The 54,560-nt window shown below is 39.7% G+C and carries 40 protein-coding genes and 1 pseudogene; 20 read left to right on the top strand and 21 right to left on the bottom strand.

Annotated features, from left to right (window positions below; all coding sequences use genetic code 11):
• Positions 1-276 (top strand): annotated as a pseudogene (locus BLR37_RS25495) (hypothetical protein); the annotation flags it as partial.
• 298 nt (positions 277-574) lie between these two features.
• Positions 575-997 (top strand): cupin domain-containing protein, encoded by a 423-nt coding sequence (locus BLR37_RS07325; RefSeq protein WP_090766467.1) that lies wholly within the window; start codon positions 575-577, stop codon positions 995-997.
• Positions 998-1,245: 248 nt separating this feature from the next.
• Here BLR37_RS07325 and rlmF read toward each other — a convergent pair whose 3' ends face one another.
• The 3 genes from rlmF to BLR37_RS07310 form a co-directional block, all read right to left on the bottom strand.
• On the bottom strand, positions 1,246-2,211 hold the full coding sequence (gene rlmF / locus BLR37_RS07320) for a 23S rRNA (adenine(1618)-N(6))-methyltransferase RlmF (RefSeq protein ID WP_039479953.1): 966 nt from the start codon (positions 2,209-2,211) through the stop codon (positions 1,246-1,248).
• Between the two features lie 139 nt (positions 2,212-2,350).
• A complete protein-coding gene (gene dctA, locus BLR37_RS07315; protein WP_090766464.1) occupies positions 2,351-3,619 on the bottom strand; it encodes a C4-dicarboxylate transporter DctA in 1,269 nt (422 codons plus the stop codon).
• 8 nt (positions 3,620-3,627) lie between these two features.
• On the bottom strand, positions 3,628-4,650 hold the full coding sequence (locus tag BLR37_RS07310) for an isoaspartyl peptidase/L-asparaginase family protein (RefSeq protein ID WP_090766461.1): 1,023 nt from the start codon (positions 4,648-4,650) through the stop codon (positions 3,628-3,630).
• Positions 4,651-4,737: 87 nt separating this feature from the next.
• On the opposite strand from BLR37_RS07310, the gene BLR37_RS07305 reads away from it, so the two are divergent.
• A complete protein-coding gene (locus BLR37_RS07305) occupies positions 4,738-5,658 on the top strand; it encodes a hypothetical protein (protein ID WP_090766456.1) in 921 nt (306 codons plus the stop codon).
• 28 nt (positions 5,659-5,686) lie between these two features.
• On the opposite strand, the gene BLR37_RS07300 is transcribed toward BLR37_RS07305, so the two are convergent.
• The 3 genes from BLR37_RS07300 to BLR37_RS07290 form a co-directional block, all read right to left on the bottom strand.
• Positions 5,687-7,456, bottom strand: a complete 1,770-nt coding sequence (locus BLR37_RS07300; RefSeq protein ID WP_090766453.1) for an ABC transporter ATP-binding protein — start codon at positions 7,454-7,456, stop codon at positions 5,687-5,689.
• Between the two features lie 108 nt (positions 7,457-7,564).
• Complete coding sequence (gene truA / locus BLR37_RS07295) at positions 7,565-8,317, bottom strand: tRNA pseudouridine(38-40) synthase TruA (protein WP_090766450.1); 753 nt, start codon at positions 8,315-8,317, stop codon at positions 7,565-7,567.
• 72 nt (positions 8,318-8,389) lie between these two features.
• Complete coding sequence (locus BLR37_RS07290) at positions 8,390-10,879, bottom strand: prolyl oligopeptidase family serine peptidase (protein ID WP_090766448.1); 2,490 nt, start codon at positions 10,877-10,879, stop codon at positions 8,390-8,392.
• A gap of 220 nt (positions 10,880-11,099) precedes the next feature.
• Here BLR37_RS07290 and BLR37_RS07285 point away from each other — a divergent pair, with 220 nt between their 5' ends.
• The 7 genes from BLR37_RS07285 to BLR37_RS07255 all read left to right on the top strand — a co-directional run bounded on the left by BLR37_RS07285 (position 11,100) and on the right by BLR37_RS07255 (position 19,742).
• A complete protein-coding gene (locus BLR37_RS07285) occupies positions 11,100-11,618 on the top strand; it encodes a hypothetical protein (RefSeq protein WP_090766445.1) in 519 nt (172 codons plus the stop codon).
• Positions 11,619-11,692: 74 nt separating this feature from the next.
• Positions 11,693-12,160, top strand: coding sequence for a DUF4293 domain-containing protein (locus tag BLR37_RS07280; RefSeq protein WP_090766442.1), 468 nt, complete (start codon positions 11,693-11,695; stop codon positions 12,158-12,160).
• 6 nt (positions 12,161-12,166) lie between these two features.
• Positions 12,167-12,637 (top strand): DUF4293 domain-containing protein, encoded by a 471-nt coding sequence (locus BLR37_RS07275; protein ID WP_090766440.1) that lies wholly within the window; start codon positions 12,167-12,169, stop codon positions 12,635-12,637.
• Between the two features lie 269 nt (positions 12,638-12,906).
• Positions 12,907-14,763 carry a DEAD/DEAH box helicase gene (locus BLR37_RS07270; protein ID WP_090766437.1) on the top strand — a complete coding sequence of 619 codons (1,857 nt, stop codon included), beginning with the start codon at positions 12,907-12,909 and terminating at the stop codon, positions 14,761-14,763.
• A 290-nt stretch (positions 14,764-15,053) separates the two neighbouring features.
• A complete protein-coding gene (locus tag BLR37_RS07265; RefSeq protein ID WP_090766434.1) occupies positions 15,054-16,898 on the top strand; it encodes an alpha-L-fucosidase in 1,845 nt (614 codons plus the stop codon).
• Between the two features lie 69 nt (positions 16,899-16,967).
• Positions 16,968-18,554 (top strand): bacillithiol biosynthesis cysteine-adding enzyme BshC, encoded by a 1,587-nt coding sequence (gene bshC, locus BLR37_RS07260; RefSeq protein WP_090766432.1) that lies wholly within the window; start codon positions 16,968-16,970, stop codon positions 18,552-18,554.
• A gap of 102 nt (positions 18,555-18,656) precedes the next feature.
• On the top strand, positions 18,657-19,742 hold the full coding sequence (locus BLR37_RS07255; RefSeq protein WP_090766429.1) for an Ldh family oxidoreductase: 1,086 nt from the start codon (positions 18,657-18,659) through the stop codon (positions 19,740-19,742).
• Between the two features lie 689 nt (positions 19,743-20,431).
• On the opposite strand, the gene BLR37_RS07250 is transcribed toward BLR37_RS07255, so the two are convergent.
• The 14 genes from BLR37_RS07250 to BLR37_RS07185 all read right to left on the bottom strand — a co-directional run bounded on the left by BLR37_RS07250 (position 20,432) and on the right by BLR37_RS07185 (position 42,468).
• Positions 20,432-23,113, bottom strand: coding sequence for a glycoside hydrolase family 3 N-terminal domain-containing protein (locus BLR37_RS07250; protein ID WP_244154611.1), 2,682 nt, complete (start codon positions 23,111-23,113; stop codon positions 20,432-20,434).
• Complete coding sequence (locus tag BLR37_RS07245) at positions 23,113-24,537, bottom strand: alpha-L-fucosidase (protein WP_090766423.1); 1,425 nt, start codon at positions 24,535-24,537, stop codon at positions 23,113-23,115. Before BLR37_RS07245 ends, BLR37_RS07250 begins: the two co-directional genes overlap by 1 nt.
• A gap of 11 nt (positions 24,538-24,548) precedes the next feature.
• On the bottom strand, positions 24,549-25,862 hold the full coding sequence (locus tag BLR37_RS07240) for a vanadium-dependent haloperoxidase (RefSeq protein ID WP_090766420.1): 1,314 nt from the start codon (positions 25,860-25,862) through the stop codon (positions 24,549-24,551).
• Positions 25,863-25,868: 6 nt separating this feature from the next.
• Positions 25,869-29,219, bottom strand: a complete 3,351-nt coding sequence (locus BLR37_RS07235) for a VCBS repeat-containing protein (protein WP_090766417.1) — start codon at positions 29,217-29,219, stop codon at positions 25,869-25,871.
• Between the two features lie 56 nt (positions 29,220-29,275).
• Positions 29,276-30,610, bottom strand: coding sequence for a monooxygenase (locus BLR37_RS07230; RefSeq protein WP_090766414.1), 1,335 nt, complete (start codon positions 30,608-30,610; stop codon positions 29,276-29,278).
• Positions 30,610-31,197 (bottom strand): redoxin domain-containing protein, encoded by a 588-nt coding sequence (locus tag BLR37_RS07225; RefSeq protein ID WP_090766407.1) that lies wholly within the window; start codon positions 31,195-31,197, stop codon positions 30,610-30,612. The genes BLR37_RS07230 and BLR37_RS07225 overlap by 1 nt, the downstream gene beginning before the upstream one ends.
• 58 nt (positions 31,198-31,255) lie before the next feature.
• Positions 31,256-32,857, bottom strand: coding sequence for a SusD/RagB family nutrient-binding outer membrane lipoprotein (locus tag BLR37_RS07220; protein ID WP_090766404.1), 1,602 nt, complete (start codon positions 32,855-32,857; stop codon positions 31,256-31,258).
• Between the two features lie 19 nt (positions 32,858-32,876).
• The gene (locus tag BLR37_RS07215; RefSeq protein WP_208599612.1) at positions 32,877-36,233 is read right to left on the bottom strand and encodes a SusC/RagA family TonB-linked outer membrane protein; all 3,357 of its coding nucleotides are present in this window, start codon (positions 36,231-36,233) and stop codon (positions 32,877-32,879) included.
• 123 nt (positions 36,234-36,356) lie between these two features.
• Positions 36,357-37,544: an ROK family protein gene (locus tag BLR37_RS07210; protein WP_090766401.1), complete on the bottom strand. Its 1,188-nt coding sequence runs from the start codon at positions 37,542-37,544 to the stop codon at positions 36,357-36,359.
• 314 nt (positions 37,545-37,858) lie between these two features.
• Positions 37,859-39,052: a signal peptidase I gene (gene lepB / locus BLR37_RS07205; protein ID WP_090766398.1), complete on the bottom strand. Its 1,194-nt coding sequence runs from the start codon at positions 39,050-39,052 to the stop codon at positions 37,859-37,861.
• Positions 39,053-39,200: 148 nt separating this feature from the next.
• Positions 39,201-39,935 carry a 4-hydroxy-tetrahydrodipicolinate reductase gene (gene dapB / locus BLR37_RS07200; protein WP_090766395.1) on the bottom strand — a complete coding sequence of 245 codons (735 nt, stop codon included), beginning with the start codon at positions 39,933-39,935 and terminating at the stop codon, positions 39,201-39,203.
• Between the two features lie 79 nt (positions 39,936-40,014).
• Positions 40,015-40,749: a DUF5683 domain-containing protein gene (locus BLR37_RS07195; RefSeq protein WP_090766392.1), complete on the bottom strand. Its 735-nt coding sequence runs from the start codon at positions 40,747-40,749 to the stop codon at positions 40,015-40,017.
• Complete coding sequence (locus BLR37_RS07190; protein WP_090766390.1) at positions 40,749-41,657, bottom strand: ParB/RepB/Spo0J family partition protein; 909 nt, start codon at positions 41,655-41,657, stop codon at positions 40,749-40,751. The genes BLR37_RS07195 and BLR37_RS07190 overlap by 1 nt, the downstream gene beginning before the upstream one ends.
• A 7-nt stretch (positions 41,658-41,664) precedes the next feature.
• A complete protein-coding gene (locus tag BLR37_RS07185; RefSeq protein ID WP_039479934.1) occupies positions 41,665-42,468 on the bottom strand; it encodes a ParA family protein in 804 nt (267 codons plus the stop codon).
• Between the two features lie 170 nt (positions 42,469-42,638).
• Here BLR37_RS07185 and BLR37_RS07180 point away from each other — a divergent pair, with 170 nt between their 5' ends.
• On the top strand, positions 42,639-43,160 hold the full coding sequence (locus tag BLR37_RS07180) for an NADPH-dependent FMN reductase (protein ID WP_090766387.1): 522 nt from the start codon (positions 42,639-42,641) through the stop codon (positions 43,158-43,160).
• A 136-nt stretch (positions 43,161-43,296) separates the two neighbouring features.
• Positions 43,297-44,874 carry a M1 family metallopeptidase gene (locus BLR37_RS07175; RefSeq protein ID WP_090766384.1) on the top strand — a complete coding sequence of 526 codons (1,578 nt, stop codon included), beginning with the start codon at positions 43,297-43,299 and terminating at the stop codon, positions 44,872-44,874.
• Here BLR37_RS07175 and BLR37_RS07170 read toward each other — a convergent pair.
• Positions 44,867-45,046, bottom strand: a complete 180-nt coding sequence (locus tag BLR37_RS07170; RefSeq protein ID WP_090766381.1) for a hypothetical protein — start codon at positions 45,044-45,046, stop codon at positions 44,867-44,869. The two genes, BLR37_RS07175 and BLR37_RS07170, sit on opposite strands and share 8 nt — an antisense overlap.
• A 93-nt stretch (positions 45,047-45,139) precedes the next feature.
• On the opposite strand from BLR37_RS07170, the gene BLR37_RS25735 reads away from it, so the two are divergent.
• The 8 genes from BLR37_RS25735 to BLR37_RS07130 all read left to right on the top strand — a co-directional run bounded on the left by BLR37_RS25735 (position 45,140) and on the right by BLR37_RS07130 (position 54,332).
• A complete protein-coding gene (locus tag BLR37_RS25735; RefSeq protein WP_090766592.1) occupies positions 45,140-45,217 on the top strand; it encodes a potassium-transporting ATPase subunit F in 78 nt (25 codons plus the stop codon).
• Positions 45,218-45,253: 36 nt separating this feature from the next.
• Complete coding sequence (gene kdpA / locus BLR37_RS07160) at positions 45,254-46,972, top strand: potassium-transporting ATPase subunit KdpA (RefSeq protein WP_090766378.1); 1,719 nt, start codon at positions 45,254-45,256, stop codon at positions 46,970-46,972.
• Positions 46,973-47,098: 126 nt separating this feature from the next.
• Positions 47,099-49,126, top strand: a complete 2,028-nt coding sequence (kdpB, locus tag BLR37_RS07155) for a potassium-transporting ATPase subunit KdpB (RefSeq protein ID WP_090766375.1) — start codon at positions 47,099-47,101, stop codon at positions 49,124-49,126.
• Positions 49,127-49,167: 41 nt separating this feature from the next.
• Positions 49,168-49,728, top strand: coding sequence for a K(+)-transporting ATPase subunit C (locus BLR37_RS07150; protein WP_090766372.1), 561 nt, complete (start codon positions 49,168-49,170; stop codon positions 49,726-49,728).
• 110 nt (positions 49,729-49,838) lie between these two features.
• Positions 49,839-50,909 (top strand): porin, encoded by a 1,071-nt coding sequence (locus BLR37_RS07145; RefSeq protein WP_090766589.1) that lies wholly within the window; start codon positions 49,839-49,841, stop codon positions 50,907-50,909.
• Positions 50,910-50,964: 55 nt separating this feature from the next.
• Entirely contained in the window at positions 50,965-51,222 is a 258-nt protein-coding gene (locus BLR37_RS07140) for a hypothetical protein (RefSeq protein ID WP_090766367.1), read from the top strand.
• Between the two features lie 32 nt (positions 51,223-51,254).
• On the top strand, positions 51,255-52,379 hold the full coding sequence (locus BLR37_RS07135; RefSeq protein ID WP_090766364.1) for a sensor protein KdpD: 1,125 nt from the start codon (positions 51,255-51,257) through the stop codon (positions 52,377-52,379).
• 204 nt (positions 52,380-52,583) lie between these two features.
• Positions 52,584-54,332: an ATP-binding protein gene (locus tag BLR37_RS07130; RefSeq protein ID WP_090766361.1), complete on the top strand. Its 1,749-nt coding sequence runs from the start codon at positions 52,584-52,586 to the stop codon at positions 54,330-54,332.
• The last annotated feature ends 228 nt before the right edge of the window (positions 54,333-54,560 follow it).

Here is a 54,560-nt window from a genome sequence, read left to right as displayed (position 1 = left end):
AATTCAAGGATAAGAAGAATCCTGCATATGCCAGCCCTATGTGCTGTTCGTGATGATCAGCCGCAGTTTAAGATGCTATACGAAAGAGTTTATAAAAGAACAGGTATAAAGATGAAAGGATACGTTGCTGTGCAGAAAAAATTACTGATAATGGCGTATTACTTATGGAGAAAAAAACAAAAATGCCAGACTGACTTTAATTATCCTCAAAAAATAATAGCCTCTGAACAAGCAGAGGCTACACATGATAAAATTTCCGAAGAAAAATTTCACTAAACAAATTTATTAAAAATATATCGATTTTAATTTGGTTTTGAAGACAGTACCTCTCCGCTTTACTCCGTTGCACTCCATGCCCGCTTCGATCTGGTTTAGTAACAAAGTTTAGATGCTTTTGGCAACATCCATGCAAACGCCTAGATTTACGGTTGAAGACTAAAGCTTAAAGACCAAAGCCGAAAGCGGAAAGACCAAAGACTAAAGCGGAAAGACCAAAGCGGAAAGACTAAAGACTAAAGCTTAAAGACCAAAGCGGAAAGCTTAAAGCCGATAACGAGATATAAAAACAAAGCACATGAGCAACAAAGCATTAGCAGTATTATTTTTTACATTTTTCATTTCAATTGCCGTAAAAGCCCAAACAGCCGATACCAGTAAATACATTTTGCAAAATGATATTGAAGTGGCCAAAACCGAACCAGGCACACACAATGGTGGTGGCGAAACCATAGGTTTTAATTTCTTTGCACAGGCCAAAAACCTTAAAACCATTTTCAGAAAACGCATTTTAAAACCGGGCTCTTCTATAGGTTACCACCTGCAAAAAGAAGACGAAATTTATTATGTTATTAGTGGCAACGGCAAAATGAAAATGAATGGTAAGGTTTTCCCGGTTAAACCCGGCGATGCCATTTTAACCCGTCCGGGGAGTTCGCATGGTATTGAGCCGAATGCCGGTAACGATTTGGTTATTTTGATTGCTTATGAGCGGAAGTGATAGGCAGTTTTCAGTTGGCAGCTAACAGTTGGCAGTTAACAGTTAATAATCTCTAGAGCCGGGATTCAAATAAAACAATCGTCATTGCGAGAAGGCTTTTCAGCCGACGAAGCAATCTTAAAGCGTTCGCTAGTAGCGGTAGTTGTAAGATTGCTTCGTTGTTCCTCCTCACAATGACGACTTTATATTATAAACTATTTTGAAACGTCAGCTAGTAAACTAAAAACTCACAACTATTAACTCCAAACTTATTTCCATCCTTTAGCCCAGGCTTCCTGTGCTCTTTCATCATGGAAAGTCCAGGCTACAAAGCGGCTGATTTTCTGTCCCTGGCTCATTTGCACAGTTCTCACTTCAAAGGCATTTACCTTAATTAAAGCATTATAAATACTTTTCAGGTTAGCACTTTTCGAAACCAGTGAGGTAAACCACAAAACCTGGTTTTTAATCTGTGCACTCTGAATAATCATTTGTTCTACAAAAGCACGCTCACCTCCCGGGCACCAAAGCTCTGCCTTGTTACCACCAAAATTCAGTACGTGTTTTACTTCCTTTTCGCCACCGCCCAGGTTGCGCCATTTTTGACGGGTACCCTGTTCGGCCTCTTTTAATGAAGAATGGAAAGGCGGGTTACAAACTACCGCATCAAAACGTTCGTTTCTACCTACAATTCCTCTAAAAATACCCATTTTAGAACCTTGCAAACGTGGCTCGATAGCCCCTTGTAATGATTTATTGGCCTCTACGATTCTTTTAGCTGCTTCAACAGAAAGCGGATCGATATCAGAACCTACAAAGCTCCAGCCATACTCCCGGTGACCGATAATGGGGTAAATACAGTTGGCTCCAATACCAATATCCAGCACATTTACATTAGGTCCGGTTGGATTTTTGCCCTTATTGCTCGAACCTAAAAGATCGGCAACGTAATGAATATAATCGGCCCTGCCCGGAATAGGCGGACAAAGGTAATCTTTTGGAATATCCCATTGCGAAACATCGTAATACTGTTTCAATAAGGCTCTGTTTAATGCTTTTACAGCATTTTGATCGGCAAAATCAATAGAATCGTCGTTGTGTTCGTTTTTAAAAACAAAGCGTTTTAATTCTTTTGAAGTAGCGGTAAGTTGTTTGAAATTGTAACGCGCACGGTGTTTGTTGCGTGGGTGTAACTCGCTTTTCTCTTTGCGGTTATTTTGTTCTTCCTGAGCCAATGTGATCTGGTTTAATTAAACATGCTGTGTTGCCTGTTTCTGCTGCAAAGATACTTAATTAGTTTGGAGTTCGGAGTTTTTAGTTGGGAGGGAAACCTTAGCGTAAACTAACTCCAACCTGACAACTGCAAACTCCCAACTAGCTCTCCTCTCCTTTTTCGATCATTGCGGGCTGGATGGCTTTTAAATATTTTTCCTGATCGAATTGGTTTTCACTTTTGGCAATCACAATGGTAGCCACGCCATTGCCAATTACGTTGGTGATAGCCCTGGCTTCGCTCATAAAACGATCTACACCTATTAAGATTGAAATGTGCTCAATGGGCATAATTTTCAGTGCTGTAAGGGTTGATACGAGTACAATAAAACCACTACCGGTAACACCTGCAGCACCTTTCGAGGTTACCATCAGTACGCCTAAAATCGTAATTTGCTGTCCGAGGGTTAAATCAACATGAAAAACCTGGCACAAGAATATCACGGCCATAGCCAGATAAATAGCTGTTCCATCGAGGTTAAAGGAATAACCCGTTGGAATAACTAAACCAACAACCGATTTATCGCAGCCAATGCTTTCCATTTTTTGCATCATACTGGGCAGGGCCGATTCGGAAGAGGAAGTTCCCAGAACAATCAATATCTCCTGGCGGATGTATTTGAGGTAAGCCCATAAACTGAATTTATAATACCTGCAGATCCCATTCAGCACGATAAAAATGAAGAGAATACAAGTTAAATAAACCGAACCCATTAACTTAGCCATGCCAATTATGCTTTGCAAACCATGCGTACCAATGCTAAAGGCCATACCGCCAAAAGCCCCAATGGGCGCCAAACGCATAATCACTTTCATGATTTTAAACAACACTTTCGAAATTTTATCAAAAGCATTGAGTACCACAGTACCTTCGCTACCTAATTTATTTAAGCCATAACCGAAAAGTATGGCAAATAACAAGATCTGTAAAATATTACCCTCAGCGAAAGATGCGATAATATTGTGTGGAATGATATGGAGGAAAAATTCGGCCCAGTTCATATCCTTAGCCTGCTCGGCGTAACCGGCAATTTTGGTGGTATCGCCTGCTTTAGCCACCATATTGGCACCGGGCTTTAACAAATTGGCTACCAGCAAACCAATGGCAATGGCCACTGTACTCACAATTTCGAAATACAATAAAGCTTTACCGCCTACCCTTCCTACTTTTTTCATATCGCCCATGTGTGCGATACCCAAAACAATGGTAAAAAATATAATCGGAGCAATTAGCATGCTAATGAGGTTAATAAAACCCTGACTAATCAGCTTAGCTGTAGGTGCAAATCCCGGAAAGTAAGCACCAACGTTAATTCCGATAATAATGGCTACAATAACCTGAAAGGTTAAATTGGAAAAGATTTTTTTCATGAATTGCCTTACTTATAAATACTGACTTCAATCTTTCCATCGGCTGTAATTGCACCACGGTACATGCCTTCGGTATTAAAAGGCATGGTCATGTTCCCTTGCTTATCCAACGCAATTAAACCTCCGTTACCGCCCATCTTGTCCACCTTATCTATGGCAATTTTTGAGGCTTCGGCGAGTGAAAGTCCTTTATACTCCATTAAATCGGAAATGGTTTTGGCCACCACATTACGGATATAAAACTCACCCCAGCCCGTACACGAAACCCCTGCAGTTTGGTTATTGCAATAGGTACCGGCACCAATAATTGGGGCATCGCCTACACGGCCATATTTTTTGTTGGTCATGCCACCGGTAGAAGTACCTGCAGCTAAATTACCTGCTTTATCCAACGCCACACAACCTACGGTACCAAACTTGTAATCCAGGTTTTTCACCCCGAAAAGTTCAGACTTTTTACTACCATGATCGAGTACCGCTTTGGTAGAGTCTTCTTTAATTGCCTTTTGCAAACCTTCCCAACGCTCTTTTGTCCAGAAATACTTCGGATCTACAATCTCTAAGCCTACTTCTTTGGCAAAAAGATCGGCACCTGCGCCAACCAGCATTACATGTTCCGATTTTTCCATTACTGCTCTGGCCGCCGAAATCGGATTTTTAATAGTGGTAACCCCAGCAACAGCTCCAGCCATTAGTGTTTTTCCATCCATAATAGCAGCATCGAGTTCGTTACGGCCGTCGTGGGTAAAAACAGCACCTTTACCGGCATTAAAATGCGGGTCGTTTTCGAGCACACGAATGGTGGCTTCTACCGCATCCAAACTGGTTTTACCTGCTTTAATTTCCGCGTAACCAGCTTGCAGGGCCTGGGTTAAAACAGCAATATAGGCAGCCTCTTTCTCAGCACTCATGTTCTTTTTTAAAATGGTACCGGCACCACCGTGAATAACCATTACATATTTTTTCTGCGCCGAAACATTAACCGCTAAGGCCAAAAGCATAAATAAGCTTATTATTTTGAAAAACTTCATCTCACTACAGGATTTAAGAAGTTGTTAAATTAAGAAAATCCCGCAGGTTTATTCTATTTTTGACATATTAATGCGAATCAAACCAAAATGAAATCTTACAGTATTTTCCTAAAATTCTTATTAATTTTCTTACCCTTTTTATCGGTTGCACAAAGCGAAAAAGCAGCTGTAGATATTTATCCACATTGGGAGAAGGATGAAATTCATAAAATTTCGCTTAAGAGTACCACAACGGATATTGCGAACAAAGTAACGCTTCAATATTCATCAACTTTTAACGCAAACTTTAAAGTGTTAGAAAAGAATGATGATGAGTACTTAATTGAATGGACGTTTACCGATGCTAAATTAGCAAGCAATGACAAGATTGTTGAAAATATTCTGCTTGCCAATCTGGTAAATAAAAAAATCAGGATAAAATTTTCAAGCTATGGAAGATTTATTTCACTTGTTAACGAAGACGAGTTAAGAACTGTTGCAGACAAAACTATTGACAGGTTGATGGCTACCACCTCAAATCAAAGCTATAAAATGCTATTAACCAGTGCCAAACGTTTAATCTCAACTCCTCAAGGCATTGAATCAGCTATTATAAAACCGATAAAGTTCTATCATTATTGTTTCGATCACAGCTTCAAGCTTAATGAAGAGTTTGTAAATAATGTTCTGGTACCAAATGCTATTGGTGGTGCGCCTTTTAATGCGATAGAGAAAGTCAAATGCAAAAATATCGATCAACAGAAATCTACCTGTATAATTGAAAGCAGTAAAATTGCAGATGGAGTGGCTTTAACTAAAGCGATAAAAGATTTCTTCATCAAAAACAACAAAAATCAAGCACAAACAATAGAAAAGCAATTCAGCAATAATAATTATGAAGTTTCGGAGTCTACACAACACGAAATAAATTTTGAGACAGGTACCGTTCTTAAAGCTTCTTTCAAAAGAAAAGTAAACATGGGTGTGTACAACAGGACATCTTTAAACGAAATACAATCTGCTGATTAAAAAAAGTCGTAAATTACCAGACAGCAATTTAAACTTTTGCAATCCCTTTTGAAGAAAACTGCAGATCGTAAAGCTTTTTATAATACCCATTTAATTTGAGCAACTGCTGATGCGTACCTTTTTCTTTGATCTCGCCCTTATCGAGCACTATAATCTGATCCGCTTTCTGAATGGTAGATAAACGATGTGCAATTACGATTGATGTACGGCCTTCCATCAGGTTATCGATAGCTTTCTGAATGAGCAATTCGGTTTCGGTATCAACCGATGAGGTGGCCTCATCAAGCACCAGGATGGCTGGATTATGCACCAATGCACGTATAAAAGAAATAAGCTGCGCCTGACCAGCCGAAAGCGTAGCGCCCCTTTCCATCACATTGTACTGATAACCGCCGGGTAAACGTTCAATAAATTCGTGGGCGCCCACTTTTTTGGCGGCATTAACCACCTGCTCCAATGTGATTTCGGGATTGTTAAGGGTAATGTTGTTTAAAATGGTATCTGAAAAGAGGAAAACATCCTGCAGTACTGTAGCAATGTTACTCCGCAGATAATCGAGATCAAAATCTTCAATGCGGATGCCATCGACCGTGATCTCGCCTTTTTTAACTTCGTAAAAACGGTTCAGGATATTGATTGTAGATGATTTACCCGCACCTGTTGCCCCGACGAGCGCTACCGTTTCGCCAGTTTTTACCTCGAAAGATAAGTCTTTTAAAACGTAATTATCATCATTGTAGGCAAACCAAACCTTTTCGAACTTAATATTTCCTTCCAGTTTAGCAGGTTGTTGCATACCCATGTTAGGCGTAGTTTCGTCGGTATCTAAAACCTTAAAAACACGTTCGGCGCCAACCATTCCCATTTGCAGGGTATTAAATTTATCGGCCAGCTGGCGGATTGGGGTAAACACCATGCCCAGGTACATGATAAACTGCGTAATGGTTCCTGGAGTAACATCTAAAGGTTTGGCCAGGATACTTTTTGCTCCATACCACACCAACAAACCTAAAGACATGGCCGAAATGAGTTCTACAACCGGAAAAAATATAGAATAGTACCAGTTACTGCGAATATTGGCATCGCGGTAACGCTTGTTAATGGCATAAAATTTACGGTACTCCTGTTTCTCTCGGGCAAAATACTGCACAATAGGCACACCGGTAATGTGCTCCTGCAAAAAGGTATTCAGGTTAGAAACCTCATTCCTCACTTCCTGAAATGCCACTTTAATGGCCTGCTGAAACTTACGAGTGGCCATAATTAATAGCGGAATAGGCAAAAGCACCACCAAACTCAGCTCCCAGTCGGTGTACAGCATTACGCAAACAATTACCACCACCTGCAAACTATCGCCAATCATCGAAATTAAGCCTTCCGAAAAAATATCGGCAATGGTTTCCAGATCGGAAACGGTACGTGTAATGAGTTGTCCGATAGGCGTTTTATCGAAGTACTTTAACCTAAGACTGGTAATGTGGTTAAAAACTTTTATCCTTAAATCTCTAATAACAGATTGCCCTAAGGTATTGGTTAACAGTGTATGGTTATACTGGATCAGCGTTTGCAGTATCAGCATAAAAATCATCAGCATGGTCATGTTCACCAAACCCGAATAATTGCCGGCTAAAATATAATGATCTAGTGTGTATTTAATCAGGAACGGACGCACCGGTGAAATTACCGCAAGCAGAATGGTTAAAATAACCGACCAGACAAAAACAGCACGGTAAGGCCTTACGTATTTAAAAATACGTTTGAGTAATCCTGTGTTGTATACGTCGCCGGTAACTGCCATTTTTGTGGTTAACTGTTTAATTGTTAAAATTGGTTAACTGCCTTTTGGGGTAATTGGTTAATTGGTTAATTGCTTAGGTTGCAATTAACCGATTAACCAGTTTCACAATTAACCCAGGTAAGGATACTCTATCTTCACCAAATACAAACCACAGGCAGGCACCGATTGACCGGCCATACTGCGGTTTTTACTTTCTATTACTGCTTTAAATGCCGTTAAATCTATTTCTTTTTTACCAATTTGCACCAGTGTTCCCATAATGGCCCGCACCATATTCCTTAAAAAACGGTCGGCCTCTATGGTAAATACCAACCCATCTTCCTCCTCTTCGAAAACAGCTTTTACTATTTTACAATTGTTGGTAAAAGTTTGCGTATTCGATTTGCTGAAACATGAGAAATCGGTATAGTTTAAAAGCAATGCTGCTGCTTCGTTCATTGCACTTACATCCAGTTGATCTTTAATCAGCCAGGACCGATTTAATTTAAACGGATCTTTTTCGAAATGAACATGGTATTTGTAAGCCCTTGCTGTAGCATCAAACCGTGCATGCGCTTCCTCATGAACCGGAATAATCCGCTTTGCAGCAATTTGATAAGGCAAAAGGGCGTTAATTCCACCCAAAGCATTTAAAACTTTGTTTTCATCTATTCCTTCAACATCAAAATGCGCATAAAAATCTTTCGCATGCACACCGCTATCGGTACGGCCGCACCCCAGGGTTTCGATAGGCTGCCTTAAAACCGTGGTCATGGCCTTATCCAACAACTCCTGCACGGTTACGGCATTGGGTTGCACCTGCCAGCCATGGTACAGGCTGCCATCATAAGCGATTTGGATGAAATATCTTTTTTTACTCAAAGCGATGCAAAAGTACTTTTTTCCTTTTATTTAGCGGGTAAGCACTTTTACATTTATTCTTAAACAGCATAATTATGGCTTAGCTGTGTTTTTCTCGTCAAACTGCCATTTGTTATCGTAGAAACCTGCCAGTTTAATGCCTTTACTCCCTGCTTTGGGTAAATCAGCCGAAAACACCATAAAATCAGGAAAACCACTACCACCTGCAAAATACTGATTGGCATAGGCCGCCTTCATACCGGCAACACCAGTACTGGCTATTACGCCAACCAACAGCCGGTTATCTTGTTGTGGCCAAATGTAATAAGCGGCCAGATCGTTACCTTTCCAGCTTTGCTGGCCTGCTGTAATTTGCGAGTTGTTAACCTGTATAGGGCAATCTTTTAATAAAATTTTCCAGGCGGCATTATTCTCGGCATTGCCATATAAAATGATGTTCCGTTGCTGATATTTGGCTGCTGAAAATTCTTTATCGGTAATGATATCAACTGCCCCGTTTCCGCGGTAATACCAGCTTTCTGCATCATATTTGGCTTTGTTTAAATTGGTCTCCGCTGCTTCAGCTGTACCTCCTGTTCCTACCACAAAAACCATTTTATGGTTAAAGGCTTCTTTAAAGGTGCCTGATCGCATCGGATTTTTATCACGGGGATTAACCTGGGTAAGTACTTGCCAGGCTCCATTACTTTTGGCTAAAACTACCGTATCGTTGGCACTGCGTGTAGTATAATCAATGGCTGTTAAGCTATCTAAAGTTATTTTAACCGCAGTATTTGCTTTAAAACTGGTTAATGCGAATTTTAAAGTCGCTACGTTTTCAGTTTTGCCTGTAATCATTGCCTGCTTGTTATCCCGGTTTAAAATGATGCGGCTATATTGCAAAGGCTGCTCCTGCTGCTCAATGCTAGCCCAGCGGTAGTTAGCCGAAATCCCCGGACTGGAGGTCATAAAATCGATGTGGTTTACAGCCGAATCTACCGGAATGGTGTGCCATTTAAAAAAGCTGAAAATTGCCGGCCAGTCTACACTTTGATCGCCAAACCAGTGTTCGCCACCCGGATATTCGTAATAGCTAAAATCAGGATGAAAATCAGCCAGTAGTTTCTTCATTTGCCGGGCATAACTAACCGGAACTACTTTATCAGCATCGCCATGCAAAATGTACACGCCCAGAGGCGTATAATTGCTTGCAAGTTTCGGAACATCGCTTTGGTTCCCCGCCCTTAACAACATGCGCTCTACACTATTTTGACTGCTATCAGGAATTTTTCCATCAGCAGAACCATAATCTTTAAGCGAAGCATAACCGGCAGCGGGTGCAATGGCCGCCCATTTATCGGGATAAGTAGCACCCAAAAACCAGGTACCATGCCCACCCATAGAGTGGCCAGTAAGGTAAATTTGTTGCGCGTTGGGTTTAAATTGATTTTTTGCCAGCGATAAAACTTCCAGGGCATCTTTACGTCCCCAATCTTCCCAGTTAAAGCCACGTGGCCTGCGGTTGGTGGCAGCCACTAATGTGCCCCAATCTTTAGATTTATAGGCCTTTGCCTGACCAATGGCTTCAACTCCGGCACCGTGCACCGACAGAAATAAGGCCGAATTTGGTTTCCAGCCATTGAGTTGTGGCGTTACGGCGAAATACTGCAAACTGCCATCCATATTACTCACAAAAGTTTGTTTATGGGTTGATGCACTATTTAAAGCTTCAATTACAATTACTTTCTCGTCTACCTTTTTATTGCCTTGTAACAATTGCAATTCGACATTGTAATTGCCGGGTGTAGCTACAGCACTTGCATCGAATTCGAAAATCACTTTGCGCATGCTCAGTTTCGCAATACGCGCAACGGCTATCTCGCGTTGTTTACCATTCAAAGTGGTTTTAAAACGTAAATCGTTATAATCTTTTAATGAGGAGTTGCTTACGGTTACTGCACCTTTCAATATGCCATTTATCTCATTCAGAACAATACTGGGTGAAGTCACATCATCTGTATGGATTAATAGTTTTTTAGCGTTGACAATAATCATTGGCACTATGCTGGCACCCCGAACATAAAGCTCATTTACCCCTTTCTTCAACTGAACGGGGATATTCATATAACCTGAGGCATAAGGATCGCCCATGTGTGGAATACCATTAAAGAATAAACTGTTGCCACCGATGACATTTAGTATTGCGGTTTGCGCCGTAGGAGAAGTATAAGTAAGATAAATATAATCAGAACCACGATCTACCCCACCCGGATTAAGAAATGGATTGTTGGTAGTTTGAAACGCCCTTCTGGAAAAAGCACTAAAACGTCCTTTAGAATCAGCCGTAATTGCTTTCCACAATACTTTTTCACCATTCTTACCGGTTGAAAATTCTCCGTTTTCTATCGGCGTTTGCAACTGATTGTTAGCCATTTTCCAGGCCAGCAAATCGGTATAAACCGCTTCGCGGCCATAGCGGCTACCACTGGCTACCGTTAAAGCCTTTTCAAATTTGAGGGTATCTTGTGCAAAAGCGCTTGTTGCAACAAAAAGGCAGGTTAAAAAGAGTAAGTTTTTTAACATAAATCGTTTTATAAAATAGGTATGTTAAATTCAATTTATTGAAACAAATTCCATTATAAACAATCGGAAGAAATGTTTTTTATTCAATGAGAAGTAAAAATACTTTTTTCAAATTAATTAGATAATGTAGCAAATTGAAATTATTTGTGTTTTAATCATAAAACATTAAATAGTTACGAAAAATTATAATTTTATAACCTCTTTGAATCTAAAATGTGCTATGAAAATTAAAAAAACTATTATTTTACTTATCTTTTCTTTATCTGTTATTGCCTGTGCCGGACCGAAAGCAGTTTCAAAAAATGAAAAACAAAACGATCATTTTACATTGGTAAAGGTTGAAAATATAAAAAATTATCTATCTGTTTTATCCAACAAGCCAGTAAAAGATACCGTAATTATTAAATACGATTTCAATTACGAAAGCTGTTGGAATACCCTTGACCAGCAGACCGATCTTTATATCAACAATATTATCCTTTCTACAAATGATTTTATTTCAAAGTATAAAATTGCACATCCAGGTACTTCTGTATACCAAATCAAGGAAGGTGGTAAAAACTTTAATAAGATCGTACTCTGGAATAACAAAATTCTTACTGATGGTGGTTATCTACGCAAAAATATATTTACAAGGAAAACAATTTGCGGAACATCACTAATACTTTATCCAGATGGCTCACATAAGTTCTTTTATTCTGATTCTCACTTCATGGCACTTCAACCAAATAAAAAATGATATAATTATAAATTTAGTTTAATTGCAAGCAAAATCATTTTTATCTAAGTTTGCTTTTAAATTATTAAACCAACATGATACAAAGAATTCAATCGATATGGCTTTTCTTAGCCGCTTTTACCCTGATTTTAATGTTGTTTTTACCTGTTGCCAGCAAAGAAATCGGCGGAACAGAATCTGCAATTTATACAAGCGGACTGTTTCAGATTATTGCCGGAAAAGCAGGTTCACCTTTTAAAATCATATCATTTTTACCTTTACTGATTACCAATATTGCTGTTGCAATTATTTGTTTCATTAATATCTTCAATTTCAGAAAACGCAGTTTTCAAAAGCGCTTTGCCATTCTTTCGATTGTGTTAATTGGCGGCTTTGCTTTCTGGTGCAGCATTTATGCTAAAAAACTACCAGGCGGTATTGAAGGCGCTAACTTTGGTATTGGTGCTTATTTACCAGCTCTGGCTATATTATTTATTGTATTGGCCATCTTCGGGATTAATAAAGACGAAAGATTAATCCGATCGGCTGAACGGTTGAGATAACGTTTTATGCTTCAAAGAATTCAAACAGTCTGGTTCTTATTAGCTACGATTGCCCTTTTACTCATGTTTTTCTTTCCTTTGGTAACAGGGACATTAAATGGATTATCCGTTCCATTATTATATACAAAAGGATATGCTTATAGTTGGGATACCGGAGAGTTTCTGGCAATAAGTATTAAACCAACATATCCATTGCTTGCGACAAATATTGCCTTAACAATCGCTTGTTTTTTTAATATTTTCAACTATAAAAAACGCCGTTTTCAAAAGCGTTTTGCCATCCTTTCGATTGTATTAATTGGCGGATTTGCTTTTTGGTGCAGCATTTATGCCAAACAATTACCTGGTGGTATCGAAGGCGCAAACTTTGGTATTGGTGCTTATTTACCAGCTCTGGCCATTCTATTTATTGTACTGGCCATCTTTGGGATTAATAAAGATGAAAGATTAACATGTTCGGCTGAAAGATTGAGGTAAAGCTACAATTCTTACCATATAAGAAACATAAGTACACCTAAACTTAATTGTACTTACATTTCTTATATGGTGTATTAATGTTATTAACCTAGTTACTTTTGCGCCACTACTTGAGCGCCTTCCCTCTCTCATTTTCCCTCTTCCATCATCCCCCATTCATTACCTCCTTATTACCAAATAATTAAGCTTTAAAACTATTTACCTGACTACCTGTGAAATACGGAATATTAACCGTACCTTTGCGGCTCAATTAAAAAATAAAAAGACGAATGACAAACCCATTTCAATTATTGGGGATAAGTGATGACGTCGTTAATGCCGTAAAGGACCTTGGATTCGAAAATCCAACGCCTATTCAGGAGCAAAGTATTCCTGTACTGTTAGAAGGCACTAATGATTTTGTTGGTTTGGCCCAAACAGGAACAGGAAAAACAGCCGCATTTGGTTTGCCGCTGTTAGAACTAATCGATTTTAAAGTAAATAAACCACAGGCATTGATTTTATGCCCTACCCGTGAGTTGTGTTTACAAATCGCTAACGACCTTAAAAACTTTTCTAAAAACATTGCTAATGCCCACGTAGTTGCCGTTTACGGTGGCGCGAACATTATGCAACAACTACGCGAAATACGCCAAGGCGTTCAAATCGTAGTGGCCACGCCCGGCCGTATGTTGGATATCATTGGCCGTAAAGCCATTGATTTTTCAAACGTTAAATATGTTGTGCTTGATGAAGCTGACGAGATGTTGAACATGGGTTTCCAGGACGACATCAACGACATTTTATCAACTACTCCTGATGACAAAAAAACCTGGTTATTCTCGGCTACCATGCCGTCGGAAGTTCGCCGTATTGCTAAAAACTATATGGATAACCCGATCGAATTAACCATGGGCACCAAGAACACAGGTAACGTAAACATCGATCACGAATACTATATTGTTCGTGCACGTGATAAATACGCAGCCTTAAAACGTATTGTAGATTTTAACCCGGATATTTTTGGTGTTGTTTTCTGCAAAACGAAATTAGATACTCAGGATATTGCTGAGCATTTAATTAAAGATGGTTACAATGCAGATGCACTACACGGCGATTTATCGCAACAACAACGTGATAAGGTAATGCAACGTTTCCGCGAGCGTAACATGCAATTGTTAATTGCTACCGATGTTGCCGCACGTGGTATCGATGTAAACAATGTAACGCACGTAATCAACTATTCTTTACCTGATGAGATTGAAAGTTACACCCACCGTTCTGGCCGTACTGGTCGTGCTGGTAAAACCGGTGTTTCTATCTGTATCATCAACTCTAAAGAACTAGGTAAAATCCGTCAGTTAGAGCGCATTATTGGTAAACAATTTACTAAAGCTGAGCTGCCTACCGGTTTTGATGTTTGCGAAAAACAATTGTTCTCTTTGGTACATAAAGTACACAATGTAGAGGTTAACAACGAGCAAATCGATCAGTACATCCCACGTATTATGGATGAATTTGCTGATTTAACCAAAGAAGAAGTAATTAAACGTTTTGCCTCTTTAGAGTTTAACCGTTTCTTAGATTATTACTCGAAAGCACCTGATTTGAATGCTGCTGTAGGTGATGATCGTGGTGAAAGAGGTGAGCGTGGCGAAAGACGCGGACGTGGTAGCGAAGGTTACACCCGTTTGTTTATCAACTTAGGTTCTGTAGATGAGTTTACCCGTGGCGATATGTTATCGTTTATCTGTAACAACGGAAAAATTGGTGGCAAGAGCGTTGGTAAAATTGATTTAAAAGGTGTTTTCTCTTTCTTTGAAGTAGAAGATGCAGTAGCCGACAAAGTTTTTGAAGGCTTTAAATCAGTTGAATTTAACGGTCGCCAGGTACGTATCGAAAGAAGCGGCGAAGGCGGTGGCGAAAGACGCGGTGGCGGTGAAAGACGTAGCGGTGGTTTCGGCGGTGAACGCAGAAGCGGCGGCGGCGGTGGTTACCGTGGTGGCGACAGAAGATCAGGTGGCGGAAGACGTGAAGGCGGAAACAGCGGTGGCGGTTTCAGAGATTTTTCTGGTCGTAGCCGTGAAGATAAAGGTGGCAGCGGACGCAGAGAAGGCGGAAGCGGTGAGCGCCGTAAAAAATGGTAAATCACTAAACCAAATATTTTTACCAGCCGTCCCGATTTTTCGGGGCGGCTTTTTTTTGCAATTAACATGCTGTTATTTGCTACCCGGGATGCGTTCCGATGGAACGGCACGCGAATTTTCTTTCCTGAGCATTATCAGGAACTGACAGCGACCCACCTTTCTCTTTCTTTCATTCAAATTAAATCCTTAGAGAGAAAAATAACCCATTTCTGGCACAAATAAAGCCCGTTTTTCATACAAAATAAGCCCATAAAGCATTATATTTAACGTTTATTGTACAACCAAATATTATGCGTTATTTAAAGCTTTATATTACTTTTTTCCTGTTAGCTTCGGGCTTCAATTTATCTGCCCAACAAGCCGCTTCAAACCCAAAAATGCAATGGTTTGCCGATGCCAAGTTGGGTATTTTTATTCACTGGGGTATTTATTCAGTTAACGGTATTTCCGAATCGTGGTCGTTTTTTAACAATTACATCAACCACGATGCCTATATGAAACAGCTTGATGGTTTTAATGCCGCCAAATACCAGCCTGCAGAATGGGTAAATCTGATTAAAGAAAGTGGCGCAAAATATGCGGTAATTACCACGAAACACCACGATGGTGTGGCACTTTGGGACAGTAAAATGCCAAATGCCACCACGACTGTAAAACATAGTGCAGCCAAAAAAGATTTAATTACGCCCTTTGTGGCCAATCTTAAAAAATCGGGCTTAAAAACCGGATTATATTTTTCGTTGCCTGATTGGAGTTATACCGATTATGATGGTTTTACACGCGACCGCAAGCGTTACGATTATAAACAGGATTCGGCCCGTTTTAAAAAATTTCAGAATTACTTCCAGGGGCAGCTTAATGAACTTTCCAACCAATACAATCCCGATTTGGTATGGTTTGATGGCGACTGGGAGCATAGCGGCGAAGAGTGGCAGGCCAAAAACATATTAGAAAACCTGCGTAAGGTAAATCCAAACGTTATCATCAATTCGCGTTTAAATGGCCACGGTGATTACGATACACCTGAACAAGGTGTACCGGTAGTAAGACCTGCTTCGCCAGAGTGGGAATTGTGTTACACGATGAACGATTCGTGGGGATACCAACCTTACGATAACCACTACAAATCGCCGAATATGATTATCCGCACCCTGGTTGATTGTATCAGCATGGGTGGCAATTTATTGCTCGATATCGGTCCCAAAGCCGATGGAACCATTGCACCCGAGCAGGTTAAAATTTTAAAAGGATTAGGCCGCTGGACTCAAAAACACGCCGAAGCCATTTATGGTACACAGGCAGGGATTCCTCAGGGGCACATTGACGGAAAAACCACTTTATCTAAAAATAAAGATGTTTTATACCTGTATCTCGATTATAAAACCAAAAATGGCATTTTACTATCAGGAATTAAATCGAAAATCAATAAAATTGAAGTGGTTGGAAACAAAGCACAGGTATATTCGATTAAATTAAATGAAACCGATTACCTGCTAAATTTAAAAGAAGCAGATTTCGACAGTGATGTAACCGTAGTAAAAGTATCGGTAAATGGTCCTATTCAGCTGGCTGAAGAAAAACAGGAAACCCTTTCGCTGGCAAACCTATATGCTGCACCCAAACAACGTGATTTAACCAATTTAAACCTGAGTAAACTGGCCATGAACTTAAACGCTGGCATAAATATATTTCAAAATACCAATTTACCTGCTGATGGTTTAGATTTTAATCCGGGAATTAATAATGTGGATCAAAAAATCAGCAACTGGGTAATTAAAAATGCTGAGGCGCTTTACAAAACCGGCAAAGGCATCCCATCTGGTCACTATCAAGGCAACACAGCCCTTTCTGCCGATAAACAAACCCTCTATCTTTTTGTTGAAGGAAAACCAACAGGCCCCATTGCCATTAAAGGTTTAAAAAATACCATCAGCCGCATCCGTGTGGTTGGCGAAGGCACCATGCTTAACCACGAAATTTATAACAAACTGTATTGGAGCAAAATACCGGGTATTGTTTACATCCCGATACCGGAAGATAAATTAGATAGCGAATTAACCGTAATTGCCGTACTTCTGGATGGCCCGATTGATTTATACCGTGAAAAAGTTGGGGCAATAGAAAGCAATTTATAATTATTTAACAAATGTAAAATAGTTAGCGCACTTTACGATTATCCTTAAATTGCATTACTTTCGCACATCATGCAGGCAAAATATATCTCATATCAGGAAACCGGATCATTTTCAAAACTGGTTTTAGATTATATTAACAACGAAGAACAGCTTAGGGCTTTTTACAGTTATCGTCCTGATATGGCGGGTTTAGCCAATGCGATGGAACGTAGAAATTTTCTGGGGAACCGCGCTACTTTGGTGCAGGTTCTGCAGGATCAATACCAGCATTTACAGCCCAATAAATCGGTTACCAAAAATATCGAGCTTTTAGGTCTCGATAATACTTTTACCGTAACAACAGGTCACCAGCTAAACCTGTTTACCGGTCCGCTTTATTTTATTTACAAAATTGTAACTACGATCAACTTAGCCATTGAGTTGCAAATTGCTCATCCGGATAAAAACTTTGTACCTGTCTACTGGATGGCTACCGAGGACCATGATTTTGATGAAATTAACCACGTAAGCGTTGATGAGAAAAACATCAGCTGGATACAGCAAACCAATGGTGCAACGGGCAGGTTAAGCACTAAAACTGTTGCCGCAGCGGTAACCGCATACAAAGGTTATCTGGGCATTTCAAGAAACGGAAAACGCATTGCCAAACTGGTTGAGCAAGCCTACCTGCAACACGATAACCTGGCCGATGCCACCCGATTTTTAGTCAATAGCCTCTTCGAAAAATACGGATTGGTGATTGTAAATGCCGATGATGCCCGCCTGAAAAAACAATTTGCCAACATCATTGCCGAAGATATTGTACATCACAACAGTGCCCGCAATATTGACACAAGTTCTCAAAACCTTGAAGATTTAGGTTATAAAACACAGGTAAACGGCCGTGATATTAATTTCTTTTACCTGAACGATAACCTGCGCGAACGCCTGATTTTTGAACAGGGCAAATACCGGGTAAACCATACCGATATCAGTTTCACTGAAGCGGAGCTTTTAGCTGAAATTGAATCTCACCCCGAGCGCTTTAGTCCGAATGTGGTGATGCGCCCCATGTATCAGGAAGTAATTCTGCCTAACATTGCCTACATTGGTGGCGGTGCAGAAGTAGCTTACTGGATGCAGCTGAAAGCCAATTTCGATTACTACCAGGTAGATTTTCCGGTTTTATTGTTGCGCAATTCGGCTTTGCTGATTGATAAACGCAGTGCAGAGAATTTATATAAACTGGGATTTTCATTAGAAGATATTTTTCTGCCGGTTGAAGAGCTAAAAAACATTTGGGTAAAGCGCAATACCACTGCCCAGCTCAGCTTAGCCGATGAAACCCGAGCCATTAACAGCATATTCGACCAGATTAAGCTGAACGCCTATAAAATAGACAAAACTTTATCGGTATCGACTGATACGGCCAAGCAACGTACCAACCATTTGCTGGCCAACCTGGAAAAAAAACTGTTCAGGGCCGAAAAACGCAAGCACGAAATGGCGCTTTTACAGATAGACAATGTTAAAAAACGACTTTTCCCGAATGGCACACTACAAGAGCGCATATTAAATATTGCTCCGATGTATGTAAACTATGGAGAAGATTTTCTATCCTCCTGCATTGAAAACTTTGAACCTTTGGGCGGTGATTTTACTGTTCTATTACCTTAGTTTATTTTTAGATCCGTCCTGCTGAACTTGTTTCAGCATCTATCATGAGAGACCCTGAAATGAATCCGATAGCTATCGGATCAGGACGATAATTAATATATTATGAACTTCATCACCTTTTCTGAAACCAACCTGAGAGCATTTACCTACAGCGTTTTTAAAAAAATGGGCTGCTCTGATGCACATGCTGAATTAGCTACCGATGTTTTGATCCGCTCTGATTTGCGTGGTATCGATTCGCACGGCGTTGCCCGTTTAAGCGGCTATGTCAGACTTTGGGAAAAGAAACGGATTAATGCTACTCCTGATATTAAAATTGTGCACGAAACGCCAACCACGGCAACCATAGATGGCGATGCCGGATTAGGTTTGGTTGTGGCGCCTTTTGCCATGCAGGTAGCCATAGAAAAGGCCGAAAAATATGGCAGTGGATGGGTATCGGTAAAAAATTCGAACCATTATGGCATTGCCGGTTACCATGCTTTAATGGCGGTAGAAAAAGATATGATAGGCATCAGCATGACCAATGCCAGCCCGCTGGTTGCCCCTACTTATGCCAATGAGCGTTTGTTGGGAACCAATCCCATGTGTTATGCTTTTCCGGCCGGCAAATATCCACCGGTTATTGTTGATATGGCCACTGCAGCAGCGGCCAACGGTAAACTTGAAATTGCGCAACGCGCCAACAAAAGTATTCCCGATGGTTGGGTACAGGATAAAGCTGGCGAAAACTCAACTAATCCAAACGAATTGAAAAATGGTGGTTCGCTGTTGCCTTTAGGTAGCGATAAGGATCATGGCAGTCATAAAGGATATGGTTTGAGTGCTACAGTTGATATTTTATCGGCTGTGCTATCAGGAGCCAATTACGGTCCGTGGGTACCGCCTTTTGTGGCTTTTTTAGAACCGTCAGCAAATCCGGTGGGAGAAGGACTAGGTCACTTTCTGGGCGCCATGCGCGTAGATGGTTTCAGGCCGGCAGCGGATTTTAAAAACCACCTCGACAATTGGGTAGAGCGTTTTAAAAGTGCAAAAACCATCTATCCAGATAAGAAAGTAATTATTCCGGGTGAGCCTGAGCACGAATTTGAGCAGGAAAGAAAAATTAGTGGTATTCCTCTGATTGATGTGGTTGTTAACGACCTCAATGAACTGGCAGAGAAATTAGGGATTGAAGGGCTGAAATAATCACTCTTCATTTAACCGCAATCTGTTCGTCGAGCTCCGCAGGACTCTACGGACGAAAGAATAGAAAAGAGTCTGTGACTCGTGTGTAATAATTGAGTTAAAAGCTCAATCTTATTCGCCATCCGTAGAGACGCTACGCTTAACTCTACGGACAGAAGCGATAAGGTTTTTATCTATTGGTTGGTGTTCTCCCAATCTGTCCGTCGAGTTCCGCAGGGCTCTACGGACCAAAGAATAGAAAAGAGTCCATGACTCGTTTTGTAATAATTGAGTTAGAAACTCAATCTTATTCCGCAATCCGTAGAGACGCTACGCTTAACTCTACGGACAGAAGCGATAAGGTTTTTATCTATTGGTTGGTGTTCTCCCAATCTGTCCGTCGAGTTCCGCAGGGCTCTACGGACCAAAGAATAGAAAAGAGTCCATGACTCGTTTTGTAATAATTGAGTTAGAAACTCAATCTTATTCCGCAATCCGTAGAGACGCTACGCTTAACTCTACGGACAGAAGCGATAAGGTTTTTATCTATTGGTTGGAGTCCTCACAACCAAGTTTACTGCTAGATTCGGTCGGTGAGTCACCGACCGATAGGATTATAAAGATTAAGAAACAAAAAAGCCGCAAAACTAACCAGGTCTTGCGGCAACATGTACGATTATAACCCATCATACAAGGGCTGAGAATTATCTTTATGGTTTTACCGTTAGGGTTTCTTTTAATTGCAATTCGCGGCTTGACGATCCGATCATCACCCTGAAATCGCCGGGTTCAATAACTGTTTTTAGGTTAGCATCTAACATCTGCAACATTTCAGGTGTAATTTTAAAGCTGATGGTTTTGCTTTCACCCGCCTTAAGTTTAACGCGTTCAAATCCTTTAAGTTCTAGAACCGGACGGGTCACAGTTGCCAGCATATCGCGCATATACAATTGTGCCACTTCTTCACCATCTTTGATACCTGTATTTTTCAGCGTAAAGCTTACTGTTGTGCCCTCGTTCGCTTTAATGGCTTGCTTAGCCAATGCAATATTGCTGTATTCAAATGTGGTATAACTTAAACCGTAACCAAAAGGGAACAATGGTTCGCCACTTAAATTATTGTAATCGTCGCCCCTGCCGGTTGGCTTGTGGTTGTAAACCAGTGGCAATTGCGCTTCATGCACCGGATAAGTAATTGGAAGTCTGCCGGCAGGATTGTAATCGCCGAATAAGGTCTCGGCTACAGCAGCTCCGCCCTCTTCACCCGGATACCATACATTCAAAATAGCCGAAGCATCGTTAATCCAGTTACCCATGGTTATGGCACTGCCACCAACCAATAATACCACTACAGGTTTGCCGGTTTTGGCCATTTCCTGAATCAGTTGTTCCTGATTGCCGGGTAAACTCAGCATGGCACGATCTAAAAACTCTCCTTCCTTTATCCCTGCAGTAACTACAATGACATCAGCATTTTTAGCCATTGTTTTGGCTTCCTCTAATACTTGGGCTTCTTTATCTTCAACGCCATAGTTCCAGATTAATTTGATGTAGGCATTACCTTTTGGCTCTTTAAATTCGATTTTAACCGGATAAGCTTTACCAGCTTCAAAATCAAAACCTTCAGTACGTGTATGGTAAGAAGCTTTGTCCCACTGATCGATAATCAGCTTTCCATCCAGATACAACCGATAACCATCATTACCGGCTAAACCGATTTGATAGGTACCTGCTTTTTGAGCCTTAATTTCTCCCTGCCACCTCACCGAATAATTATCGGTTGCCAGTTTCTCGTTGGGCGAGTAGAGCGTCCACATAAAATCGATTTGCTTATCGGTTCTGGTTAATACCGGCTTGCCGGAAAGATCAGTTGTACTAAAATATTCGCCGGTTAAGCCTTTACCATTTTTTGAGCTGAGAAATGTTGAATCGATTACAGTATACTTTTTACTTTCCCTAAAACTTCCCTGCGCATAATTTACTTTAGTTAAATCGCCAGCCCGTGATTTGATTCCATCCAGGATGCTAATTTTATCTATCCCGGTTCCACTATAGCCTCCCAAACGGGCTTCTACAGCATCTTGCCCGAGTACCAGGATATTTTTGGCTTGCTTTAGCGGCAACACATTTTGATTGTTTTTGAGCAAAACAAAGGATTCTAAAGCCGATTTTTTAGCCAAAGCCTTAGCCGATAAATCAGTAAGCGAAGCTTCTGCCTCATTTTCTGAAACATAAGGATTCTCGAACAATCCCAATTCGAACTTGGCCCTTAAAACTCTCGAAACGGCATCATTAATTCGCGCCATCGGAATACTTCCATCTAAAAATGGTGGTTTAAAAAGTTTGTAATGCTCATATTCGACCTGAAAAATAACATCAAGACCACCATTTAAAGCCTGAACGGTAGATTGCGCATAGTTTTTTGAGGTATTGTGCAACACATTTGCCCCACCTACTGCACCAGCATCAGAGATCACAAAACCTTTAAAGCCCCAATCGCGTTTTAAGGTCTTGGTTAAAAGCCAGTAATTGGAAGTTGCAGGCGTTCCGTCGACACTGTTGTAAGAAGTCATTACCGAACGGATACCTACCCTTTTTACTCCTTCTTCAAATGCAGGGAAGTGTATTTCGCGTAAAAACCTTTCCGTTTTCTGAATGGGATAACTGTCTCTGCCCCCATCGCCAACGTTGGCGATCAGGTGCTTCGGTGTTACCACCACATTTTCTTTTTCGATAGCATTCATAAACGCGGCTCCTATCACTTTGGTTAGATAGGGATCTTCGCCATAAGTTTCTTCTACACGCCCCCAACGTACATCGTCAGCCATGTTGATTACCGGAGCTAATACATCTCTTATGCCCCTCACTTTTGCCTCGTATGCTATCCGTTTGCCAATCTGAGCCATAATTAGCGTATCAAACGTTGCAGCTAAACCAATCGATTGCGGAAAAGCTGTTGCATTTTTGCGTACCAAACCGTGTAAAGCTTCATCAAACACCAGCATTGGAATACCGAGGCGGGTACTGTTAATCAGGTAACGTTGTAACTGATTCACTTTTTTAGCCAGGGTAAGGGCATTTTCGGTAGTATTGTAGCTCAACAATTGCTGGGCTTCTCCTGCCCCGCCCGATTGAGCACTAATTTGCAAGCCAAAAATTCCGTTTTTATAATGGCCTTTTGCAATTCCATCTATATCGCCAGGCACCATAAACAACTGCCAGAATTTTTCTTCTGGCGTCATTCTCGATACAAGGTCTTTAACCCTTAAATCGACACTGAGTTTAGGATTTTTGTAAGGCAGATTTTGCACGCTTTTATTTTGCGCACAAACACCAGCCGAAAGTAATAATGCTGAAAGTAAAAAAGTATTTCGTTTAAGGTTAAACATCATTATTGGGTTTCGGGTGTAAATGAAAAGGCCAGTGCAATATGCTCGTCGGTTTTAGGGAAGTCGAAATGTACCTTACCATCAACCAGTTTCCATTTTATTTTTTGGTTGTTGCTCAGCAGTGTTATGGCTGTTCCTTTTTTAGGAATGCTGCCCTTCCACGAAATTTCTTTAACGGGATTATTATCCACTAAGCTGATGCCATACACTGTTTTACCATCTTTACTCTGGGTAAACCAGTTTTGGCCATCATGATAGTTTTTGGTGATCCTTGTACCATAAATAGCGGCACCATTTTTTGCTGTCCACTGTCCTACTTCGCCTAATCTGGCAATTACATTATCAGGTAAAGTTCCATCAGCTTTAGGGCCAATACCCAAAAGTAAACTACCGCCTTTAGCCACAATTTCGACCAGTTTATGTACCACTTCGCGAGCAGGTTTATACCTGTCGTTAGCTACAAAGCCCCAGGCACCACCTAAAGTCATACAACTCTCCCAGGGATAATCCAGCTGTGTTTCCGGGATTTTCTGTTCTGGTGTCTGGTAATTTTCGAATTGACCATGCACAGTACGGTCTACCACAATTAAGCCAGGTTGTGCCTTTCTGGCATCAGCAGCAATCTTCGGCATATCGATGTCCTGGCTCCAATCTGGAATTGGCGCTCCCCATGAAAGTACTTCTTTGTTAACACTCGCCCGCGGACGTACCCAACCGCCATCGAGCCATAAAATATCAATGCTTCCGTAATTGTTCATCAACTCGCCAATCTGGTTCTGGGTAAAGCTTTTAAACTGGTTCCATCGCCATGGGTTCTTTCTGATGTCGTAATTATTGTTCCTGTTGGCTGTGGCATATTTATCCCACCAGTAGTACTGCGAATGCCAGTCGGGCTTAGAAAAATAGGCGCCAATCATGAAGTTTTCTTTGCGGAAGGCTTCAAAAACATATTTGGCCACATCTTTTCTGGGGTTATTGGCAAAAGGCCCTTTGGCAATACTAAAATCAGATTGTTTGGTATCGAACATGGCAAAACCATCGTGGTGTTTGGTGGTAAAAACCAGGTATTTCATACCGGCACTTTTACCTGCCTTAGCCCATTGTTCGGGGTTAAATTTGGTTGGGTTAAACTTTTCGCTAAAGCCCCAATACCATTTTTTATAGTCTTCGTATTTGATGGTACTATCCCGGTCTATCCAATCCTCAGAGCAGATCGACCATGATTCGATAATACCCGGAACGGCATAAAGTCCCCAGTGTATAATCATACCGAATTTTTTATCCTGCCAGGATTCGAGCTTTTGTTTAACGGCAGCATCTTTAGGCCATTCGTAAATTTCGGACTGCGGCATAATATCGTTTTGCTGGGCATCCGAGAATTTCACCAAAGCAACTAAATAAATGAGGGTTATGTATATTTTTTTCATGTTATACGAGATTATTTGTCTTTTTTCATTTTGATGTTTTTTAACTGATAGGCGCCAATATTCCGGCCTTGAACCTGTCCATTTTCTATGGCTGGACGGTAATGAATACCACCGTAAAGCCTGCTAATGGCTGCTTCGTTAGCTGCCTGGTTAAAAGAGGTGAAACCTCGTACAGGCAGTCCATAATCAATCTCCGTATTATCCTGATATTTAAAGTTATCGCCAAATATTTCGGTCAACACATAAGCAGCTGCAGTTGAAGCTACACTATGCCCGCTGGGATATTCAGGGAAAGGCGGTGTCTGTAAAATTGGCCTCCAGTTTTCGTCAATATTAGCATTAATGAATGTTTCTGGCCGGATATAATTACTCCTGTATTTTTCATCCCAACAACTTATAAAAGCATCGAACAGGGCTATACATGTAGAAGTATAGGCCGAGCTACTTTGTATATAATTAAAGTTTTTCAAGCGGCTCGCAATGCCAGCAATTGAAATCCAGTGTGCTCCCGGCGATATCTTTTTCGTTGCATAATTCATATGCCCGTTCAGATTTAAAAAGAATGGATTGCAATCCCAGAATTTAGCAATGTCGAGCTGCTTTTCGTCTAATTTCTTGCCAGCTGTATAAACTTCGTTTGCATTAATATAGAAAGCACTATTTTTATCTTTACTATATGGCGGAGGTGCTGCTGGCTTAAATTGATCAGCAGTTTTCATCGCTAGAGGTCTTATTCTATTCCAGTAAGGCTCTACAGCTGCCATATAGCCTGGAGGCGTAGGCGCCCAATTGCCTTCTTTCTTCACCAAACTATACCGTCTTAATTTACGTGTTTCTTTATACTGATCCTGATCAACCCATTTTAGAACCGAATCTGACACCTTTTTGCCATATAAAACCGAGTTTTGAACCACGGTGTCCGGATATCCTTTTGCCTTATACCAGGAAAGAATACTATTTAAACTATCTAAGGCCACTTGCTCTGCAAAAACAAGTCTTTTTCCAATCTGCCAGTAAGCATATGTTGCAGCAAGCGAATAACTGATTTGTTTTTGGTCAGGATCAGGGATTCCCTTAAAGCCATTCAATTGCCCTTTTAATGATAAAAACTGCTTACTGTTCTTAACCTGAATTTCGTAGGCAGCAATGTTTGCATAGACAAATATTCTGCTCGCAACCGGCGGCGAAAAGATATCACTTACGATAATATCGGAAAGTGCTTTTTGTGACCTGTGTAAAGGTAAAGGGTCGTTTTCACTTTTATGCCATTGGGCATTGGCATTTATCGCAATGCTGAAAATAAACAAAAACAAATATCTCTTCATGATGTTTTAATTAGTAGCCTTTAGAAGTTCAACCTGATCATTATTTTTAACTATAATGATTTTTTTTGTTCCTTCTTTAATTTCAATGATATTTCTAACATCTCCATCAATATATAATCCTGAATCATACGGAGCAAGGGGTTTAAAATCACCTTTACCGTTTCCAATTAAAAGTAATCCTAAACTGGCATCTGCCTGACCGAGCTGTACCCGATAAGGATAAAAATTGCCTGCTAAAAGAATATCGTCCTTTCCATCTTTATTAAAATCATCGACAACGATGCCCCAGGTGCGCGAGAACTGTGCTTCTATAGGAAGTGCTTTAATTGTAAACTTTCCGGTTCCATCATTTAATAAGACAGCTGTTTCAAGTTGTTTACAGAAAAACTTCTGGCTCTTATCCAATTGCTCTGGCTTGAATAGCTGATCTATGGTTACATCTGAATAAGCATTATAATTCAAAAAGCGCTTTTTTAACTGCACCATCTGATCGAGTAACTCATCTCTGGATGCCATTGGATAGTTTTTACCCTGAATGTAATAACACATGATTGGATCCATCACGCCATCACCATTAAAATCTGAGGCATAAATGGTTAATGGCTGTTGACCACTGGCCTTAAACTGATTATTCAAGCCACAGTTTCCTGCAATGAAATCGATTGCCCCATCGTTATTCACATCCATAGGTACAATTTTACTCCACATGCCATCAGAATTCTCTAAACCTGAATCTTTGTCATATTGTAAAATCCCCCTATTGTTTTTAAATTTCTTTAATGGCATCCAATCTCCTCCAATTAGCAACTCAGGATATCCATCGGCATTTAAATCCTGCCATACAGCTGATACAACCATCCCAGTATACTCTAATTCGGGAGCAATTTCTTTTGTTACATCAGTAAACTTAAAAACCCCTTCTTTTGATTCGTTCCGTAATAAATAACTTTTACTACATAATGGGAAAGAGCCTGGCTTGCTCATGCCACCAACAAAAACGTCCAAATCACCATCTTTATCAAAGTCGGCGACAGCAATTGCCTGTTTACTGCTCCACATTTTGGGTAATGCATCATTTGCTTTCGTAAATATTCCCTTTCCGTTATTTAGATATAACCGGTCCTGATATTCAGGAGCATTTTCATCGTATTCATTTCCACCACTCACCACCCATAAATCCGGGTTTCCATCACCATTTGCATCAAAGAAAACAGCGTTCACATCTTCGCTGGCTCTATCTTCTTCCCAGGGTTGGCTTTGGCTCTCGCTATATTTACCTTCTTTATTTCCCAGAAATAACCTGCCCGACTGGCCGATAGCACCGCCGATGAAAACATCTGTTATCCCGTCCTGATTAACATCAGCTTTGCACAAAGCAGGGCCATATTTGGATAACTGATACGGCAAAAGTGTTTCTCCTTTAAAATCAACAAAGTCGTTTTCGGTATGCTTAAAGTTTAACCCCGCTGCTGTTGTGCCATCCACAAATAATGGTTTTGCTTTAACCATATTTGTTTTTTTATTCACTGCTTCTTCCTGGTTAATGGCTAGTGTTTGATTAGCTTTTACATGCTCCATCAAACTTTCTCTGCCATCCGGCCAGATAATTTTCAGATAACTGATATCGGTATTTTTACCTAAACCGAAACAGATACTTTGATCTACACTGGATTGATAACCCCTGACTACATATTTTTCCTGATACTGCAGATTGTCGGCTGTTTTAACATAAATTTTAGCACCTATTGCTGCCGTATTTAGGCCTGATCCTTTAAGGTTAATTTTTAAATAATTTGGTTTTTGTAGCTCTAAATTATTCTTATACACCATTACCGGCGAGTTGATGTTACAAACAATCAAATCCAAATCGCCATCATTGTCTAAATCAGCATAAGCAGCACCATTTGAAACCGAAGGTGTTGATACGCCCCACTCTATTGTTTTATTTGTAAAGGTAAGATCATGATTATTAGCAAAAATGTAGTTTGATATTTTATTTGAGGGCATTTTTTTCACCAAATCAAAGGTCTGGAATTTTAAACTGCCTTGTTTTAGCGCTTCTTTTTGCGCATTGGCTACTGTGTACTTAAGAAAATCCATATCAGTAAAATCTCTCAAGTAACCGTTAGAGACAAATAAATCCTTCCAGCCGTCGTTATCAAAATCAGCAAATAAAGGTGCCCAGCTCCAATCGGTGTTAGAAACGCCTGCCAGTTGCCCAATTTCACTGAAACGCAAGCTACCATCTTCGGCAAGTCCTTCATTTAAGTGGAGCATATTTCGCATTTGCTGCTGGTAATATCCGCTATCAATTAGCAAATGGTATTGATCGTATTCATCTGGCCCTTTAAGCAATTTTTGCCGGTGGTTATCCTCTGGTAGCATATCCAATGTCATAATATCAGGGCGGCCATCATTATTATAATCGGCAATATCAGAGCCCATTGAATATTTGGAAATATGCTTGATAGATTTCCGGATACTTTCTGAAAAAGTGCCATTTTTATTGTTGATATAAAGACAATCCTGCTCGGTATAATCACTCGAAGTGTAAATATCAGGCCAGCCGTCGTTATTCAAATCGCTCACAGCAACACTTAGCCCGAAATTTAAGGCATTATTAACAATTCCAGCGGTTAAGGTTACATCGGTAAAATGAAATTGATTGCCTTTAGAATCATTTCTAAACAAACGGTTCCCAAATTTCATATTGGGTGTAGCGCGTACTTTTTTGGTATTTAAGAAGGGTTTATAAGTTTGATTAGAATGGTTTAATAGAAACATATCTAAATCACCATCATTATCGTAATCAAAAAATACAGCCTGGGTAGATTGGGTTCCTGGCGCATCAAGCCCATAGGCCTCGGCCATTTCTTTAAAAACAGGTATCCCCCCTTTTACTCCCTGATTAATAAATAACTCATTTTTAAGTTTGTTATCGGGAAATTTCCCGGAATGACAAACATAGATATCAGGTAGTCCATCGGCATTTACATCGGCAACACACACACCCGTTGCCCAGGTGCCATTGCCACTTACATGTGCTTTATTGGTAATATCTTCGAACTTTAAATTGCCCTTATTCAGGTATAATTTATTGTCTGCTTCATTGGCTGAAAAGAAAACATCAGGTAAGCCATCGCCATTAAAATCGGCCACCCCAACACCTGATCCGTTATACAAATATTCGTAATTCATAATATGCAACGAATCGGTTTCGACTACTTTATTTACAAAACTGATATTGGTTTCTTTTGCCGTTAGTAAAGTAAATAAAGGTGTTTGGGCGTTGGCATTTTTAACAATAAACCCAAGCACTGAGCATAGGAGTGCAGATAACCACGTTGTTATTTTCATGATAATTATTATTAAATCAAGCCAAAAATTAAAAACACTATCGTTTGTAAGTCTCTTTATTTTAAGATAATTTGTTCATCATTCTCTTTATAAGGCAAAAACACGAGTAACATAGTCAGCATTTCATCAGTCGATTTCATATCGTTTGCTGAGTAAACGTTTCGCGGTGGGCTACTTGGATTATGAGGATTTTCCTTTGTATTGTCGTAAGTACCCTCTATGGTTAAAATGGAGCCTTTCGGAATTTTTACTAAATTTTTAAACTGGTAAATTTCCTGCCATCTAAAATCCCACGATGGGATAGAAACAAGCTGGATGGTATCTTTTTTAGGTGTAACCGCGTATGATTTGAATACTTTGCCCAAATAATGCATGTGTGGCCAAATGTATAATAAGGATTGATCTTGTGGTGTGGTAATTTTTAGTTCGAACTTCCTAACCGAATCAGCAGGGATAAAAAAATAAGGCTCAATAGACTTTTCGCCTACACCGGCCGATCCTAAACTAATTACTTCAACTTTCCTTTCAATTGGTGTTTTCTTAAAAAAGAAATTTACACCAGAAATATTTTCTTCATCTTTTGAAACCGGTGCATAGTGAATGGTTAAAAGAATAACCCCACGTTTAGGCATTACCCAGCCGAAGTTATTTGAGTAAGATTCGTATGATGTTCCGGGAATCCAACCACCGTAATAGGTCATTGTTTTTTTAAAAGGAAAGTATTGCGAATATTTTGTTCTGTCGTCTTCTGTTAGGTTCAAAAATTCAACTCCCTGATTAATGTCAATATCAGCGGCTACAGGATGGATAGCAAAGTTGGCATGGTGTATTACTTTTTTATTGGAAGAGAAAAACTCCATGGCTTCAACGTTTTTTTCGCTACCAATGTCAAAAGGGATTTTAAAAACGATAAACCGCTCTTTGTTATCGCCCAAAACTTTAAATGCAGAGGTTGTTTTTAAAACAAGATCTGGTTTTCTTGAATACTGAGTGCCCTCAATGTAGGTTTTAATGGCTGTTTTTGGTGTTTCGCCAGCATCTCCCATTGGCGTTTTAGCATCAACCCATTTTAATATAGTTTGCTTTTCTTCATTGGTTAAAGATCTATCATTTTTAAACAAGCGATAGTGATTATCTGGCTTCCACGGGGGCATATAGCCAGATTGTGTTACTTTTTTAATAAATGAAGCTCTTTTGGCAACATCTTCATAAGTCAATAACGAAAATGGAGCAGCTTCTCCGGGCCTATGGCAGGGCTGGCACTTATTCTGAATAATGGGTGCAACATCTTTATAGTAAGTTATTTTTTGGGCTTTAGCACTATTTAAAACAGTGAATAAACCCAAGGCAACGGCAATACTTTTTAATAAGGGTAAAGATTTAAAACTCATTATATGTCGTTAATTAAGCATCCTACGGGGATCGTTTTTTTAAATGTTTGTTTGCCGTTTAGTTGGTCTTTTATAGCTTGTTCCAGGTATTTCTCCGTAATTACAAGCCGCTTTTGGCCAAGTGAGGTAGCCCAGTTATCGATTAATCCGCTGTAGGTTATAGCCCCCATCTTGTTGATTAAAAAAACTTCAGGCGTAGTGGTAGCACCTAAATACTTAGCCAACTGCTTGTTCCTGTCTGTTAATAAACCGAAGTTAATACCATATTCATTTTTAAGTTGATTAATATCTTTTAATGAATAACTGGTACCCGGAATGATACCATAAAAATTTAGCTGTTTATTGGCATTTTGAAGTTTTACCAGGCCTGGTAAGTAATTTTTACACAAAGGACACTCAGGGCTTAAAAAAACAATCACTATTGCTTTTTCTAAATTTAGATGGCCTTCTTTACCATTTAAATTTATCAGTTTGATTGTTTTTATTTTCGTTGCAGATATTAAATTTTCCTGAGCGCGGATTAATAGCGGTGTTAGGCTTATGGCTAAGAAAAAAACCAATCGAAAAAAAACATTAAATAATTTCATTGCTATTAACTAAAAAGAACCCTTAGTAAAAATACTAAGGGTTCTTTTAATTTAGTGATTATTTTTTATCCCACCAAACACGACCAAAAGCATCGTTTGGTCCGCTACCAAAATCAGGATTTTTTGCCATTTCAGCAATAGCTGCCTGTTGGTTTGCATAGTTTAAGTTGGTAGTGCTTAATAAATCGATACCAGCTCTACGTGCTAAAACAAGTGGTGTACCATTTGCTTTCAGATCAGACCAGGCTACAACTGATGTAGTATTAGGAAAGCCTGTTCTTTTCCACCAGGCCCATGCCTCTAATGGTTGTCTGAAAAGATCAAGATAAGCCTGACAAGCAATTTGTTCGGTTGCCTTAGTTGCATCATATTTAACACCAACCATGTTATAGTAGGTATCAATAGCCGGAGTTGTTACAGCATTAAAGTTTGCTACCTTGGCATCAACTGCTCTATCACTATAGAATTGAACTGAAGCATAAACTCCATTTTTATACCAGGTTTCGGCTACATCGGTAGTAACGCCACGGGCTGCTAAATCTGCACGTAAAAAGCAATACTCTGCGTAAGTTAACACAGGGAAAAATCCTTTACCAGTACCAGCACCTAAACCATCAGCTTCGTTAAAGTTAGGAGTAAATAGTCTGTGCTGTAATTGTGATAAATTATTGATCGATGCATATAATGGTGCATTTGCTGGTAATTTTGCTTCATCAGGACTGGTAAAACTACCTACATAATTTCCTGCTGCATTTGGACGATAGAATGCCGATAACCTCGGATCGCCTTTGGCTACCATAAAATCCAATACTGGCTTACCTGCTGCGAAATTCGCCGGGCTAAAGTTACCACCACCATCTGCATAAGATGGGCCAACTTTAAGCATCCATGAATCATTAACCCCAGCCATTTGTACCGGATCAGCTAATACTTCAGTAGCAATAGCTTTCATTTTGGTCGGATCTACCTTAATTAAACGTATAGCAATTTTTAAACGTAATGCATTTGCTGCTTTGGCCCAAAGTGTAGCATCGCCATTAAAATAAGGATCATTACCTCCAAGGCTAATCTGTCCGGCAGCATTGCTTTTCAATGTAGCTACCGCTGCTTTCAATTCTGCATCTACTTTTGCAAATATAGCCTGTTGCGTATCGTAAGCTGGCGTTGTAGTACCACCATATCTTGCCTGAAAAGCTTGAGTATATGGAATGCTTCCGTTAATATCGCTTACATAAAAAGCATAATACGATAAAAGTATTTGTGAAATCGCTTTCATATTTACCCTGGCATTTTTATCGGCATCAGGCATGGCTTCTATATTTTTTATGGCATCGACTAAAGCCGGACCTAACCTGCCGTAAAATATTTTGCCATAACGGGTGTTGAATTGTGAACCAACGTTATTAAAGTTCAACCCATTTCCCGTACTTAGAGTAGCATATTGCATCCATAAATTGGCTGCGCGATAAACGTCGGCAAAATATTCGAAATCGTCTTGCGAACCCACTGCCGCACGAAGAAACTGATCTTCAGGTTTAACTTCGTATAAGGTAGAAGGATTTAAATTTGCTTCTACAAAGCTTTCCTTTTTACAGCCGCCCGCTACAAGCAAAGCCGAAACCATCAGGAAATATATTTTTCTTTTATTTATAGTTTTCATATCTGTATTTCTTTAATAATTAAAACGACGCTCTGATATTAAAACCTAAACTTCTAACCAAAGGCCAGCCGCCGTATTCAGCAAAGGCACCTGCCCTGTTGCTAAAAATACTTTCCGGATTAATACCATCCTTAGCCGTTTTATACAAATAAGCTATATTTCTACCTGTTAAATTTAAGCTTAAAGTATTTATTTTCAATTTAGTTAAATACTTGCTTGGCACGTTATATCCTACCGTTACTTCGCGAAGCGCTACCCATGAATTTTCAAATACTGAATACTCTCTGATACCACTTGACCATTGACTTAAGTTTTCATAATAAGCATAAGCCGGAATTGGTTTTAACAAACCTTGTTTAACCGCATCTGCATAGGTCATTCCACCTAAATCTACTCCATTTGCTTTTAAACCATCGTTTAATACACCATCAGGGATAATACCATCATGCTGTGTCACACCGTTCGCATCAGTATAAGTTACACCACCAGATGCTTCATCTCTACCAAAAAGAGAATTGGCAAACGAACCATTAGCTGATCCATATTGGTGCGTTCCTGAAGCCATTAACCCACCAATTTTAGCATCTATTTGGAATCCTAAAGTGAAGTTTTTATAAGATAATTCTTGTCTGGTACTTGCAAGATAATTCTCCATCATGGTACCTAAATTTTTCTTAGTACCATCATAATCCTGAGATCTTACATAGGTATAATAACCACCAGTAGTTCCATAACCAGTATTACCCAATACTTTTTTACCATTACTTGGACTTGCAATTGGATTACCGTTGGCATCTTTCTTTTGATAATATGAATAACCGTAACCTGTAATCAATGAACCATATGTTTCGCCTACTCTGGCAACTGAAGTGATATCGTTACCAAAAGCTAAATCAAGATCGTAATTTTCTACACCAGGAGCCAATTCTAAAATTTTGTTGCGGTTACGCGTAAAAGTAACTGAAGCATTCCAGTTAAAATCTTTCGATACAATTGGTTTAGCAGTTAACAAAACTTCAATACCTTGATTTTGGATGTTACCCGCATTTAATGATTGTGAACTTACTCCCGATTCTTGTGGTAATGAAAAACTTAAGATTTGGTTGTAAGAATTTTTCTTATAGTAAGCAAAATCAATGTTGATACGGTTTTTTAAGAAACCTAAATTGGTTCCAATTTCCAGTTCTTTGGTTAACTCATTCTTTAAATTATTGTTTTTAAGAATGTTATCGCTAAACCCATAAACTGATTGGTTACCGCCATTAGCATTGCTAAAAGTACCATCTTGCAGTCTGTAGTAACCATCAGTATTAGTAAGTTGCGGTCTGGCTGATAAACCTGTATAAGAGTAAGATGCTCTTAACTTACCAAATGACAATACCGAACTATTTTTAAATGCTGGTAATTCTGTGAATATCCATGATAAACCTACACTTGGGTAAAAGTACGAATAACTACCATGGCCATCTTTATAAGTAAGTGCCGATGACCAGTCATTTCTACCACTGAAGTTTAAGGTTAACATGTTTTTCCAGGTGATATCACCATACAAATAAACCGCATCTGTACGTTCGCCTAAGTTTGGATAAGCAGTTGTTGATGCTGGATTAATCGAGTTCGCAATAGAGTATACATCAGCAATTTTAAGTCCACCATTGGTATACGATCTGTTGTAAAATGCAGAGTTGCCCAGGTTTTTTTGATAAGTCTCAGCACCTAGTGAAGCATTCAATTCAAAATCATCCGAAAGTTGTTTAGTTGCATTTAACAATCCCTGAACACGATATGACTTATTGGTATTTTGTGAGATCTCATAATCACCACCTGAAAAAGCAACGCCACTACCTCTGTTTTTTCTTTCATAAGCTATGTTATAAAAGTTTGTATTGGTTCTTACCAAAGCAGAAAGCCATGGAAGGATTTTGATATTTACATCAATATTGGCCAATAAGTTATTTTCTTTTTGGGTTCTGTTATCATTTTGCAAGGTAAAAGCAAATGATCCGATACCATAAGGATCGTAAAGATTACGATTGCTTGAGCCTAAAGCTCCACCAGTTACCGGGTTAATATTGTTATTGATATAAGTACTTAAATCGACGTTTCTGGGTTTATAATAAGTAAATGCAAATAAAGGGTTATTGGCACTACCTTGTCTTGCCGGATTCAAAGAATTCGACATGGTATAGTTTACACTGGCATCAACCGAAATCGCTTTTGAAATTACACGCGTTACTCTTAAGGCAAACGCATCTCTTTTTAAGTTATTTCCAGGTAAAACACTTGAGTTATATAAATTGGTATAAGCTAAACGATAAGTTGTATTTTCGTTTGCACCTTCAACCGATACGTTGGTATTGATGAACTTTCCTGTGTTAAAATAATCTAAAGGATTATTGGCTACCCATGGTCTAACTACCCCATCTAAATCTTTAACCATTCTTCCATCCAATTTAGGACCAAAAGAATAACCACCTACGTAATAACCTGCTTGTTGATCAACAACATCCATTCCATTTGCATCTTTTGCAAATACTGGCGAAATACCACCTCCATACTCATTTTGAAGGTCTACAAATTTATATGCATCATCAAAAGAACTGGTTTGTGATACGGTTACACCTAAACCTTTGGTAGTTTTACCTTTTTTAGAAGTAATAAGGAGTACACCACCTGCAGCTTTAGAACCATACAGTGCCGATGCAGCAGCACCTTTTAGCACACTAATGCTTTCGATATCATCAGAGTTAATGTTTTTCATAATATTACCAAAATCTGCAGCATCTCCCCAAGAGTCTGCTCCAGAAGTACCAGGTTCTAATAATATGCCATCATAAACTACCAAGGGTTGTGTATTTGAGCTTAATGATGAGTTACCCCTGATTCTGATTCTTGAAGAAGAAGAAGGACCACTGGCACCTTGATTAATCATCACACCAGCCACTTTACCCTGCAACGCGTTTACCACATTGGCATTATTAGCTTGTGCCAATTCTGCACCGCCTACTGCTGTTGCTGAATAAGTTAGTCTTTTTACTTCTTTTTTAACACCAAAACCGGTAACAATAACTTCGTTCAGCGATTTGGAATCATCATTCATCACTATATTCAGGTTAGCAGCAGCCGAAACTTCTTGCGTTACCAAGCCTATAGATTTAATAATTAATTTCGCTCCATCTTTAACGGTAAGGCTAAATCTACCGTCAGCATTGGTAGAAGTTCCGTTTTGAGTTCCCTTTTCGAGGATGCTTACCCCGGGAATCGGGTTACCGGTAGCGTCTTTAACCGTACCAGTAACGTTCTTTTGTGCAAAAGCAGTAATTGTTAAAAAACACAATAACAATATGCTCAAGCACCTTAAGTACATTTTTTTCATAATTTATTTTGTTTAGTTTAAGATTAGTTAAAATAATTTGGGATTCTAATTTCTCAGCCTTTTTGTTCTTTCATATACTTTAGGTTAGTTAAAAAATTGGTTTTGTTTATTGTTTGGTCTTAGTTATTCAAATAAGCTGTTTTCTACCATTAAACTCGCCGCAGCCAATAGTTCAGCCTCATTGGTTAAGGTAGAAAACTTAATATCTGTTTGTTCGGCGATACGGGGAATACAAAATTCGTTTAATGCCTGTTGTATTGGTGGAAGCAGCATTTTACCTGCCTTAGCTCCCTGTCCACTTAAAACGATTCGCTCTGGATTTAAAATATGGATTAAAGTGGCCAAGCCTTTGCCAATCTGAAATGCAGCATCAGCTAAAATAGAAATAGCCACAGGATCTTGTTTAATAACCGCATGCAAAAAGTGGTCAACATGGCTTTTACTCTCATCCTTAAACAAAGTTCTTAAACTCGTTTCTTCTCCATTTTCTACTGCAGCTTCTGCCTTTTGAACCATTACCAGTAGCGATGTTTCTACTTCCAAACAACCGCGTTTACCGCAAGAACATAAGGCGTTTGATTCAGATAATGGAATGTGACTAAATTCGCCGGCATAGCCACTGCTGCCCCGGTATAATTTACCGTTGATAATCATTCCTAAACCCGTTCCAAGACCAATATTAACCACCAAAACATCCTTTAAATTCCTTGCTTCTCCAAAATTCAATTCTGCTAAGGCAATCAAACTCGAATCATTGTCGATATAAACGGGCAAGTCTAATTGTTGTGATAAATAATCCTGCAAACTGATATCTCCATCAACCTGCATAAAAGAATGGTTTACGCCACGTTCTGCATTTACGAAACCCGGCATCCCTATACCAATGCCCAATAAATACTCTTTACTAATAGCCGATTTTGCTATGCAATCTTCTATAAAAGCGATCAAATCATCAACGCTCTTTCCTTCAGCCATATTTAAATCAATAGTCTGCGTAGGTAAAACCTTTTGATTTGACAAATCGTATATGGTTAACTGTGTGGTTAACTGATCCATGGCTACTGCGATTATGTATCTTTTATAATTTGGATTCAATAAAAAATTCAATGCACGACGCCCTCCCGTTGAGGGAGCTAAACCTTGCTCGATAATTAAACCATCCTCTATTAAAGCATTAACAGTGGATGTAATTAGCGGTAAGCTTTTTTTTGTGCGTTTACTTAAATCAGTTAGGGACGATTTCTTCTTATAGTAAAGCAGTTTAATGATGTCGGCTCTTAATCTTTGTGCTTTCTTAATAGTTGCTGACATTTTACATTTGGTTTACATAAAATTATAAAAAAAATTAAAAGAAAAGAAATCTTTTTAAAAAAATTAAAAAGAAAGTCAATCATTAGCATTTTATAAATTTCAATTTAATCTGAAAAATGGAATGAGTAAAATGAGCCAATAGCTATTTATATTGCCTATAAATGCCATTTTATACTAACCAGGAGAAATCAATATAAGCGGATTGGGATGACGGATAAGTCGTAATACACAAAAATCGACGATAAAAAAGGTGATTTTAGCATAAAAAAGGCCCGCATAAAATGCAGGCCTCATTAAATTTTTTTCGAAATTGTTTAGTGGATCCCCATAAACAACCTGCTCCATCTTATTTTGTGTAAGAATGATGCTGTGCTATCCCAGCTCATCCAAACAAACAGCGCTTTACCTACAATGTGATCTTCAGGAACAAAACCCCAATAGCGCGAATCGGCTGAATTATGGCGGTTATCGCCCATCATCCAGTAATAATCCATTTTAAAGGTATAGCTCGTAGCCGGCTTATCGTTAATAAACCATTTACCATCTTTTTGTTCTACTTTATTGCCTTCGTAAGTCCTGATGGCTCGGTAATAAAGCGGCATAGTATTGCTGTCGATCTGAACCGTCCACCCCTTTGCCGGAACTTTAACCGGACCGAAATTGTCGCGGTTCCAAACCCGGTTAGGATCATTAGGAAAAATACCTCCCGGAACAGCCCCAGCCGGATCGGGACTTAAGGTTACCGATTTAACAAAATCCAGCGCCTTCAATTTATCGGCAATTTCTGATGATGCATCTACAATGTAGGTATTGGTTGCCACCGCAGGCGAACTCCCCAGATTCAATTTAAATTCATCCAGTGCCGCATAGTTAAAATCCATTGTTTTAAATTCGATACGGTATGGCATCATACCTGTATTTTTTAAGGGCTCTGTTTTGCCATTTACACTTGTAATGCCATTGCTCATCGAAATTACATCGCCCGGAATACCGATACAGCGTTTAATAAAGTTTTCGCGTTTATCAACTGGTCTGTCAACAATCGTATAAGTGCTGCGTACCTGCTCGCGACCCATGCTCCTTACCAGTTCGTAATAACTGGCCACCTGATTTTCTACAGCAACAGTATCGCCTTCAGGAAAGTTGAAAACCACCACATCATTTCTTTTAATTTTTGACAAGCCCGGTAAACGGTGATATTTCCACTGAACGCCATCCCAATAAGCTTTAGTTGAAGTGGTTAAAGGCATGGTGTGGTGTGCAAAAGGAAAAGCAACCGGTGTCATCGGGATACGTGCGCCATAATTTACCTTACTTACGAAAAGAAAATCGCCGATTAGTAACGAACGCTCCATCGATCCTGATGGAATGGTATAGGCTTCGATAAAGAATACCCGGATGATAGTTGCCGCAACTACCGCAAAAACAATAGCATCTACCCACTCGCGGGTTTTGGTTTTCTTCTTCTTAGTGGCATCTTTTTTTCTCTGCCAGAATTTATAATTCATATATCTTAGTTTTGGTCCGCGATTTTATTTAACCGGCTGCCTGTTATCTTTCTGTTTGGTTACACTAATTTATTTCTTGTTCGGTTAATCGGTTAACTGCATAAATTAATCAACTGAAAACTTCCAACTGTTAACTTAAAACTTTCGGCTATTCAAAAATATCAGTGATACTAAAAAATCCTTTTTTATCCTTCACCCATTCTGCTGCCACTACCGCACCCAAAGCAAAACCTGCACGATTATGGGCAGTATGTTTAATTTCTATTTCATCAACCTCACTGCTGTAAATTACCGTATGCGTACCGGGTATATTTTCAATGCGATGCGACTCGATCAGCAATTGCTCAGCTTTCGGGAACAACTCTACATCTGTACCCACTACTTCGTTTAACCATTCTTGCTTGCGCTCCAGATTTTCAACAATACCTTCTGCCAGGGTAATGGCTGTTCCGCTTGGCGAATCCAGTTTCTGGGTATGGTGAATTTCTTCTACCTGCACTTCGTAAGCCGGATAATTATTCATCAGTTTAGCCAGTGTTTGGTTTAGCTTAAAGAACAAATTTACGCCAATACTGAAGTTAGACCCATAAAGCAAGGTATTGTTACTCTTATCGCAATCATCTTTAACTTCCTGTAATTTACCATACCAACCGGTTGTACCTACAACGACTGGTACGTTGGCATCAAAGCAAACATCAATATTTTTTAAAACCGAATCAGGCGTACTAAAATCGATGGCTACATCAGCAGCTTTTAAATTTTCGCGGGTTAAATCTTCCTGATTATCGATTGTTATTTTTAAAACGATTTCGTGACCGCGTTCGAGTGCAAATTTTTCTATAATCTGCCCCATTTTGCCATAACCTAAAAGCGCAATTTTCATCTGAGTATATATTAAGGTGATTAAAAGATCATGAATTATAAGTGATTAATGTTGGTAATATCATGATCGTTTGTTGAGGTTAAAAAGTAAGGGATAATTTTAGTGCAGGCGTGGCATTAAAACCATATACACTGTTGGTGTTAATCATAGATGGCATAATCTTAACTGTACCCAGATTGTCGTCTATGTTAAAGAAATGCAGTCGCGCGGCAACATAAGCATCTACAATATTGGCAAAATAGACCAGACCATAAGAAAACAGCACAATTTGCCTGTTTCTTCTATACGTATCTTTACGTAAGGTTATACCAGAGGTTGAATATCTGGCACCAAAAGGACCTGTTGGATCAAATTCACCATTATGCGAATCGCGATACTGAAGCTCTTTTAACGATAAATTATATTGCTTGGTGCTTTCGATATACGACATGGTAAGTACCGTAATACCACCATAAATAGCTGCAATTTTGCCACCTGTATAAATTTTTTGCCAAAACTGGCTTTTACCAGCCCTGGTTCCGTAACCATCGTTAAGTAACTGCATATTATACAATTGCCCCCAACCAGGTATAATCATTGATCTGAAAACCGCTTTTCTACCCGCAACTTTGCCTGGATTAACGTATTTGGCTTTCATCGAATCCTGACGGGTTACCGGTTGCTTTGCTCCTCCCTTACCAATTGGCGTAACCAATTTGGTTTTAGTGGTATCGGCTGGTTTTAATACAGTAGTATCCTTCACCTGTGCATTAGCCAGGTTTACAATCAAAAATGTAAATAAAGAAACCAGTATTAAAAGCTTCGTTTTTTGCATTACCAGTCTAATAATTCTAAAATCCGGTTCAGGTCGTCGTCACTCATAAATGGAATTTCAATTGCTCCTTTACCATTTTGGGCAACTTTTAATTTTACCCGGGTTGCAAATTTAGAGGCCAGATCGTCTTGCAGTTTTTGGTATTGGAAAGAAACTGCCTTAACTTTTGGCTTATCCGTTGCTTTTAAAGGTACCTGCTGCAGGTTCCGCACCAGTTCTTCTACTTTACGTACAGAAAGGCCTTTTTCGAGAATTTCCTGATGGATATATAATTGTCTGTCTACGCCGTCTACATTAATTAATGCACGGGCATGCCCCATCGAAATCCGCTGATCGCGGATAGAAGCCTGAATTGCCGGTGGAAGCTTTAGCAAACGCAAGTAGTTGGTTACTGTGGTACGGTTTTTACCTACGCGCTCGCCCAGTTGTTCTTGCTTTAAACCCACTTCATCAATCATCCTTTGGAAACTTAAAGCCACCTCAATGGCATTTAAATTTTCTCTCTGGATATTTTCGATCAATGCCATTTCCAGCATTTGCTGATCGTTGGCACTGCGGATATAAGCCGGAATTTGGGTTAAGCCAGCCAGTTTCGAAGCCCTGAACCTGCGCTCACCTGAAATTAACTGATATTTGTTTGCGCCAAGTTTCCTAACGGTAATTGGCTGAATCAAGCCCTGAACTTTGATCGAATCGGCAAGCTCATTTAAAGCAACCTGATCAAATTCGGTACGTGGCTGATAAGGGTTGGTTTCAACTTCGGTTAAATTTACATGACTGATATTGCTTACCTGCTCGGTTTCGCTCACAGCATTTACCTGCTGTTTGGGTGGATGAGCAGCTTCGCTATCATCTAAAAGCGCACTTAGCCCTCTTCCTAAACCTGTTTTTCGCTGAAAAGATGTCATCTATAATTTATAAAGTTGCTGTTCCAATATTTTCTTCTTCTCTTAACAAACCGTTCTTTTTTACAATTTCGCGGGCAAGGTTAAGGTAGTTAATGGCGCCTTTACAGTTTGCATCGTGCATAATTACCGAAACGCCGTAACTCGGAGCCTCACTTAAACGGGTGTTACGCTGAATAATGGTTTCGAAAACCAGTTCATTAAAGTGTGTTTTAACTTCTTCTACTACCTGGTTCGATAAACGTAAACGTACATCGTACATGGTTAATAAAATACCTTCAATTTCCAGATTGGTATTTAAACGGTTCTGTACAATTTTAATGGTATTTAACAATTTACCCAAACCTTCTAGGGCGAAATACTCGCACTGAACCGGAATAATTACCGAATCGGCAGCTGTTAATGCATTAATGGTAATTAAACCCAATGAAGGAGAACAATCAATAATGATAAAATCGTACTGATCTTTAATTTTCTCCAAAACCGCTTTCATTTTGTACTCACGGTTGTTCAGGTTAATCATTTCAATCTCCGCACCCACTAAATCGATGTGTGCTGGTAATAAATCTAAATTGGGTGTATCTGTTTTTTGTATCGCCTGTAAAGGGTCGATATCGTTAATAATACACTCATAAATACTATCTTTTATATTCCGTGGATCGAAACCGATACCGGATGTTGAGTTTGCCTGTGGATCGGCATCAACTAACAAAGTTTTATATTCTAGTACGGCTAAACTCGCAGCCAGGTTTATTGATGAAGTTGTTTTACCAACACCACCTTTTTGATTTGCTAATGCAATAATTTTGCTCATCTATGTATCAGAAATTTACTTAACGTTTACTGGGGCTGTGTTATTAATTGGCAAAAAGTTCTATTTTTGCGTTGTTTACGGCCTTTTTCACAATCAGCTAAGATACAAACTATATGGCAATTTTAGCAACAAGCGCATTCGGGTTTTGAACATCTTATTAACAATTATCCATGATTACAATAATAGCCGCTACCAACAGGTACAATAGCAATACGTTAAAAGTTGCCAAATATTACCAAAAGCAACTAAAAGAAAAAGGTGTTGAAGCTACTGTTTTCAGTTTGGAGCACCTGCCTATTGATGTGCTCAATACGGATATGTATGGCAAAAGATCTGAAGCTTTCCAGAAAATCCAGGATATGATTAATGAGACCCAAAAATTCATTTTCGTGATGCCCGAATACAATGGCAGCTACCCCGGTGTGCTGAAAGTGCTGATCGATGCCTGTAATTTCCCCGATAGTTTTTACGATAAAAAAACGGCTTTAGTAGGCATTTCATCCGGTAAATATGGCAATATTCGCGGCGTTGATCACTTTACAGGCGTATGCCATTACATCCATTTAAATATTTTACCCTTGCGCCTCCATATCCCCAACATTAAAACCGAACTGGATGCAGATGGAAATTTAATTAAAGAAGATACAGTTAAGTTTACGAACGAACAAATCGATAAGTTTATTCTTTTTTAATACTTGTGCTTTAATGGGCTAAGGCTTCAAGTCTATTGAATAGTAACCTCCTTTAATAAATGCTATAACAATAAACTTTCGGGAGTATTTTAGTATCAGTTATTTTTTTGCTTATTTGGTAGTTTAAAAAACAGATATGAAAAAAAATATTTTAACGCTATTACTCTCATTCATTTCACTTTCTATTTTTGCGCAGGAAGGTTATTGGCAACAACACCTTACCTATAACATCGATGTATCACTGAACGATACCGAAAAATCGTTAACCGGTACAGAAACGATTGTTTACAAAAACAATTCGCCCTCAACATTGGAATTTATCTGGTTTCATATATGGCCCAATGCCTATAAAAATGAAAACACAGCAATGTTTCAACAAATAAAAAACGATCCCTCCCGAAAAAAGAAATTAACTAATTACACCTATGGAAGCATGGAGGATCTTAGTTTTAAAATAAACGGAGCAAATGCCAAAACAGAGACGCACCCCAATCCCCAATACATAGATGTTATTAAGGTATTACTCCCTTCGCCATTAAAACCTGGCGATTCAATAACCATCAATTCTGACTTTAAGGTTAAGCTGCCCAGCTATTTTTCCCGTTCAGGATATGCAGAAACTCAATTTATGGTAACTCAATGGTACCCTAAGCCTGCAGTTTTTGATAAAGATGGCTGGCACGAATTCCCATATCTCGATATGGGCGAATTTTATAGTGAATATGGCGATTACCGGGTAAACATTACCTTACCTGCATCATATGTTTTAGCCGCAACAGGTGTAATGCAAAATGCCGATGAGCTTGAAATCTATAAATCGATAGGAACAAAGAATACAGCCAACAGAGAAGGTAAACCCTTTCTGTATGAACCAAGAACCGGAACAAAAAAGATTAGTTATGCCATTAACAACGTACCTGACTTTGCCTGGTTTGCCGATAAAGACCTGATTATACAATATGACACAGTAAAACTGGCCTCCGGAAAAACAATAGATGCTTTTAGTTATTATCACAATAAAAAGAAATCGCTTTGGGTTAACAGTATCGATTACATTAAAGATGCCACCAGAAAATATAGTGCGTGGATTGGCGAATATGAATATCCGGTTGTACAGGCAATTGAAGGACCTAAAAATAACACCAGTGGTGGAATGGAGTACCCTACAATTACTTTGATTACCAGTCCCGATGCAAAGGCAACCAGTTTGGACGCAGTAATTACGCATGAGGTTGGTCACAATTGGTTTATGAGTATGCTGGGCAGTAATGAAAGAATGCATACCTGGCAGGATGAGGGCTTAAATACCTATTTCCAATTTAGATATGAGGCTGAGAAGTACAAAACCAACTCAATTTTTGGAGATGCAATACCTGCACAGGTAAAAGAACTTCCAACGGATAAATTTCTAACGAGTATTTATGGAGCGCTGTCAAATATCCCGATGAAATCTGCTATTGAAACACCTGCAGCTAATTTTTCTACCTCTGATGAATATGGATTGATTTCGTATATGAAAACAGCAATTTGGTTATATTTATTAGAATCTGCTGTTGGCAGAGATAAAATTGACCTCGCTTTTAAAACATATTTTAATGAATGGAAAAACAAACACCCAACACCGGAAGATATGCAAGCGTCTTTTGAAAAATCGCTGGGCTCTAAACTCAATGATTTTTTTAAGCTGTTACATACCGAAGGACAGTTTAAATAACCTCACCAAAATCATTCTTTTTTGAAAAAAACCCTTCCAAAACGGAAGGGTTTTTTTGTGTTAAAATTTTTTCAAACAGGCAGAAAACAACGCAAACAACTATAAATAAACATCTTACAAAAAAAACATCTTCTACGGCACAGGCTTTGGCAATAGCGATATCATTAATCATTTAAGTTATGACAATTATCCTATTTCTAATCCTGATCCTGCTCTGCTGGGCAACCTACCGCTCTATCGACTGGTTCGAAAAAATCTGAAAAACATGTTAGCACTATTTATCATCTCTATCGCCGTATTTATCTATATGATTTACGTGTTGATTAAACCCGAAAAATTTTAACCCCTTACCCTTAAAGGGAAATTAAAAAACAAAAAAATGAACACTGAATTAATTGGCATTATCGCCACCTTCCTGCTTACCTTAATTATTGCCATCCCTTTAGGTAAATACCTGGCTAAGGTTTTTGCAGGAGAAAAAGTTTGGACAGACTTTTTAAAACCGCTCGAAAACGGAATTTATAAACTTTCAGGCATCAACGTTAAAGAACAGATGAACTGGAAACAACAGTTAAAAGCCCTGCTCACCATCAACCTCCTTTGGCTGGTATATGGCTTTTTTGTATTGATATTTCAGGATAAACTGCCTTTTAATCCGGATGGAAACCCCGGAATGACACCTGATCTGGCTTTTAATACCATCATCAGCTTTGTGGCCAACTGTAACCTGCAACATTATTCGGGCGAAAGTGGCGTAAGTTATCTCACCCAGCAGTTTGTACTCATGTTCCTGCAGTTTGTGAGTGCCGCAACGGGCATCGCCGCAGCAGTAGTACTGTTTAAAGCTTTCAGAGATAAAACAGCAACCCAGCTCGGTAACTTCTGGGAGTTTTTTGTAAAGTCCATTACGCGTTTATTACTTCCACTATCAGTTATTGTAGCTTTGATTTTAACCTTTAACGGCACACCGGCAAGTTACGAAGGCAAGGATCAGTTTATTTCGGTACAGGGCGATACCGTAAACGTTTCGCGCGGGCCCGCTGCACAAATGATAGCCATAAAACACCTGGGCACGAATGGTGGTGGGTATTTTGGTGCAAATTCTGCCCACCCATTCGAAAACCCAAGCTACTTAACCAATATGGTTGAGGTGATTGCCCAAACCATTATTCCAATCGCCATGATTATCGCCTTTGGTTATTTCATTCGCAGGAGAAAACTGGCCTGGACAATATTCGGTGTGATGACTATTGGCTTATTTATGCTGATGATCCCGACGCTATCGTCAGAATTGGGTGGAAATCCGGCCATTGCCAAAATGGGCATTTCGCAGGCTACAGGCGCTATGGAAGGCAAAGAAGTAAGACTTGGTCCGGCTGCTACAGCTTACTGGAGTACTTTAACCACTGTAATTTCTACCGGATCGGTTAATGGAATGCACGACAGCACCATGCCGCTTACAGGTTTATGGCAGTTACTGGCCATGATGATTAACGCCATTTACGGCGGTTGCGGTGTAGGTTTGTTAAACTATTTCGTTTATTTAATTATTGCGGTATTCATTTCAGGACTGATGGTTGGCCGTACTCCCGAATTCTTAGGCCATAAGGTAGAAGCCCGCGAAATTAAGATTGCCGCACTAATTACGCTGCTAAGTCCTTTTTTAATCCTCGCCGGAACCGCAATTGCCAGTTATGTATTTACCAACCACGGTAATGCCGCCTGGGCAGTGCAGCCTAAAGCCTGGTTAAACAACCCCGGATTCCATGGCTTTTCTGAAATGCTGTACGAAGTAACCTCATCTAATGCCAACAATGGTTCGGGATTTGAAGGACTGGGCGACAATAATATTTTCTGGAACGTTTTAACCGGGGTAATCATCTTCCTTGGCCGTTTCTTACCAATTATCGGTCCGGTAGCTATTGCTGGTTTACTTGCAGGTAAAAAGTTCATCCCCGAATCGGCAGGTACGTTAAAAACCGATACCAAAACATTTGCCCTCATGACTTTTGCCGTAATCCTCGTATTAAATGCACTTTCATACTTCCCGGCTTTGGCTTTAGGTCCGCTGGCAGAATATTTTACCATGCTTAAATAAATTATGGTAAATGTGAGATGGAAGATGGAACATACGCCCTTCATCTTTCTTCCATCAAACGCCTTACATACATAAACAAATCTGTGAAATCACTCCAATCAGTGTCATCACATAAAAAATAAAAAAATGAAACCCAATAATAAATTGTTCGAACCTGCTTTAGTGCAAACTGCATTAAAACAATCTTTCATCAAACTCGATCCACGGGTAATGGTGCGCAATCCTGTTATGTTTACAGTCGAAATCGGCACCCTGGTAATGGCTTACGTAACGGTATATTCTTTTAGCCATAGCGAACAAGGCTCAGCACTGTACAACTTCTTCATCTTTTTGGTGTTATTGCTCACTGTTCTCTTTGCCAATTTTGCCGAGGCCATTGCCGAAGCCAGAGGTAAAGCCCAGGCCGACAGCTTGCGCAAAACCAGAGAAGAAACACCGGCGAAAGTATTGCTAAGCAACGGAACAACCGAAATCCGTTCTTCAAGCCGCTTGCAGAAAGGCGATATTTTCATCTGTGAAACCGGCGATATCATCCCAACTGATGGCGAAATTATTGAAGGTATTGCTACCATTGATGAATCGGCCATTACCGGCGAATCAGCTCCTGTAATCCGTGAGTCGGGTGGCGATAAATCATCCGTAACCGGAGGTACAAAGGTTTTATCAGACGAGATTAAAGTTAAAGTAAGCACTGCACCTGGCGAAAGCTTTCTGGACAAAATGATCGCCCTGGTTGAAGGTGCTTCGCGCCAGAAAACACCTAATGAAATCGCTTTAACCATTCTTTTGGCCAGTTTCACCCTGGTATTCATTATCGTTTGCGTTACCTTAAAACCATTTGCCGATTATGCCAATACCCCCATCACCATTGCAGCTTTAATTTCGCTGTTTGTGTGTTTAATTCCGACTACTATTGGCGGTTTACTTTCTGCTATTGGTATTGCCGGTATGGACAGGGCTTTGAGGGCTAACGTAATTACCAAATCGGGTAAAGCAGTAGAAACCGCAGGTGATATCGATGTTTTACTTCTAGATAAAACCGGAACTATCACCATTGGTAACCGTAAGGCAACCAACTTCTACCCTACTGCCGGCGTGATCATTAAAGATTTTACCGATGCTTGTGTATTGAGTTCGTTAGCCGACGAAACCCCTGAAGGCAAATCGATTATCGAACTGGCCGCAGAGCAAGGTTTTAAAAGTTTAACTACCCCCGAAGGTTCGACCTTTATCAAATTTACAGCCGAAACACGCTCCAGCGGACTGGATACCAAAGATGGTCGCCGGATCAGAAAAGGGGCTTTCGATTCGATCAGGAATATTGTGGAAAAAGCTGGAAACATCTTCCCTTCTGATATTGAAGACCATGTTAAAAGTATTGCCACTAATGGTGGTACCCCGCTGGTAGTAGCCGAAAACGAAAGGGCCCTGGGTGTAATCGAATTACAGGACATTATTAAACCAGGTATTAGCGAACGTTTTGAACGGTTGCGTAAAATGGGTGTTAAAACAGTAATGGTTACCGGCGATAATCCGCTTACGGCCAAATACATTGCCGAAAAAGCGGGTGTAGATGATTTTATTGCCGAGGCCAAGCCTGAAGATAAAATGAATTACATTAAAGACGAACAGGCTTTAGGTAAACTGGTGGCTATGATGGGCGATGGCACAAATGATGCACCGGCCCTGGCCCAAGCCGATGTTGGTGTAGCCATGAACAGTGGTACCCAGGCTGCAAAAGAAGCGGGCAACATGGTCGATCTGGATAACGATCCTACTAAGCTGATCGAGATTGTTGAAATTGGCAAACAATTGCTGATTACAAGAGGAACACTCACTACCTTCTCTATTGCCAACGATGTGGCCAAGTATTTCGCAATAGTGCCAGCCTTGTTTATTGCTTCAATACCGGCCCTGCAAAGCCTGAATATCATGGGACTTCATACCCCCGAAAGCGCAATTATGTCGGCAGTAATTTTTAATGCGATTATCATCCCGATTTTAATTCCACTGGCTTTAAAAGGTGTGGCCTACAAACCCATTGGCGCTACGGCATTGCTGCGCAGAAACCTCTTTATTTATGGCATTGGTGGCGTTGTAGCTCCCTTTATCGGCATTAAGTTAATTGATCTGTTAGTGGGTGTATTTATTTAAAAAGATCAGTAATCATATCAATCAGTGTAATCTATAAAAAAATGAAAAAGTACATCATACCATCTATACGCTTAACCTTAGTATTAATCGTATTGTTATGCATCCTATATCCCATCAGCATTGCGCTGGCCGGTAAATTCGCTAAAGGCAAGGGAGGAGGCGAAAAAATAGTCAAAAAAGGAAAAACAGTTGGCTACGCCATGCTCGGTCAGTCGTTTACCAAACCTGAATATTTTTGGGGACGGCCATCAGCAGTAGCTTACAATGCAGCGGGTTCTGCAGGTTCGAACAAAGGCCCTTCCAATCCCGATTACTTAAAAGAAGTTCAGTCGAGAATTGATACCCTTTTAAAATATAATCCCGGACTTAAGAAATCAGACATCCCGGCCGATATGGTTACGGCATCAGGCAGTGGTTTAGACCCTAATATTTCTGAGCAAGGCGCTGCTATACAAATTGCCCGGGTAGCCAAAGCCAGAAAAATAGACGAGAAAAAAGTAAAAGAACTGGTTGCCATGAACACATTAAAACCATTGATGGGCTTATTTGGCCCCTCATCTGTAAATGTATTAAAGTTAAACCTGGCTTTAGATAACCTTTAATTGATCAATCATAAAGCCCATGCATTAAGATTACCGCCTGTTCGGGAATGACCATCGGGCTGGTAATTACTTTAAATCACAATAAAAATCGGTGCAATCACCTTAATAAAATGAAAAAATTAATCACCCTTATTACCACATTAACGGCAACATTAAGTGCATTTGCACAAAACGACCCAAAAGTTAAATTCTCCGGTTATTTAGAAACCTATTACGGCTACGACTTTAACAAACCAGCAGATCATAACCGCCCGGCCTTTATATATTCGCACAACAGGGCCAACGAGGTAAATTTAAATTTAGGTTTCATTAAAGCAGCTTACGATAGCGGGAATATCCGTGCCAACCTGGCTGTAATGGCAGGTACTTATGCCAATGCCAACCTCTCGGCCGAACCCGGTGTGTTAAAAAATATCTTCGAAGCCAACGCAGGTGTTAAACTATCCAAAACCGAAAACCTGTGGATTGATGCCGGGGTATTCGCATCACACATTGGTTTTGAAAGTGCAATTTCTAAAGATTGCTGGGTACTTACCCGGAATATCGCTTCAGAAAATACCCCTTATTACGAATCGGGCGCTAAAGTTACCTACGGTACCCAGGATGGAAAACTTACCGCGACCCTACTCTACCTAAATGGATGGCAAAGAATTACCCGTACTGATGGCAATAATAAACCTGCCGGAGGCGTGCAACTCACCTGGAAACCTACTGATAAAATTACGGTAAACTATAGCAATTATTTAGGTACTGAAGGTGCTGATTCGGTTCGTGTAAACCGTTTCTACCACAATGTTTATGGTGTTTTTCAGGTTACCGATAAATTTGGCTTAACCCTGGGCTTTGATTACGGCACACAACAAAAGGCAAAAGGTAGCAGCGATAAAAACGAAATACTTTCGCCTGTGGTTATTGCACAATACAAATTTGCCGATAAATGGGCTGTTGCCGGACGGCTTGAATACTATGAAGATAAAAACGGGGTGTTTATTACTACCGGTACACCAAATGGTTTTAAAACCAAAGGTTATTCGCTCAACTTAGATTACGCACCAATTTCAAATGCAGTAATCAGATTAGAAGGTAAAACTTTTGATAGTAAGGATAAAATTTTTAGCCGCGAAGGCAACGCTGTAAATGCCAATACTACTTTAACGGCAAGTATCGCTGTAGCGTTTTAAATAAACTGTATCACCCTATTGCAAAACTGTAGGGTGATACTCAATTTCCAATGAGATGAAACTATATATCGAAATATTATTCAGCATACTACTTTTAGGCAGTGGTATCGCTTTTATAGTTATAAAGCACCGCAAAAAAGCCGAAAAACTGAAGCGGCTTTACACCCGTTTAAGCAATAACAGAAAAGAAATGCTACTGGCCATGCAAAGGGCTAAACTGTATAAACTCGTCATGATCCTCTCGGGAGTATTTCTTTTCACCTTGTGTGTGTGCGTACTCGTAAATGAGCACATTATAGCTATACAATGGTAATAGATTATTAAATTACAATTACATCAACAACCATGTTAGAAAAAGAAGATTCGGTTAAACATTTCCTCGAGCTGATTAAAAAATCGAGAAGAGGAAAACTCAAAATCTACATTGGGATGAGCGCCGGCGTAGGCAAAACCTACCGGATGCTACAGGAAGCCCATGCGCTTTTACGTGGTGAAATAGATGTTTGCATTGGCTATGTTGAAACCCATAAAAGGGCCGAAACCGAAGCACTTGTAGCTGGCTTGCCTTTAATTGCACGCAAAAATATCTTTTACAGGGGTAAGGAAATAGATGAAATGGACTTGCAGGCTATTTTAAACCGTCACCCCGAAATTGTAGTTGTTGATGAGCTGGCCCACACCAATGCAGAAGGCAGTAAAAATACCAAACGCTGGCAGGATGTTTTCGATTTGCTCGAAGCAGGAATCAGTGTTATTTCGGCAGTTAACATTCAGCACCTGGAAAGCATAAATGAAGAAGTTGAGCAAATAACCGGTATTCAGATTACTGAACGCATCCCCGATAAAATATTGCAGATTGCCGATGAAATTGTAAACATCGATTTAACAGCCGATGAACTGGTTACCCGCTTAAAAGAAGGCAAGATTTACGATAAAACCAAGATCGAAAGTGCGTTGGGTAATTTTTTTCAGGCCGATAAAATTTTACAGCTCCGCGAACTGGCCCTCAAAGAAGTGGTACATCAGGTGGAAAGAAAAATACAGACCGAAATTCCCAAATCGATTAAACTTCGCCCCGAACGTTTTATGGCCTGTATTTCATCCAATGCTGAAACAGCCGGCGTAGTAATCCGGAAAACCGCCCGTTTGGCCTCCTATTACCGATCTCCGTGGATTGTTTTGTACGTGCAGAGCGATGCGGAAAGTTTAGACCGCATTAAACTGGATAAACAGCGACACCTGATCAACCATTTTAAGCTGGCTACAGAACTGGGCGCCGAAGTGATTAAGATCAAAAGCAATCAGATTACCCAAACCATAATTAATACCGCTACCGAAAAGGAAATTACCACTATATGCATCGGAAAACCCCATTTAAATATTTTTCAGGTCATTCTCCGAACGGCAATTTTTAATCAATTGTTGCGTAATTTAGCCAGCCAGGAAATAGATCTGGTGATACTGTCTTAATAAATGCAGAGGGCAAAGAGCATGGTACAAAACTGGCTAAACCTTACATAAACTAAGCTTCAGCCCCTCAGCAAATATTAAACAAATAATAAAATGAATAATAGGTAAAGGCAGAGGAGAAGACGTAATAGCTCATGATGTATGATAAAACCTTTGAGCCCTTTGCGAAAAACTTTCCGTCCTTTGCGGTTAATAAAAAATGCCATGAAAATAAAAACCAAGCTTCGTCTCGGATTCGGCTTTCTCTTCATCATTGTCTTATCCTTTGGCTTAATAGCCTTATTCTTCCTGAATGAGCTTTCGGATAAATCGAAAATGATTTTGAAAGACAACTACAAATCCTTGCAATATGTAGCTTCCATGCGCAAGGTTATAGACGAAAATAACTTCCCCTTAAGTGAAGCGCAACGCTTAACATTTACAGAAAATTTAAACAACGAAAGCCAGAATATTACCGAACAAGGTGAAAGAACAGCTTTCTTAAAGCTCCAAAGTACCTACAACGTATTAAATGATCCATCAGCTGCAGCGAATAACGGAAATAGTTTAAAAAACATACGGATTGCTTTACACGAGATTGAACAGGTAAACCTGGCTGCCATATACGATAAAAATGAGCGCGCCAACGAAACTTCATCGAGGGCTAACCTCTATATCATGATTGCGGCTACACTGAGCTTCATTATCCTGTTTACTTTTATCGTCAACTTTCCGGGTTTTGTGGCTAATCCATTAGCCGAGTTCGGTGCTGCTATTAAACAGATTAGTCGCAAAAATTATAAACAACGTCTGCATTTTGAAAATGATGATGAATTTACCGAACTGGCCGACTCATTTAACGGCATGGTGGTGAAACTGAATGAATGGGAAAACAGTAATCTGTCTACCATTAAATCAGAAAAATTACGCATTGAAGCCATTATTGCGCAAATGCAGGATGCCATCATTGGCCTCAATGAAAAAGGAGAAATACTCTTTTTAAATCACCTTGCTGCAAAACTGATGGGTTTGGATGGTGATAAAATTATTGGCCAGAATGTAACCGAACTGGTTCAGAAAAACGAACTCCTGAAAAGGATTATTAAACCCGATACCAACGAACATACCTTAAAAATTTATGCAGACGATAAGGAATCTTATTTTCAGCTCGAAAACCGCGAAATTATTATCCCGAATTATGAAGAACAAGGTGATGATACCTTAATTTCAGCCACTAAATCAGCCGGCAGTGTATATATCCTGAAAAACATTACTCAATTTAAGGAGCTCGATGAGGCGAAGACGAACTTCATCGCCACGGTTTCGCACGAATTAAAAACCCCACTCTCTTCTATTAAAATGAGTTTAAAGCTGCTTAATGATTCGCGCGTTGGCAACATGAACGAAGAACAGCAGGAATTGCTCACCCACATTAAAGAAGATAGCGACCGGCTTTTGAAAATTACAAGCGAATTGCTCGATCTTTCGCAGGTAGAAACCGGCAACCTGAAACTGAATTTTGCCATTACCAGTCCGGAGGCTATTGTACAGTATGCCATTGAGGCCGTTAAATTTCAGGCTGAGCAAAAATCTATTCAACTGAGTTTAAACTGCGATCCAAACCTGCCAAATGTGTATGCCGATATTCAAAAAACAGCCTGGGTAATGGTTAACTTTTTGTCTAACGCCCTGCGCTACAGTGCAGAGAAATCGAAGGTAATTATCGATGTTTTTCAAAAAGATCAGTTTATCCAGTTTTCGGTTCAGGATTTTGGGAAAGGCATAGAAGAGAAATACCAGAAACGTCTGTTCGATCGCTATTTTCAGGTACCAACCGATGGGCAGAACAAATCGGGCTCTGGTTTAGGCCTGGCCATTTCTAAAGATTTTATCGAAGCCGAACAGGGGAAAATATGGGTGGTTAGTGCCCTTGGCGAGGGTAGTAAGTTTTGTTTTACGCTGCCAGTGGCATAATCTTTTTCATTTTACCACAGAGTGCACAATGTTTGCACAGAGAAAAAGAGTAATATTTTTTCACCACAAAGACCTATTAAGATACTCACTACACTTAAAAACTTCGTGCCCTCTGTGCCTTACCTCTGTTTCTTCTGTGGTTAAAGATTGCAGCTTGCGCTCGTTTTTAACGAGTGCTTAAATAGCAAAGCGATTTTATCGCACTTTATATATTACAAAAAACATTTT

Source organism: Pedobacter soli, assembly GCF_900101435.1.
Taxonomy (GTDB): Bacteria; Bacteroidota; Bacteroidia; order Sphingobacteriales; family Sphingobacteriaceae; genus Pedobacter; species Pedobacter soli.
The sequence above is the reverse complement of the archived record's forward strand: the minus strand, read 5'-3'. Positions and strand labels throughout refer to the sequence as shown.

Bases quoted from the DNA above. Each gene is read 5' to 3' on its own strand.
- BLR37_RS07325 (WP_090766467.1), top strand. From the start codon at position 575: ATGAGCAACAAAGCATTAGCAGTATTATTTTTTACATTTTTCATTTCA.
- dctA (WP_090766464.1), bottom strand. From the start codon at position 3,619: ATGAAAAAAATCTTTTCCAATTTAACCTTTCAGGTTATTGTAGCCATT.
- BLR37_RS07310 (WP_090766461.1), bottom strand. From the start codon at position 4,650: ATGAAGTTTTTCAAAATAATAAGCTTATTTATGCTTTTGGCCTTAGCG.
- BLR37_RS07305 (WP_090766456.1), top strand. From the start codon at position 4,738: ATGAAATCTTACAGTATTTTCCTAAAATTCTTATTAATTTTCTTACCC.
- BLR37_RS07300 (WP_090766453.1), bottom strand. From the start codon at position 7,456: ATGGCAGTTACCGGCGACGTATACAACACAGGATTACTCAAACGTATT.
- BLR37_RS07290 (WP_090766448.1), bottom strand. From the start codon at position 10,879: ATGTTAAAAAACTTACTCTTTTTAACCTGCCTTTTTGTTGCAACAAGC.
- BLR37_RS07285 (WP_090766445.1), top strand. From the start codon at position 11,100: ATGAAAATTAAAAAAACTATTATTTTACTTATCTTTTCTTTATCTGTT.
- BLR37_RS07280 (WP_090766442.1), top strand. From the start codon at position 11,693: ATGATACAAAGAATTCAATCGATATGGCTTTTCTTAGCCGCTTTTACC.
- BLR37_RS07275 (WP_090766440.1), top strand. From the start codon at position 12,167: ATGCTTCAAAGAATTCAAACAGTCTGGTTCTTATTAGCTACGATTGCC.
- BLR37_RS07270 (WP_090766437.1), top strand. From the start codon at position 12,907: ATGACAAACCCATTTCAATTATTGGGGATAAGTGATGACGTCGTTAAT.
- BLR37_RS07265 (WP_090766434.1), top strand. From the start codon at position 15,054: ATGCGTTATTTAAAGCTTTATATTACTTTTTTCCTGTTAGCTTCGGGC.
- bshC (WP_090766432.1), top strand. From the start codon at position 16,968: ATGCAGGCAAAATATATCTCATATCAGGAAACCGGATCATTTTCAAAA.
- BLR37_RS07255 (WP_090766429.1), top strand. From the start codon at position 18,657: ATGAACTTCATCACCTTTTCTGAAACCAACCTGAGAGCATTTACCTAC.
- BLR37_RS07250 (WP_244154611.1), bottom strand. From the start codon at position 23,113: ATGATGTTTAACCTTAAACGAAATACTTTTTTACTTTCAGCATTATTA.
- BLR37_RS07245 (WP_090766423.1), bottom strand. From the start codon at position 24,537: ATGAAAAAAATATACATAACCCTCATTTATTTAGTTGCTTTGGTGAAA.
- BLR37_RS07240 (WP_090766420.1), bottom strand. From the start codon at position 25,862: ATGAAGAGATATTTGTTTTTGTTTATTTTCAGCATTGCGATAAATGCC.
- BLR37_RS07235 (WP_090766417.1), bottom strand. From the start codon at position 29,219: ATGAAAATAACAACGTGGTTATCTGCACTCCTATGCTCAGTGCTTGGG.
- BLR37_RS07230 (WP_090766414.1), bottom strand. From the start codon at position 30,610: ATGAGTTTTAAATCTTTACCCTTATTAAAAAGTATTGCCGTTGCCTTG.
- BLR37_RS07225 (WP_090766407.1), bottom strand. From the start codon at position 31,197: ATGAAATTATTTAATGTTTTTTTTCGATTGGTTTTTTTCTTAGCCATA.
- BLR37_RS07220 (WP_090766404.1), bottom strand. From the start codon at position 32,857: ATGAAAACTATAAATAAAAGAAAAATATATTTCCTGATGGTTTCGGCT.
- BLR37_RS07215 (WP_208599612.1), bottom strand. From the start codon at position 36,233: ATGAAAAAAATGTACTTAAGGTGCTTGAGCATATTGTTATTGTGTTTT.
- BLR37_RS07210 (WP_090766401.1), bottom strand. From the start codon at position 37,544: ATGTCAGCAACTATTAAGAAAGCACAAAGATTAAGAGCCGACATCATT.
- lepB (WP_090766398.1), bottom strand. From the start codon at position 39,052: ATGAATTATAAATTCTGGCAGAGAAAAAAAGATGCCACTAAGAAGAAG.
- dapB (WP_090766395.1), bottom strand. From the start codon at position 39,935: ATGAAAATTGCGCTTTTAGGTTATGGCAAAATGGGGCAGATTATAGAA.
- BLR37_RS07195 (WP_090766392.1), bottom strand. From the start codon at position 40,749: ATGCAAAAAACGAAGCTTTTAATACTGGTTTCTTTATTTACATTTTTG.
- BLR37_RS07190 (WP_090766390.1), bottom strand. From the start codon at position 41,657: ATGACATCTTTTCAGCGAAAAACAGGTTTAGGAAGAGGGCTAAGTGCG.
- BLR37_RS07185 (WP_039479934.1), bottom strand. From the start codon at position 42,468: ATGAGCAAAATTATTGCATTAGCAAATCAAAAAGGTGGTGTTGGTAAA.
- BLR37_RS07180 (WP_090766387.1), top strand. From the start codon at position 42,639: ATGATTACAATAATAGCCGCTACCAACAGGTACAATAGCAATACGTTA.
- BLR37_RS07175 (WP_090766384.1), top strand. From the start codon at position 43,297: ATGAAAAAAAATATTTTAACGCTATTACTCTCATTCATTTCACTTTCT.
- BLR37_RS07170 (WP_090766381.1), bottom strand. From the start codon at position 45,046: ATGATTAATGATATCGCTATTGCCAAAGCCTGTGCCGTAGAAGATGTT.
- BLR37_RS25735 (WP_090766592.1), top strand. From the start codon at position 45,140: ATGTTAGCACTATTTATCATCTCTATCGCCGTATTTATCTATATGATT.
- kdpA (WP_090766378.1), top strand. From the start codon at position 45,254: ATGAACACTGAATTAATTGGCATTATCGCCACCTTCCTGCTTACCTTA.
- kdpB (WP_090766375.1), top strand. From the start codon at position 47,099: ATGAAACCCAATAATAAATTGTTCGAACCTGCTTTAGTGCAAACTGCA.
- BLR37_RS07150 (WP_090766372.1), top strand. From the start codon at position 49,168: ATGAAAAAGTACATCATACCATCTATACGCTTAACCTTAGTATTAATC.
- BLR37_RS07145 (WP_090766589.1), top strand. From the start codon at position 49,839: ATGAAAAAATTAATCACCCTTATTACCACATTAACGGCAACATTAAGT.
- BLR37_RS07140 (WP_090766367.1), top strand. From the start codon at position 50,965: ATGAAACTATATATCGAAATATTATTCAGCATACTACTTTTAGGCAGT.
- BLR37_RS07135 (WP_090766364.1), top strand. From the start codon at position 51,255: ATGTTAGAAAAAGAAGATTCGGTTAAACATTTCCTCGAGCTGATTAAA.
- BLR37_RS07130 (WP_090766361.1), top strand. From the start codon at position 52,584: ATGAAAATAAAAACCAAGCTTCGTCTCGGATTCGGCTTTCTCTTCATC.